The following is a 42,168-nucleotide window of genomic DNA, read 5'->3' as shown; positions in this document are numbered from 1 at the left end:
CATGAAGCCCCCCTCGAGATGAGATTTCCCATAGCGTCAAGCTAGTAAGATCCCTGAAAGATGATCAGGTTGATAGGTCAGAGGTGGAAGCGTGGCGACATGTGGAGCTGACTGATACTAATCGATCGAGGACTTAACCAAATTATTGGTATTACTCGGCAACACTTCTTCATGCATTATCTAGTTTTGAGGGAACGAAAATTTTAAATTTCCTCTTGAAAAATCATAAAAAGACGGTATAATAATACTTGTCTTTGAAAAATAGTCTGGTGGCGATAGCGAGAAGGTCACACCCGTTCCCATACCGAACACGGAAGTTAAGCTTCTCAGCGCCGATGGTAGTTGGGGGCTGTCCCCCTGTGAGAGTAGGACGCTGCCGGGCTGTTTCATTATATCACTATTCCGCAGTAGCTCAGTGGTAGAGCATTCGGCTGTTAACCGAACGGTCGTAGGTTCGAATCCTACCTGCGGAGCCATATGGAGAGCTGTCCGAGTGGCCGAAGGAGCACGATTGGAAATCGTGTATACGCTAACCGCGTATCAAGGGTTCAAATCCCTTGCTCTCCGCCATTATAAATTTCATATTGGCCCCTTGGTCAAGCGGTTAAGACACCGCCCTTTCACGGCGGTAACACGGGTTCGAATCCCGTAGGGGTCACCATTTTGGAGGATTAGCTCAGCTGGGAGAGCATCTGCCTTACAAGCAGAGGGTCGGCGGTTCGATCCCGTCATCCTCCACCATATAATATTATCGCGGGGTGGAGCAGTCCGGTAGCTCGTCGGGCTCATAACCCGAAGGTCGCAGGTTCAAATCCTGCCCCCGCAATCTGGTCCGGTAGTTCAGTTGGTTAGAATGCCTGCCTGTCACGCAGGAGGTCGCGGGTTCGAGTCCCGTCCGGACCGCCATTTTTAAAATGTGGCTCAGTAGCTCAGTCGGTAGAGCAAAGGACTGAAAATCCTTGTGTCGGCGGTTCGATTCCGTCCTGAGCCACCATTTATAAGCCGGTTTAGCTCAATTGGTAGAGCAACTGACTTGTAATCAGTAGGTTGGGGGTTCAAGTCCTCTAGCCGGCACCATTTTTCTTATAAAGTAATAACGGAGGGGTAGCGAAGTGGCTAAACGCGGCGGACTGTAAATCCGCTCCTTCGGGTTCGGCAGTTCGAATCTGCCCCCCTCCACCATTTAAATAGGGGTATAGTTTAATGGTAAAACGAAGGTCTCCAAAACCTTTGATGTGGGTTCGATTCCTACTACCCCTGCCAATATTATGATGGCGGCTGTGGCGAAGTGGTTAACGCATCGGATTGTGGCTCCGACACTCGTGGGTTCGATTCCCATCAGTCGCCCCATAATTTTAAAAGTGATAAAACAAGCAGTAAACTCATATATATGTAACATGAAATTGTCAATGGGCTATAGCCAAGCGGTAAGGCACCGGACTTTGACTCCGTCACTCGCAGGTTCGAATCCTGCTAGCCCAGCCATTTTGCGGAAGTAGTTCAGTGGTAGAACATCACCTTGCCAAGGTGAGGGTCGCGGGTTCGAATCCCGTCTTCCGCTCCAGAGAACTTTAAACTTTATGGCGGCATAGCCAAGTGGTAAGGCAGAGGTCTGCAAAACCTTTACCACCGGTTCGAATCCGGTTGCCGCCTCCAAAAGTTAAATCTTGAAACGCTGATATATGCCGGGGTGGCGGAACTGGCAGACGCACAGGACTTAAAATCCTGCGGTAGGTGACTACCGTACCGGTTCGATTCCGGTCCTCGGCACCACAAGATTTACTACATTTTAATATGCCGGTGTGGCGGAATTGGCAGACGCGCACGACTCAAAATCGTGTTCCTTCTGGAGTGTCGGTTCGACCCCGACCACCGGTATCATGAAAAAACGGTTTTCCTTATGGAAAACCGTTTTTTTTGTGCTCTTAGTATTTTGAACATGATGTGGTAAATGAATAAACCAAACATGAAAAGCTTGCTGAGAAGTTTGGAAATAAATTAGATGGAATGAACTTGTTTCTTGAATAAAGGAGCCATTTGCTTTTGTTTTAGGCTTATATTATTATCTTCAATTATCTTAATAAAAGGTTCCGAACGATTCAGAGGCTGGTTTCGAAGGAGTTCTGAATAGTTCGGAAGGCTAGTGAAAGATATAAGAGATAAATTAAGCGAGATCTGCTGAATAGTACCAGGCAGCTCAAGGAATAACGTAAATTAATTTCGGAATAATGCCGGTGAAACAAGATAAGTAGATCTACTGGAAATTAATTTCCCTGAATAGAGCAGTTGAATAGGAAAAGTGGATTCTAAAGGGAACTAATCGTGTGGAATAGAGCCGTTGATCAAGGAAAATTAATTCCAAATTGAACTATCCCCCTGAACAGTATCGATGCTTAAGGAGGTGTACATCTAACTGGGAATCAGCCAATTAAGAATTGGCATTCTAACAGATACTAGTTATGAATCACTTCAATTTTTATCTGCATGGATCGAAGTATGAAGATTTTCCATTGGTAATGTGCTTATAGTTGCTTGCTAAAGTTCTCCTAATTCTCTTTTTTAATTGAATGACTTTACACCATTCGTGTATGCTATTTGTTGATATCTTCATTTCTGGAAACAGGACTCTAAATTCTTCAGTACTTCTTACGATTGCTGAATCAATATCTTCCTTGCAGCCGCATTCTCTACAAACTAATCCTGATTTATGTAATGGTTTCATAAATTGTTGTCAAGCTGCACAGGTTATCCCCTTTTCCAGCTCCTCAAACGTATACTCAGGTTTCTTTGCAAATGGGGTTTCCTTCAAATTCAAAGATATTAATTTTTCAGTTAGCTTTAAATGTTTTTCTTTTGAGTTTATGGCTTTCAATTTCAATTTGAGTAAAAAGCGGTTAAGCTGAGCAGGAAATACAGCAGGAGGTTCAAGGGAGCTTGATATAATTAAAATTCGGGGTTAATGAAGATAAGGTAGGATTTTATAGGAGCATTAAATCCAAGGTCTAGTAGAAGTCGCCTTAGCAATGATTCGCTTCGCTGCAGCTGAAGGAGTGGGTTTTTGATTTCAGATTTTGAAGTAGTGCACCATTTGTCATGGTTAATATAAAAGTCCCCTTCATAGTTTTTAATCTCAAAAACATAAATACAGTCTCCAGTTATAAGCAGTGAGTCAATTTGGAAAATGGTATTGCTATATTCCAGCAATAAATCATTAAGTATGATCGATTCATCAGGCATGCTTTGCAGCAGCATGTCAAACTGCTTTTCCCCAGTAAATCCTTTTCTAAGTAGAGATAATGTGTGTAATTCTTTGAAGTAAGCTTCATCCGAATATTTAAATATCGGAGCAGTTTCAATCCTTCTGTCTCGTAACGATGTTTTAGAATCATGTTTCACATCCTTTATTCAAGATTAATTTATTCTATGTAATATTTCCTGTTATAACAAGATAAAATATTTATGCTAACATCATAAAAATAGTTCCCAGTAAAATTGAAGCGCACATCCCACTTTATTTGCTAAGCTAAATTCAGTATTAGAAGCATTGGTGCATATAAACATAACTTCAAAGCTCTCACCCTGGTGAGAGCTTTTTCTTTACCTGGAACAGAAGTCAAAATATTGCACCATTTTGGTCAATTGAGTCACCTATATATGCAAGCGTTTTCAAATATAATATAGGAAAGCGTTTGCAAGAGCAGAGGGGGCGGTGAAAAGGATTGGAGACAAAGATCCAGATTGAAGAACCAGTTATTCAATCAGAGGTGAAAACAGTATCCAGGAAAAAGGCGAAGCTAAAGGGGATCTTAACATATGGTGCTTTTGTGGGACCGGCGTTGTTATTTTTCCTTGTGATTCAAATTATTCCTTTTTCAATGGGGATTTATTATTCGTTTACTTCCTGGAATGGTGTTAGTTCTGTAGTTGAATGGGTAGGACTTGAAAATTATATTAAGATTTTTAAGAATGATCCCAAGTTCTTTGATTCATTTGTTTTTACAACAAAGTTTATGTTTGCTTCGGTTATTATTAGTAATTTAATAGGGTTTGGACTGGCTTTATTATTAAATGCAGCATTGAAGTCAAGGAATTTATTGCGGACTGTTTTCTTTATTCCGAATGTCATTGGCGGATTATTGCTTGGGTTCATTTGGCAGTTTATTTTTGTAAAGGGGTTTGCTGCAATTGGAAACCTTACTGATCTTTCAGTTTTTAAGCTGCCTTGGCTCGGTGATGAGACCACTGCTTTTTGGGGAATTGTGATTGTGTTTGGCTGGCAGATAAGCGGTTATATGATGGTCATTTATATTGCGGCTCTTCAAGGGGTTGATCAAAATCTGTTGGAGGCGGCGAGGATAGATGGAGCATCAAATTGGACACTGCTGACCCAAATCATTATCCCGCTTATTTTACCGGCATTTACAATCTGTTTCTTCTTAACTATTTCGATGGCATTTAAAATATTTGACCTGAATATTTCGCTTACTGGCGGAGGTCCATTTAATTCAACACAATCAGTTGCGATTAACATCTACCAGGAAGCATTCCAAAATAACCGGTACGGCCTGGGTACAGCGAAATCAATTTTATTCTTCCTGGTTGTTGCGATCTTCACAACTGTCCAGGTTATGATGACGAAGAAGAGGGAGGTTGAGGCATAATGAACCCAAAATACACGAAGTATACGTTTCTTCTAGAAGTTATCGGAATTGTATTAGGTGTTATTTTCCTCATTCCTTTCTACTTCGTTCTCGTTAATTCCGTAAAGGGGTTTGCTGATATTTTGATCGATGCTGCGGCTTGGCCAAAAGAATTTCTCTTCTCAAATTACGTAAAGGTATGGGATATTATTAATTTTCCGCGGGCCTTCTGGAATTCGCTTATAATTACAGTAATCAGCAATATCGGCCTTGTTGTCATTAGCTCAATGGCTGCCTGGAAAATGGTTCGGACACCGGGAAAAATCAGCAAAATTCTGTTTGTATTCTTTGTATCCGCTATGGTCATTCCTTTTCAGACGGTCATGATCCCGCTGATGAAGCTAGGCGGTGCATTAAATATGACAAACAGTATACCGGGATTAATCATAATGTATTTTGGCTTTGGAGTACCGTTATCTTTGTTCCTGTATCACGGATTTATCAAAACAGTTCCAATTGAAATTGAAGAATCAGCAAGGATTGACGGGTGCAGTCAATTTGGTGTCTTCTGGCGAATTGTTTTTCCGCTCTTAAAGCCAATTACTGTAACAGTCATTATTTTAAATACATTGTGGATTTGGAATGATTACTTATTACCGCTGCTTGTGCTGCAGGATGCAGAGCTTCGTACGATACCATTGGCAACGAGCTCATTCTTTGCTCAATACACGAAGCAGTGGGATATGGGGCTGGCCGCTCTTGTAATGGGCATTACACCGGTTATTATTTTCTTCTTGTTTCTCCAGAAGCATATTATTAAAGGCATTGCTTCAGGTTCTATTAAATAGTTGTAGAGATTTTTGCTGCCTTACACTTTGGCGGCAAAAATTTATATAAAAAATTTAGGGGGGAATACCAATATGAAACGCTATGCTCTTATATTGCTGTCATTGATTTTGGCGGCAGGCATTATTGCAGGCTGTTCTTCTTCAAGCTCTTCAGGGGACGAAAAGCCAAAGGATGATTCAAAAAATGAGGATGAAGTTGTAACACTGAATATGTTCCAATTTAAAGTTGAAATTGCCGAACAGCTTCAGGAAATGATTACTGAGTTTGAAAAAGAACATCCAAATATCAAAGTTAAGCTTGAGACTGTTGGCGGAGGTGCTGACTATAGTGCCGCTTTAAAAGCGAAATTTGCTTCGGGCGAACATCCTGATATTTTTAACAATGGCGGATTTAAAGAGCTGGAGCTCTGGAAAGAGCATCTTGCTGACCTGTCAAATGAGCCATGGGCAGAGCACGTGCTTCCAATCGGAAAAGTGCCAATGACAGATACAGATGGCAAGCTTTACGGTATGCCGGTAAACCTTGAAGGCTATGGATTTATTTATAATAAAGATTTATTTGAAGAAGCGGGAATTAAAGAGCCTCCTAACACGATTTCCGAGCTTAAGGATGCTGCTAAGAAACTAGAAGATAAAGGGCTTACGCCTTTCTCTGCCGGCTATGGCGAATGGTGGGTAATCGGGCAGCACTTATTAAATATTCCATTTGCACAGCAGGAAGATCCGGTTGCTTATATCGAAGGTTTATATAGCGGATCTGAAAAAATCACGGGCAATGACAAATTTAAAGAGTTTAAAGAAGTAATGGATACAGAAATCAACTTCGGAAATGACAACCCATTAACTACTGATTACAATACGCAAGTTACATTATTTGCTTCAGGTAAAACGGCAATGCTGCAGCAAGGAAACTGGACAGAGAATATGATTACTGAAATTAATCCAGATATTAATATGGGCTTCCTGCCGATCCCGTTAAGCGATGATGAAGCAACGGCGGACCGTTTGCCCGTTGGAGTTCCTAACAACTGGGTACTTAATAAAAATTCAGAGCATCTTGAAGAGGCAAAACTATTCCTTGATTGGATGGTATCATCTGAAACAGGAAAACGTTATATCACAGAAGAATTCGCGTTCATTCCAGCCTTTGACAATATTGAGCCTAACGGTTTAGGACCACTAGGCCAATCAATTCTTGAATATTCGAAAGAAGATAAAACGATTCCTTGGACTTGGTTCAGATGGCCGGATGGAGCGAACAAAGAGTTTGCAGCAACCATCCAAGAATATGCTGCAGGTAAAATTGATTATGATACTGTTCTGGAAAGGTTCCAGGCTTCATGGGATAACCTGAAATAGTTTAGTTTTAATAAAAATAGAAAGCATGTCTGCTGCAGATATGCTTTCTATTGTATCTATTACTAAAAAAATATATCTGTCTGACAAAGTTCCCTTTAACGCAGTCTCAGGGCATTATTCTCTGGTTTTGGGAGAATTGTAAACATGCCGAAGCACGAGACACCCGTAGAGGCCCCCTTTAAAGAACTAAGATTAAAAGCGCCACGTCCTGGCAGCGTTAGAGTGACTCATATCCTGTGAGCCTCAACTAACACTCCATGGGGAAAAAGAAAATCCCCGCGGAGTGAAGTTTCGCTTTATACTATTGTAAAGACAACATGGCAGCGGGGGATTTAAATGATTAAGGGGAGCATTAGAAATAAATTGATTGTTCTATTGCTGATTGCGACGATTGTGCCTTTTGGGGCGTCAATTGTGATTACGTATTACCATACGACGGAATCACTGAAGAATCAGGCTGTTAAAGAAAATAGCAATCTATTATACCAAGGCAAGGTGAACCTTGAAAGCTACATAAATGAACTGAACGGATTGACACTATCCCTGTATAATAATCCGGGGTTTATTAACTTTATAAGAGACCCTCAAAAAGAAAATAATTATCAGGCTGTAGATGCAACTAGAAATGTGATTTCAACCATTCTGTATGCAGAAGAAAATATAAAAAGAGTAAACATTGCAATATTGAAGGAAGACAGGCTTATATCCGCTTCCAAGCGCTCCACGGTTATTTTTTCAAAGAAATTAAGGAACCTCAATCGAGAGTACTATGCAAAGGCAAAAGAAAGCCCAAGCAATATGTATCTCGAACCCATTCATAAGATTAAGGAACCAGAGGATAAAAAGCCTAAAAATGTGATCACGCTCCACCGTTCACTGATCAATATCCCATCTGATGATGTGCTGGCCTATATTTCTTTGGAGTTTTCTCCGGATCAAATCAACAACATTAGCCGCAACCTTTATACGAATGGGAATGAGGAATTTTATATTGTATCTCCTGAGGGAGAATTGATATACCGGTCTAATGATGAGAGTGAAGGAGGAACCAACAAGCCTAAGTGGATCGATTGGGTAACCAAAACGGACAAAGAAAACGGTACAGTTGAATGGAAAGAAGGTTCATTTAACGGTGTTATGATTTATGATCAAGTGTCGGAAAATTCAGGCGGCTGGTACCTCGTAAAAAGAGTTCCTTATACAACCTTATATGAAAGTGCATTTAGTGTAGCAAAAATAAATATTATGTTTGGAGCTATCGGGCTTCTTCTCGTCATTCTCGCTACATTATTTATCTCTTTTAAAATAACCTTTCCGATCAAAGTGCTTCTTCAATACATCGAACAGGTAGAAAAGGGTAACCTGAAGGTTCGTTTTAAATCTATTGGGAATGATGAGATTGGTTATCTCGGTGATAGGTTTAAACAAATGATCGATAAAATTAATGATTTGATAAACCGGGAGTATAAATTGCAATTGGAAAATAAAACGAACCAGCTTAAGGTTTTGCAGTCACAGGTGAATCCGCATTTTTTATATAACGCATTGCAGTCAATCGGTACTGCTGCTTTAAAGAATCAGGTTCCGCAAATTTATTCGTCAGTTACCCGGCTATCAAAAATCATGAGATATAGCATGAATATGGAAGAAGATATGGTTCCGCTTTTAAAAGAGATTGAGCATACCAAAGCATATCTTCTGCTGCAAAAAGAGCGGTTTGGAGATCAGCTTCAATTCTCCTTTAAGCTTGATGAAGAGGCTATGAAGATACTGTTACCCAAAATGATTTTGCAGCCAATTGTTGAAAATTATTTCAAGCATGGCTTTGATGCACGCGAAAAAACAGGAGAGATTAAAATTGCCTGCAGGCAGGATGAATTCTTTCTGGATATTGTTGTTGAGGATAATGGCACAGGTGTATCGGTAACCAGACTTGACGAAATCCAAAGAAATCTGATTAATGACCAGATTGGACAAAAGGGTGAAGAAACCAATATTGGTTTGAAAAATGTGTATGTACGTTTAAAGCTTTATTATGGGGATCGGGCATATCTTCAACTTAGGAATCTCGAGCAAGGCGGGCTGCTTGTTTCTATTAAACTTCCAAAAAGGATGGAAGGTGGTAAAGATGAAAGCGATAATCGTGGATGATGAAAAGCATGTGCGTGAAGGTTTAATGCTATTAGCGGATTGGAGCCGTTTTGGCATCAAGACGATCATGGAAGCGGTTGATGGAAATGAGGCGGTGAAGCTCATAACCGAGCATCGTCCCGAAATTATTTTTACCGATATGAGAATGCCGAAGAGAGATGGAATCAGTCTTTTAAAATGGATACATTCATCGGATATTTCCAGCAAAACGATTGTAGTCAGCGGATATGATGATTTTGAATACATGAGGAATGCAATCTGCTATAAAAGCTTTGATTACATCCTGAAGCCAATCGACCCGGAAATTTTAAATGAAACATTGGAAAGAGCTATTACCGAATGGAATCAGCAAACTTATCCCGGCAAACCCCAGCAGGATGATTGCGGAGAAAAGAATGTCATGCAGCAAATAGAAGAGTTTTTGCTGGAAAGCTACAACAAAGATATCAACCTTCAGGAAATTGCTGACCGGTTTTACTTGAGCAGGGAGTATATTTCAAGAAAGTTTAAACAGGAATATCAGGCTACTATCACCGATTTTATAACAAATATCCGTATGGAAAAGGCGAAAGAGCTATTACAGAATCCTAAGCTTAAAATCTATGAAATTGCTTTTCGAGTCGGCTATCAGGATGAAAAATATTTTAGCAAGGTGTTTAAAAAGACAGCAGGGATTTCTCCGAATGAATATAGAAGCTCGCTGATTTAATAACAGAAGGAGGAGTAACCATGATTAACGTGTTAGTTTGGAATGAGAACCGCCATGAAAAGAAGGATGAAAAGGTAAGAGCGGTGTACCCGGATGGAATTCACGGTGCGATCGCCGGCTTTTTAAAAAATGAAGAATATAAGGTTAGTACTGCAACATTGGATGAGCCGGAGCATGGGCTTACTGATATTGTTTTAAAGGAAACAGACGTATTGATTTGGTGGGGACATCTCGCCCATGGGGAAGTAGAAGATTCAATCGTTGAAAAGGTAAAACAAAGAGTGCTTGAAGGAATGGGGCTGATTATTCTTCATTCAGGGCATTTCTCCAAAATCTTTAAAGCGTTAATGGGAACCTCTTGTGATTTAAAGTGGAGGGAAGCAGATGAAAAGGAACGGATTTGGATTGTAGACCCGAGCCACCCGATTGCGGCAGGATTGGGAGAATATATCGAGCTTGAACGCGAGGAAATGTATGGAGAGCATTTCGATATTCCTGCACCAGATGAGCTTGTAATGGTTAGCTGGTTTGAAGGCGGGGAGGTTTTCCGTAGCGGCTGTACATATAAAAGGGGAAAGGGAAAGGTGTTTTATTTCCGTCCAGGGCATGAAACGTATCCAACTTATTATCAGAAGGACATTCAGCAAGTCATTAAAAACGCTGTTCAGTGGGCTAAGCCTGCCGATCTTCCAACACCGGTTTATGGAAACGCAAAACCATTGGAGAAAATCAGTATGAAGCGTGAAGGAGTTGAGAAATAAGATGGAGAAAATCAGAATAGGGATTATTGGCTGCGGGAGTATAGCGAAGCATCGCCATATGCCTGAATATCATGCAAACAGCGGGACGATTATTGCAGCGGTTTGTGACATTGAAGAAGACCGGGTACAGGAGTATGCTGAATTGTACCATGCAAAAGCGTACACCGACTATAAAGAATTGCTTGCTGATGCTAATGTGGATGCAGTCAGTGTCTGCACACCGAATTATCTGCATGCTCCCATTTCAATTGCTGCACTGAATGCAGGGAAGCATGTCCTATGCGAAAAACCAATGGCAACTTCAAAGGAAGAGGCGCTGGAAATGATTGAAGCAGCCCATAAAAATAGTAAAAAACTAATGATTGCACACAACCAGAGATTCGTCACGTCACATAAAAAAGCCAAAAAATTAATTGAAAAAGGCGAAGCCGGAAAAATCTACAGCTTCCGGACAGCTTTTGGCCATGGCGGACCTGAGGGGTGGAGTGCCGATGGCAAAGAAAGCTGGTTTTTCAAAAAGGACCAGGCTTTCATTGGAGCAATGGGCGACCTTGGTGTCCATAAAACGGATTTGCTTCGCTATGTACTTGGAGAAGAGTTCACAGAGGTCGGAGCCTTTGTAGAAACGAGTGCAAAGAAAAATGCAGATGTAGATGATACTGCCGTTTGTATATTGAAAACAGAAAGCGGTGTGATCGGGACATTGGCAGCAAGCTGGTCTTATGTTTCAAAAGAGGATAACTCTACGATTATCTATGGAGAAAAAGCCATTTTGCGGTTGGAGGATGATCCAGTAAATTCGCTGATTGTGCAATATGCCAACGGTGACACTGTAAAGTTTGAACTTGGCGGCATCCAGACCAATGATGAAGGCGGGCAAAAGAGTTCAGGGGTAATCAACCATTTTGTGGATTGCATTGTCAATGATCAAGAGCCTGCTATTCCAGGTTCAGAGGGAATGAAGTCGCTTGAAGTTATTCTCGCTGCTCTGGAATCCAGCGAGACAAAACAAATCGTTAAAATTAATTGAGGTGCGCCAATGAGGAAATTGCGGATAGGGATCATCGGAGCGGGCGGGATTGCCCAATCCAGGCACATTCCTGCCTTTTTAAAATTCTCTGATAACGCAACCATTACGGCTGTATGCGATTTAAATGAAGAAACAGCAAAAAGAGCTGCAGATCAATTCGGTATACAAAAGTCTATAACAAATTATAAGGACTTGTTCAGTGAAACGGATGCAGTGGTCATTTGTACTCCGAATAAGTTTCATTCTGAGATTACAGTTGCTGCACTGGAAGCCGGGCAGCATGTGTTGTGTGAAAAGCCGATGGCAATGTCATCACAGGAATGCGAAGAAATGGCTAAAGCAAGGGACAGGTCCGGAAAGGTCCTGGCTATTGCTTATCATTACCGATTTATGAAAGAAGCACAAGCTGCTAAAAAGCTCATTCTTGCAAATGAAATTGGGCAGCCATTTGTTGCAAGGGCAAGGGCCATGAGAAGGCGGAAGGTGCCGGGCTGGGGTGTTTTTACGGATAAGGAACTGCAGGGCGGCGGAAGCTTGATTGATTATGGATGCCATCTATTGGATCTCTCGCTTTGGCTGATGGGGAATCCAAAAGAAACAGAAGTAATCGGGTCAGCTTATAATACGTTAAGCAAAATGCCTGATCAGGTTAATCTATGGGGCAGGTTTAACCATAAAACCTTTAATGTTGATGACCACGTAACAGCATGCATAAAATTTGCAAATGGTGCATCTCTGCTTTTTGAAACCTCCTGGTCAGCTAATATTGAAGGTGATGAAGAAAGTGTCAGCCTTTCAGGTGAGTATGGAGGGATCGATTTGTTTCCATTCAGGATGAACCAATCCAAGCATGGGATGCTGCTCAACACCCAACCGGAATGGCTGCCTGGGGAGGATGACTATGCGCTTGCCCAAACGCGGAATTTTATTAATACCTGTTTGGGCAGGGAGGAATTTATAGTTAAAGCGGAAGAAGCTTTACAGACAACAAGAATAATTGATGCGATTTATAAAAACAGTGAAACAGGAGAAAGAGAACAATTCTAAAGAAGCAGGAGGGGACACTTGTGAAGCTCGGAGTGTTTACGGTTCTTTTTGCGGAAAAAAACTTTGAGGATATGCTTGACCATGTGAAGGCTGCTGGGCTAAAGGCAGTCGAAATCGGAACGGGTGCTTATCCCGGAAATGCCCATTGCAATCTGCAGGAGCTATTGGAAAATGAAGACCTTCGCCAAGATTATGTGGAAAAGGTTACTTCCAGAGGACTGGAAATCAGCGCATTCAGCTGCCATGGCAATCCGATTTCACCTGATAAAGCTTTTGCTGAGGAATCAGACAGAGTGTTATTTGATACCATCAAACTGGCAAGCTTGATGAATGTTCCGGTTGTAAACTGTTTTTCCGGAACAGCGGGTGATGGGGAAGATGCCAAGCATCCTAATTGGCCTGTTTCTCCATGGCCAAATGAATATGGTGATGTTTTAAAGTGGCAATGGGAAAAAAAGCTTATTCCTTACTGGAAAAAAGCCGGGAAGTTTGCAACGGAACATAATGTCAAAATCGGGCTGGAGCTCCACGGCGGTTTTCTTGTGCATACACCTTATACGCTTTTAAAATTAAGGGAAGAAACCTGTGAGGCAATCGGGGCCAATTTGGACCCAAGCCATTTATGGTGGCAGGGAATCGACCCTATTGCAGCCATTAAAATACTGGGGAAAGAAAATGCTATTCACCACTTCCATGCAAAAGACACCTATATTGACCAGGAAAATGTAAATATGTACGGCTTAACGGATATGCAGCCATATGGCCATGTCCAGACAAGAGCGTGGACGTTCCGGTCAGTAGGGTGCGGACACAGCCTGCAGGAATGGTCGGACATGATGAGCGCCTTACGGACGTTCGGATACGATTATGTCGTCAGCATCGAGCACGAAGATCCGCTAATGTCGATTGATGAAGGATTTACACGGGCAGTTAAGAATTTAAACTCTATCTTAATTGAAGAGCAGCCTGCTTCCATGTGGTGGGTATAACTCTGATTTTCAAGAGGTGCCGAAGTGGAAATGATCATTCTCTCCGGCACTTTCTTTCGACAAATTTCTCAAAAAGGGTTGACCATTTCTGCTGAATTTAGTACTATTAAATAGTTGATTCGTTATCGGGGCTATTTAGCTTTTGATAAGATTCGACAAAGTGGTTAAATTTAAGATAAATAAAAATGCGGGTGTAGTTTAGTGGTAAAACCTCAGCCTTCCAAGCTGATGATGAGGGTTCGATTCCCTTCACCCGCTCCATACATAGCCAACGCAGTGTTTCGTTCAAAAAGAACGAGGTATTGCGTTTTTTCATTTTTGGCTATTATCCGGTACCAGGTACCACCCGAATTTTGTCGAAATAAAAGGGTGCATTTAGCACCCGATTACCTTAAAGTTCCCTTCGCCCCCATGGACTTGTGTGTACATGTTCATTAATGATTCAACCATTTTCTCAGCTTGCTCGGTTTTAAGTGAAGGGCGCAAATAGATGATTTGAACGGCATTTTTTGTTTGTTCTGTCACAGCTGTTCTTTCAGAGTCGACGAATGGGCTCCCAAAGGGTCCCGCTTCATCTTCGCTAATAATTAAATTGGCCAGTGAATTGGGTCTTCCGTTTAAACCGTTATATTCATCTCCTTCTTTGCCAAGCCTGATAGATAAATCACCAGAAAGCTTGTCTGCATCATAAACGCCAATCGGAATTTGATATTCCAATGAGAAGAAATTGTTAATATCAATTAAGCTATTGACTGGCTGCAGGTAATTCTGCTTTTTAATTCTTCGGTACAGTGCTTCAGCAGAATGACGGTAGCGGTTGGGATCCTTTCCTGCTGTCTTGAAGATCTGTCTCCATTCTTTAATGCCTTCCAGGTCTGTGACGTTTTTATCCTCTAAATCAAAATAGATAGATTCCTGGAACAGCTGGAGACGGCCTTTTACCATTTGCGGTGACTGTCCGACTTCTATATTTGTATATGTAATAATACCGATTTTAAACTGCGGAAATAGTTCGCACAACTCGGGGGAAATCGTAATTTCCAAGCTTTCCACCTCCAAATTCACTTTAAAATAGTTTATCATAATAAGCGATGTTTCTATAAATAATGACCTTATAAATATATAAATTTTCATCGAAGGGAGGTTTTCGATATGGACTTTGCACAGTTCAAGCAAGAAGTAATTGAGTACAGCAAAACAATCGGGATTGATAAAATCGGATTTACAACGGCGAGCACTTTTGACGAGATGAAGAATAGGCTGATCAGGCAGCAGGAGCTTCAGTATCAGTCAGGCTTTGAAGAGCCTGATATTGAAAAGAGGGTAAATCCGGGGCTTTTAGTGGACAAACCGAGGTCGATAATCTCGATTGCCCTAGCATATCCTTCAAAAATGAAGATAAGAGCTATCAGCAAAAAGGGTGAGAGACGAGGGGTCTTTTGCCGTGCTTCGTGGGGTAAAGACTATCACCATGTATTGAGAGACCGCCTTCAAAAGCTTGAAGAATTTATTCAAGCGAGGGTGCCTGAAGCGATCTGCAAATCAATGGTGGATACAGGCGAGCTTGTGGATAGGGCAGTTGCACAGCGGGCTGGCATTGGCTGGAGCGGAAAAAACTGTTCCATCATTACACCGGAATTTGGTTCGTATGTGTACCTGGGAGAAATGATTACGAACCTTCCGTTTGAATCTGATGAGCCAATGGAGGACAGATGCGGCAGCTGCAATAAATGTGTTGAGGTGTGTCCGACGGGAGCTTTAATCCAGGGCGGGCAGCTCGATGCACAGAAGTGTATTGCTTTCTTAACGCAGACAAAAGGTTTCTTGGCAGAACCTTATAGAGAAAAGCTTGGGAACAGGCTTTATGGCTGTGATACCTGCCAAACAGTCTGCCCTGAAAATAAAGGCAAGGACTTTCATTTTCATGAAGAGATGGAGCCGGATCCGGAAGTTGCCAAACCGCTTCTTAGGCCGCTGCTTTTCATTAGAAACCGTGAATTTAAGGAAAAGTTCGGCCCTGTTTCAGGCTCCTGGAGAGGAAAGAAGCCAATTCAGCGAAATGCTATTATTGGATTGGCCCATTATAAAGATGAAACAGCGATCGGTGATCTGATTAAAGTCATGACAACTGATCCGCGGCCAGTAATCAGGGGAACGGCAGCCTGGGCACTGGGGAAAATTGGAGGTGAAGAATCTCTTTCAGCTCTGGAACTAGCTTTACAGCAGGAAAAAGATGAAGAGGTTCTTGCAGAAATCGAAAATGGCTTAAGTTATATAGAACAGTAATGAGGGGGAATTTTCCTCCTCATTTTTTTATGCAATCTAAGCAGAGAAAAGTTTCTTGTGCATAGAAAAGCAACCCGACTAGAGAGATAAAGCATTCTATTGTTTATGAAATAAGCACCTAAATTGAAAATCTGCCTGCCATCCCTTAAAATTGCTGCCTTTTGAGCAAAATTTAAGCAAGGTCCATTCACCGTCCTCATATGTATTGAGTATGAGAGGAGTGAGATACGTGAGGAACCAGCTTCAGGAGCTTTTAATTAAAAGAGTGCAGCAGTGCGTTTCCCATCCGAGGAATTCGATTCATACTTGCCCCAAAATTGAAAAGAAGAAGGAATCTTTGTCCAGCCGCTCAGGGGAAATTGTTAAAGCTCAGGCCACTGGGAAAGTTACCAGAGTTGGTGCTGAGAAAGATGATGTCAAGCCGGTTGAATACAATGTCCACTTCAAATACTTAATTAAGCAAAAGGGCATGCTCTATATGGAAGAGGAAATTGAAGAGCGCATAGCTGAATTTTATAAAGGAGTTTTAGTCGAGGATCAGGAGAAAAATCCTTTTAAAGATATCCAGGTGGAACAAGACCGGTTAATCCGCGAGAATGAAGGGGAAGAAAAGAGATTAGAATATAAATATGACCGGATGAAAGCCGTACAATATGCAGAAAAATGGTGGAACAGCTATAATCCGGCCTATAAAAAATTCGAGGTGGATTGTACCAATTATATTTCCCAGTGCCTACATGTAGGGGGCGGCCCTATGAGGGGGTATCCAAACCGCGGAAAAGGGTGGTGGATGAGGAGCGAAAACTGGAGCTTCAGCTGGTCGGTCGCTAATTCGATGAGATTATATCTGCCGAGTTCGAATGCAGGTTTAAGGGCAAAAGAGGTCTCCAGTCCGGATCAGCTCTTACTGGGAGATGTCATTTGCTATGATTTTCAGGGAGATGGGCGGTTTGACCATACGACCATTGTTACCGGAAAAGATGCTGCAGGAATGCCTTTAGTCAATGCCCATACTTATAACAGCAGGATGCGATATTGGGCTTATGAAGACTCAACGGCATACACACCCAACATAAAGTATAAATTTTTCACAATCACCGATGACAGGTAATTTGTAAGAGGAAGTCAAAGTGATATAATAGCATGAGAGTATAATTTAGAGGTGAAAAACGTGGCATTGCATGTAGTATTATACCAGCCAGAAATTCCGGCTAACACAGGAAATATTGCCCGTACTTGTGCGGCAACCGATACAACATTGCATTTGATCCGTCCGCTTGGCTTTTCCACTGATGATAAAATGCTGAAGCGTGCCGGATTGGATTATTGGCAATATGTAAATATTATTTATCATGATTCACTTGATGCCTTCTTTAAAAATAGTGAAGGCGGTGAATACTTCTATTTAACGAAGTACGGCAGCAAGCCGCATTCCACATTTGATTACAGCAATGTGGACAAAGATTACTATTTTATTTTTGGCAAGGAAACGACTGGCCTTCCAAAGGATGTTATTGAAAACAATAAAGATCGTGCTTTAAGAATCCCGATGAACGACAACGTCCGTTCGCTGAATTTATCAAACACAGCAGCCATTCTTGTCTATGAAGCACTGCGCCAGCAGGATTATTTACATTTAAAATAGAGCTTGCTCGTGGCCTGATTTCCGTCAGGCCTTTTCCTTTGGAGAAATCTTTCATTTCTGGGTAAAATGAAAGGGTATATATGGAAAGGGATGAGATGTAATGAATGAAGTAACCAATCTGCTTATGGACCATCGTTCAGTCCGGCATTTTGAGGACAAGCCTTTAACCAGGGAACAAATTGAAACCATCGTGCTGTCTGCTCAGGCAGCTTCTACTTCAAGCTTTGTACAGGCCTATTCGATAATTGGGGTCACGGATAAAGAGAAAAAAGCAAAACTGGCAGAGTTCGCCGGCAATCAAAGCTATGTTGCTGAAAATGGGCATTTCTTTGTTTTTTGTGCAGATTTGCATCGCCATGAGGTGATTGGCCAAATGGAGAACAAAGAAGTGATTCCTACAATAGAAAGCACTGAAAAGTTTATGGTGGCAATTATAGATGCAGCATTGGCAGCACAGAATGCTGTTATTGCCGCTGAATCCATGGGAATGGGAATTTGCTATATTGGCGGTATTAGAAATAATCTAGAAGGTGTTGCAGAGCTTTTGAAAACGCCGGATCGTGTTATTCCGTTGTTTGGATTGGCAGTAGGTTATCCTTCCAAAAAGAATGATAAAAAGCCAAGGCTGCCCCTTCAGCATATTTATCATGAAAATGAATACAAGCAGGATGAAGAAGGCTTTCGCGAGGAGCTTGAAATGTATAACAGAATTATTTCCGAATACTATAATGAGCGGACGGGTGGCAGACGGATGGACACATGGACCGGCCAAATCGGCGGCATGATGGAAAAACAGACAAGAATGTATATGAAGGATTTTGTTCAAGGGAAGAAAATGGATTTAAAATAAAATTTAAACCAAAGAAAAAAGCTGCTGATATATCAGCAGCTTATTTGTTGTTTACGCCTGGCTTGTCATCATATCCAGCAGCAAAAATAGCAGCAAGGAAAGCAACCATTACACCGATAATAATAATTGTACCCATGTATATGTAATCCTCCTTTAACAATATGTCAATAGGCAAGCATAAAGCGAAACTTCCATCAGAGGGAATGTCATTCCTTCTGATGGTTAGTTGAGCCAATCGGGCCTTTACGGTCAGTTTAACTCCTTTTCAATACCTTCATTTATCTTGAATTATAGCAAGGAGTTTTACTGACCGTTAATCTGCAATAAGTATATAAGCTTATTATAGCCCATTACAGGGTTGCTGTGAATGAAAAGTGTGGAGTTTTTTTTACAGCTTGCCTGTGCTGCAAAATTTTTTCTTAACCAAGGATTTAGAACTCCTATATACCATCCCCATAAAAAGGACAAATCAAACTCTCAATAGATACGCATGTTCAATTGCCCAAGCGCATAGAGTATATTAATCGTCTCTGATAATGCGACAGGGGGAGGTCCTTATGGATATTCTGAAAAAAATTGAGATGTATCGACATGAAGAGGAAAAGCTTAAATGGGAAGGGACTTTTGGAGAGTATTTAGAAATTGTTAAAGAGAAGCCATGGGTTGCCCAGTCAGCACATTCACGGGTATATAACATGATTAAAGATGCCGGTGTAGAAGAAGTGAAGGGGCAAAAACGATATCAGTTTTTCAGCAATCAGCTTTTTGGCCTTGAAGAAGCGCTTGAAAGGCTTGTAGAGGAATATTTCCATCCGGCAGCCAAACGCCTGGATGTACGAAAAAGGATCCTTTTACTAATGGGGCCGGTCAGCGGCGGTAAATCAACATTAGTGACAATGCTAAAAAGAGGTTTGGAGCAATATTCTCATTCTGATAGGGGAGCGGTCTATGCTATTAAGGGCTGCCCAATGCATGAAGATCCGCTTCATTTAATTCCGCATCATCTCCGTAAGGACTTTTATGATGAATATGGAATCAGAATTGAAGGAAACTTATCGCCATTGAATAGTATGCGTCTCGAACAAGAGTATGGCGGACGCATAGAGGATGTTATGATTGAGAGAATTATTTTCTCAGAGGACCGCAGGGTAGGAATTGGAACTTTTAGCCCTTCAGATCCAAAATCTCAGGATATTGCCGATTTAACTGGCAGCATCGACTTTTCAACCATTGCTGAATATGGATCAGAATCCGATCCCCGCGCCTATCGCTTCGATGGGGAACTGAACAAGGCAAACCGCGGTATGATGGAATTCCAGGAAATGCTGAAGTGCGATGAGAAATTCTTATGGCATTTATTATCTCTCACACAGGAAGGGAATTTTAAAGCAGGGCGTTTTGCCTTAATTTCAGCGGATGAGCTTATTGTAGCTCACACGAACGAAACGGAGTACCGTTCGTTCATTTCAAACAAGAAAAACGAAGCACTGCATTCCCGGATAATTGTCATGCCGGTTCCTTATAATCTAAAAGTTTCAGAGGAAGAAAAGATTTACGATAAAATGATTCGCGAAAGCGATGTTGCTAATGTGCATATCGCACCGCATACCTTGAGAGTTGCAGCGATGTTTACGATTTTAACCCGTCTGAAGGATCCGAAAAAAGGCGATATTGATTTAGTAAAGAAAATGCGTTTATATGATGGAGAAAGCGTAGAAGGCTATAACAGAGCGGACGTAGATGAATTGAAAAAAGAGCATTCAGATGAAGGCATGAGCGGTATTGATCCGCGTTATGTAATTAACCGGATCTCTTCTACGATCATCCGCAAAAACATTACCAGCATTAATGCACTTGATGTATTGCGTTCCCTGAAGGAAGGATTGGATCAGCATCCATCCATCACTCCAGAACTTAAGGAAAGATACCTGAACTTTATTTCGCTTGCCCGCAAAGAATATGATGATATCGCCAAAAAAGAAGTCCAGAAAGCGTTTGTCTACTCTTATGAAGAATCCGCGAAAACACTTATGGAAAACTATCTTGATAATGTCGAGGCATACTGCAATAAGGCGAAGCTGCGCGATCCATTAACAGGCGAGGAAATCAGCCCGGATGAAAAGCTGATGCGTTCCATCGAGGAGCAAATTGGCATTTCGGAAAATGCAAAAAAAGCGTTCAGAGAGGAAATCCTTATCCGCATTTCCGCATATGCGAGAAAAGGAAAGCGGTTTGACTATAATTCACATGATCGCCTTCGTGAAGCCATTCAGAAGAAGTTATTTGCTGATCTGAAGGATGTAGTAAAGATTACGACATCCTCCAAAACACCGGATGAGCAGCAGCTGAAGAAGGTCAATGAGGTGGTAGCAAGATTAATTGACGAGCATGGTTATAACTCAACTTCAGCAAATGAATTACTACGCTATGTTGGAAGCTTGCTGAATCGATAAATTTTGAAAAGCCTGGCAAAATGCTGCCAGGCTTTTTAATGCAGTTAGCATTTGAGGAAATTGCAAATATATCGGAAAATATGCAAATAAAGTAATATATTGGAAAACCGATAAACAAAGGGTGGATTTTAAAAATTAGTATAATAGACTGCTCACATTGAGTGTCTAAAGAGTGACAGAACGGCGAAAATAAAGGCCTAAATTTATATAAAAGTAAAAAGAGCATCAAAAAAATCCCAAACAAAAAAGAGGCGGAGCGCCTCTCAATCATTTTTCTTCAGCTTTCTTTATAAGATCGTCTCGTTTATCCTGGCATTCGGGACAAACTGGCTTATTTTCAATATAAGCAGTCCGATCATATATGGATAATTCACCACACCGGTCACAGCAAAGGAATTCGCTCATTAAATCCCCCCTTTGGTTAAATCATATTTTGGGTTTGCTTTTTTTATGACCGAAAGCAAGGGAAAAGTTTAAACAAGCCAGATCGGGGAATATAACCACTAGAGGTGATATTCATGAAAAAGAAAGAATTGGACAAGAATTATACACCGACAAACAGCTCAATGGCAGAGAACGTTGAAGAGATGAAGAATCTGGGCAATCAGATGGAAAACCTGCGTACCAATAAAGAATTAAAGGAAGAATATAGTAAATACCCTGATCCTATTCAGAATAACAAGGAAGATAAAGACCTCCGCTAAATAGCGGAGGTTTATTTTTGTATAAATAACTGGCACTGTCCTAGGGCGCCAACCCCCTTTTAAAAAAGGGCTTGTCCAAAAGAGGCTGCTAACGTCTTATTGTCAAAATTATTTGTAAATTATTTTGTCTTCTTGCATAAGATAAAGTAATAAACATTTCTTTTGCTGGAGCCTAATGGGTTTTGGAAGCTGCCGTTATGGCAGGGAAATGAGTCTTTGGAAAGCAGGCAGACTGCTGATTTAGGGATGATGTATCTTTTTTTGACACTCGCGATATTGTATGTTGGAAGGCTGGAATGTGTGAAAAAATTTAATTTTTAAAGGAGGGGTTAAAATGACGAATGTCAATAACCATCAGTTTGTGATATCCCAAGAAGATTGGTCCCTCCATCGCAAAGGCCATGATGACCAGCAGCGTCATCAGGATAAAGTTCAAGAAGCAATCCGCAACAATTTGCCTGATTTAATAACGGAAGAGAACATTGTGATGTCGAATGGGCGGGAAGTAGTAAAAATACCAATTCGTTCATTGGACGAATATAAAATCCGTTATAACTATGATAAAAATAAACATGTCGGCCAAGGCGATGGAGATAGCCAAATTGGAGATGTAGTGGCACGCGATGGTTCCGGCAGCCAAAAAGGACCCGGAAAAGGGCAGGGAGCAGGCGACCAGGCAGGCGAGGATTATTTCGAAGCAGAAGTTTCGTTAATGGAAATTGAGGAAGCACTTTTTAAACAGCTGGAATTGCCTAATTTGAAGAAAAAAGAACAGGATGAAAACCTGGTGGAAAACATTGAATTTAATGATATCCGGAAAACAGGGCTTATGGGCAATATAGATAAGAAACGGACGATGATGTCTGCATTCAAACGTAATGCGATGAGCGGCAAGGCAGCCTTCCACCCAATTTATAAGGAAGATTTGAAGTTCAAAACATGGAATGAAATTGTAAAGCCGGATTCAAAAGCAGTTGTGCTTGCCATGATGGATACGAGCGGCAGCATGGGGATCTGGGAAAAGTATATGGCCAGAAGCTTCTTCTTCTGGATGACCCGATTCCTGAGGACTAAATACGAAACGGTGGAAATTGAATTTATTGCCCACCATACAGAAGCGAAGGTGGTCTCAGAGGAGGATTTCTTCTCCAAGGGTGAAAGCGGAGGAACGATTTGCTCTTCTGCATACCGTAAAGCGCTTGAACTAATTGATACGAAATACAACCCGCGCAAATATAATATTTACCCGTTCCATTTCTCTGACGGTGATAACCTGACCTCTGACAATGCCCGTTGCGTAAAGCTTGTAGAAGACCTAATGAAAGTATCCAATATGTTTGGATACGGTGAAGTCAACCAGTATAACCGACACTCGACTCTAATGTCCGCGTATAAAAACATCAAAAACGACGATTTCCGATATTATATTCTCAAGCAAAAAGCAGACGTATTCCACGCGATGAAGAGCTTTTTTAAACAAGAAGATGAAAAGAAAATGTATGCTTAAAAAGAGGGGGAAACCTCTCTTTTTATTTTCGCAGAAAAAAGACCCCAAAATTGGGGTCATAAAATGCGTCCATATGGAATTAAAAAGGTTCCTAGTCCGCCAGGGAAAATACTTCCCATGCTATGCCAGCAGGAGAATTTTCCCAATCCGTTAGATGGATATGAATATACCTATCTAAGAAAATATATTCTTATAGATCCCAATCATTTTTATTTTAGGTGAAAAAAACTATTACAGCTTGTCCCTGCTTAAAGGCTCATCCGCGTCCGGTTCCGCCCGTGTTTTAATATCCACTTCTTCATGTTTTACATTTTCGGTGATCGTCTTAGTATCCTGGACTTTTCTCTTTCCTATTACAATCTCTTCTGTTACTACCGGTTTTTTTTCTACTTGCAGAACTTCTTCTTTCAGCGGCACACGAAGTGTTTCTTCTTCGTCAATAGGCGTTTGGGCTCCTGCAGTTGGGTTTACCGGTTTACGCCGCTCAATAAAAGCTTCTTCATGTGAGACAGGAATGTCAACATTTTGCTGTTCCTCGACAACTTTTTTAGTTACCTCTACATCACCTGATTTTTCGGCTAGTTTTTTGATATCCAGCTGTTCTTCTTTTACCTCGAGTACCTCTTCTCGTGCTGAGGCACTTTCCCGGTAGGCTTCAGCTTGCTCCTCTGCCTGCACCTGATTTTCCTTCTGGGAAGCGGGGTATGTTCCATAGTGGTCGACGATTAATACATACTTACCATCGAAAACCATGCTGGCATACTCATCCACGTCATGCTCATCAAATCTTGTTCCGTCTTTTTTATCAGGATCTATGCCCGAGCTAGCTGCGGGGTCTTCGCCCATAAATAGAGCTTTAACTGAGTCAAGGAAGCGCTGGTTGCCCAGTTCTTGGGATCCGACTATTTTTAGGTGTACACCATAATTGTCGGCAAAGCTTTTAAGATTTGCTCCATCTTTAGAGACAATAACCAGGTTTTCCTTTTGGTATCCATTGGACTCTGCTCCTTCAATCGCTTCTTTGAGCTCCTGCTGTGTATCATAACCTCCGATTAATATATTTTTCTTCATTTCTTCTCACTCCTAAAATCTTGTTTTGTTCTTACTTTCCCTTAAGAACTGCTTCGGAAACTTTATTAAGAGATTAGGAAGCATACATGACACTATGAAAATTTGAAATGGCTTTAAGAGAGGGCTATGTATAGCATTGTTTTCTGCATAAAGTGTTTTTCAAGTATGTAAAATATACGCGATTTCCGAATATTTAATAGGTACAAGCCGTATGAATTAATAAATCCATGTAAATAAAGTATGATAAGGATACACTCTATTATCTGGAACTAGCTGCTGGAGGTGGATATGTGGAGATTGAGAAGCTGGCTAAAAAGCTGAAAGACCGGACCCCTGTTATTTTAGGGAGTGAGCGATTTTCGAAATTTGCCATTTTGCTTCCGCTGGTTGAAATAAACGAGGAAATTCATGTTCTGTTTGAAGTGCGTTCTCTTAAAATGAGGAGGCAGCCTGGTGAGGTATGTTTTCCAGGAGGAAGGATTGATCCTGGCGATAGGGATGAAGAGCATACTGCTATCCGCGAGACCTCGGAGGAACTGGGTATTAGCGAGGATAGTATCACAGATATTTCCCCGTTAGATTACATGATTTCTTTTGGGCAAATTATTTATCCTTATGCAGGCATTATTAAAACTCCCAGCCAAATTGTGCCGAATCCTGCGGAGGTAGAAGAAGTCTTTACTGTACCGCTTTCTTTTCTTAAGGAAGTAAAGCCGGAAACTTACCATGTAAATTTTAAAGTGGAGCCTGAAGAGAATTTTCCTTTTGACTTAATAGTTGGAGGAGAAAATTATAATTGGCAAACAAGAAAGATGAAAGAGGTATTTTACTATTTTGAGGACAAAGTCATTTGGGGGCTGACAGCAAGGATTCTGAAGCATTTCCTGGAAATCATTTACGAACCCCCCCGTGAAAATAATTAATAGGGAAAGCATTTTATGAAAACTATTTTTAAAAAAGTGGTTGACGCGGTTCATTTAAATGTTTATGATTTATCTAATTAATTTAAATACTGAAAAACTTCTTATCAAGAGAGGCGGAGGGACTGACCCTATGAAGCCTCGGCAACCAGCATATAAATGCCCGGTGCCAAATTCAGAGGAAATTTATTTTCCGAAGATGAGAAGGCGGAATGAACGGTACGTTAATTCAAACCCCTTCTTGTCTATTATAGGCAGAAGGGGTTTTTTGTGTTATTAAAGGCTTGGAAAGAAACATTATTAAAGCAGGAGGAATGCAAATATGTCAGCGATATCAGTTGGGCTTTTGGGGTTTGGAACAGTAGGAAAAGGTGTTTATGAAACAATAAACAAACATCAGGGACGGCTTCAGGCCATACTTGGAAAAGAAGTAAAGGTATCTGCTATTCTCGTTAAGAATGTAGATAAGCATGGTTTGCCTGATAAGGATGTGCTTCTGACTGATGATTTTCAAAAAATTATTGAGCTTCCAAAGCTTGACGTTGTGATTGATGCGATCGTTGGAAAGGAGCCAGGCTATACATATTTGCGCCAGGCTGTTACGAGAGGCTGCCATGTGATAACAGCAAACAAAGAGATGTTTGCCCATCATGGAAGTGAATTAAAAACCCTGGCAAAAGAGCATAACGTCTCATTGGGTTTTGAAGCAACGGTTGGAGGCGGGATTCCAATTATCCAGACTCTCAAGCAGCTGCTTAATGCCAATAAAATTGAGAGGATTGAAGGCATCCTTAATGGCACATCTAATTTTATTCTAACTAGTATGCGCGAAGAGAAGCTTTCATTTGAAACCGCGTTGAAAATCGCCCAGGAGAAAGGGTACGCAGAAGCAGACCCTGAAAACGATATCGAGGGATATGATGCTTTTTTTAAAGCGGTCGTCCTGAGTGAACTTGTTTTCGGAAAGGCGCCGGAGTGGGAGAAATCAACAAGGAAAGGCATTACCGATATTTCTATTGAGCAAATTTATATTGCTTCTTCCCTGGGCTTAAGATTTAAGCATGTGGCTTCTCTTGAGAAGGAAAAAAATGCAGTCCGATGTACAGTGAAACCCGTATTGGTTGGGGAGTCGCATCCTTTGTACAGGGTTGAAGGAGTACAAAACGCGGTTTCGATAGATGCAGATATCGTAGGGAATATAAGCCTCCAAGGGCCTGGAGCGGGAATGTTTCCAACAGCGAGCGCAATTGTAGAGGACTTGATCCATCTTGGTACAAATGATTTCCCTGCAGTTTTTGAAGAAGATGAAGCTAAAGGGACTGAGGGGGGATTGCCTGTATGGGCATTGCTTGGAGAAGCAGACCACGCAAAATTGCCTGAAGACTTTGAAATCCTTGGAAGAGTTTCAGCGGATGCAGTAATTGTAAAGGCTTCAGAGGAAGCTGTGGCTTCATTGGACGATACCACTCTAATTGTTTATCAAATACTTGGAGACCATGGCTTTGCGGAAGTTCTGGCTAAACAAGTGCAGCCAGTTTAAGAAGTGGAATCCTTAAAAACCAAACAGGAGGAGCAGCTTATGGGCTGCCCCTCCTGCATTATGCTTATAGAGATGGTGGATGTTATGCCTGCTGGTTTTTCAATAAAGACTGATTTATTCCGGAGTATAGATCCTTCACATGAACCGTCACGATCTTAGCGCCAATCTGGACATGGACCATATTATCAAAAACAGCTGTTACCAGGCCGTTTAATGACACATTCGCACCAATATTTAAATCTTTATCAGGAACTTTCACGTTCTTCTTATCTGCCATCGTAACACCATCCCATTCCATTATATTAAAAATTATTCATACAAAGAATATTGCCTTTTTATAGTAAAATAAACGCTCAAATGAAAAAAGTCCAGTAAAAAAGCCTGGTTTTTTATCGACAAATTCCTTGAGGTACCAGGTACCTGTCGAATTTTGATGGCACATCAAACTGATTCCATTGGAAGAGGATGAATGGGATGGACGGGATCCAGGCTGCAACAGGCCGTTTGTGGTGGATTAAAAGAATGGGATTTAAAAAAGACAGACCACTTTAAGCTCCACCCATTAGATGGAGTTAATCTATTTTAATTTAATATCAATTATCTCGTTAAAAATATAAAAGAGAATCCAGCCTGAAATGTACAGGATTCTCTTTAATAGGACTTCTGGGGAATCTGCATAAAAAAATTAGAATGATGGCAGGGTATATTTACGGCCATCATGGAAAAAGTGATATGAGTCTTAGTCAGGTTGACTTGCTCATCGATTCCCTAGGTATATCTCCACATCGGGTAGTGTCAGATAGCATTAAAAATACAGAAAGTCCCCCAAGATAAAGAAAGGCATGGTGGGATAATGACATTTCCAATTTCCCCCACCCATTTCCGCAAAGCAAAAATCCATACAATAGCATAAAGCGTATTCAATCAATTCATCCCATTGCCAGTCCACAAATCTATTATCCAATTAAAATGAAATTAAAAAAATCCAGCATAGGGATTTAGTTTGTTTTTTCAGTGATTTTCCTGAAATCCAAAATTGGTCCTAACTTACAGGAATGATTCTAGGAGGAAAGGGGTATGGATAGTTCATAAAATATAGCTTACAAAAAGGATGATATACTGCATATGAATATGCCTCTTGCAATAGGGCTAATTTTTCTTGCCCTATTTATAACCGCTTTAATCGGAATTAAAATATTAAGGATACCCGATATTGTAATTTATATTATCTTAGGAGCCGGAATCGGCTTTTTCGGATATTTCCCGGATACAAAGGTAATTGAAGTTGCAGGGGAGATAGGTCTAATCCTTCTATTCTTCCTGCTTGGAATGAAATTTTCCATTCGTGAATTAAGAAAAAACGGAAATAAAGTTTGGAAGCCAGGGCTCTTGGATGTCCTGCTTGGTGTGGGAGTGACCACGGCAATTGCCTATATTGCTGGTCAAAACTTATTTGAATCGTTATTAATCGGCGGAGTTGTTTATGCTACAAGTTCCTCTATTACGGTCAAGCTTCTGGAAAGCAAAAATCGCCTAGAAGACAAAGATTCCGAATATATGCTTTCCCTATTAATTTTTGAAGACCTTGTCGCCCCCATCCTCGTGACGGTGTTAATTGGCTTAAGCGGGGAAAGCTTCTCATTTATGGATTTTCTATTAATTTTTCTAAAAGTTGCCCTCTTAGCGGGCATAGCTATATGGATGAGCAGAATTGTACTTCATAAAGCACAGCATTGGATGAAAAAGGTTGCCAATGAAGATTCCTTTTTAATTTTGGTTTTGGGAGTAGCGATTACCTATGGCGGATTTGCGGTTTTCCTTGGACTTTCAGAGGTTATTGGCGCTTTTCTGGCTGGAATCATGCTTGCCGGAACTGTCGTAAAGGATAAAGTTGAAGAAGTTGTTTTTCCAGTCAGAAACCTCTTTCTCCCCTTCTTCTTCCTTAACTTTGGCCTTTCACTGGAATTTAAAGAAGATGTGCCGTCTCTAGGGCTCCTGGGTGTTATCGTTTTATGGTCAATCATCCATAAGCTGGCTGTTGGGTATTTCGGCGGAAAATGGTATGGATTATCTAAAACGGATTCTCTCAAGTCGGGTTTTTCATTGGCCTCAAGGGGAGAATTCTCTGTTATTATTGCAGGATTGGCAACAGGAGGACTTAAGGTATTTGCGGGTGCATATATCTTAATTGCCGCTTTAATTGGAATGCTGCTGTTCCAATTAGCACCTCGCCTGCAATCATGGCTGACTAAAAAACAGCAGGAGAGACAAGCATAGACCTGGGAAGCCGCATTTTCCCTAATGGAAAAGGAGCGGCTCCTCCGGTTTATTTTTATCATCTTTTAATGAAATATGAAGTTCTCTTTGCTTATTTACAGCTGCATAAAATACATCCTCAAGGTTTTTAATCTGCATTTTTAACAATTCCTGCTTAAGCCACTCTTCACTAATGTTTTCCCGCCGCATGACATTTCTATAAACAATTCCATCGACGATAATGGGGAGTTCCCAGCTGCTGTCCCTAATAGGGGATGTAAAATGCTCAACCCGAGCCGTTTCTTTTTGTGGTATTAATTTTACAGAAAGCTCTCCACTTGCTTCAATCATAGCCATTTCAACATCTTTTAAATTAAACACATTTTTCTCATGCAGCATTTGCAGCACATTATCAATCGAATATTTAATGGTTCTCATATTTTTGACCAGAAACTGTCCTTTGTAAATGACGATGGTTGGCTCAAATGTGACCAGTTTTCCAAACTTCCTATTTTTAATTTTTAAATAGGATATGAGCATTTGCAGCGAGGCGATACCAATCACTGCGAACATGGTGAAGAGGTGATTAACCTTTGGTTCGGCTATGTCGGCACCCACTACGGAGCCCAGGGTCAGGATGACTAAAAAATCAAAGACCGGCAGCTCTCCTATGGATCTTTTTCCCATAATTAATGTGACAGCTAATAATAACGGCAAAATCGTATAGATTCTTCCATACACCTTAAGCAAATCAATAAAAGCATCCATCACAGCACCCCATAAAACTTTCTTTATCAAACATTGTTTGTTTAGGGCTGCTTTTTTACACAGAAAATTTTAAAAAAATGATGTTTTTTGGAAAAGTTTTTCAGCGATTGGACAATTAATCCTTCTTTCTATGCCGTGATACAAAAGGATTGTAGGTAATCCAAAATCTCCACGGATAATCCTTTGCTTCACAGGAGTTATCGATCCCAATCCGTTTTCCGCGGGAGATTTCCTGTGGAGTGATTCCTTTAGCGAGCAGAAGAGGGGGTTCGGTAAAACGGCGGCCATAGTCACCCATTGTAATTCCTAAAGCTTTCGTCAATTTTCCCGGTCCACTTGTGAGATTCCTGGGGACTTCTATATTTCTCCTTTTCTTCATTAGTTCAATTCCATCAACCGGCTCGACTGCCCGAATTAGAATGGCTTCAGGCTTTTCCATGGGGCCGCTGACGACATTCACCAAACAGTGTGTATGCATAGCATATGTATAGGCAACTCCAGCCTCGCTGAACATTATTTCAGTTCTTTTTGTTCTTCTGTTTCCAAAGCTATGTGCCGCCCGGTCTTCCGGTCCCATATACGCCTCTGTTTCAACAATATAGCCTGAAGCAATGCCTTCTTCTGTTTCTTTTATCAATAGGCAGCCTAATAGAGCCTCAGCCAATTTGAGTGTGGGCTGCTGAAAGAAATCTTCCGGAAGGGGATTATATGGGGTGGTATTTTTAAGTTGCTTATTTGACATAAAAATCTCTCCAAACTAGTTTTTTCTCTTGAATAATAAGACTGGGAAAAAAACTTTGTATGCAAAGGGATATCTTTGCAGCGAATCTATTTTTTGATAGATTGCAGCTTAATGCTTTAAAGCTGAATCTTTTTCTTATGCTATTACCCTATGCCATTTTTTCATAACCATACCATTGCCAGGTGAAGATTTTTGTTTAGTAAAAGTGGCTGAAGTATAATAGCAAAAGCAAATACATAACAGGATGTGTAACTACATGAATAAAAAAATTGGATTTATTGGCTGCGGTAAAATGGCGCAGGCAATCATTGGCGGAATTTTAAAATCCAAAACAGTAGCACCAGGGCACATTATCGCAACTGCCAAATCAAAGGAAACGCTCGCGGATGTTAACAATAGACTAGGCATAGAGATTAGCCTCTCCAATAAACAGGCGGCAGTGGAGAGGGATATCTTATTTCTGGCTGTAAAGCCTGATCTTCATAGTGCTGTTATTGATGAAATCAAAGACCATATCAAGCCGGAGGCGATCATTATAACAATTGCAGCAGGCATCAGCTTGGACTATTTGGAAAAAGCCTTTGGACAAAAGATAAAGGCAATCCGCTCCATGCCAAATACTCCATCGTTGGTTGGAGAAGGAATGAGCGCCATTGCGGCGAATACATTAGTATCTGAAGAGGATCTCGAGGAGGTTATTCAAATATTCTCAAGTATAGGAAGAGCAGAAGTGATGGAAGAAAAAATGATGGATGCAATCCCAGCCATCAGCAGCTCTTCGCCAGCCTATGTTTATATGTTTATTGAGGCTTTGGCAGATGGCGGTGTCAAGGCGGGACTGCCTAGGGAACAATCCTATCAGCTGGCAGCACAGGCTGTTTTAGGGGCAGCTAAAATGGTTTTGGAAACGGGGAAACATCCGGCAGAATTAAAGGACCAGGTCTGTACTCCAGGTGGGGCAACGATTGAAGCAGTAGCAGAGCTGGAGAAGAAGGGATTCCGTGCTGCTGTCTTGTCTGCAATGGAAGAATGTTATGATAAAGCAAAGGCTCTATCGGACATTAATAAATAGAAAGAGGATTATAATGATAGAGATACGTCCCGAAAACCCAAGTGGTTTTGAGAAAATCTCGAGATAAACAATTTTTCATTTGGCCAGGAAAACGAAGGGAAGCTTGTAAGTCTGATTCGAAATTCCCCTCATTTTATCCCGACACTATCCTTAGTTGCGGTGAAAAATGGGGAAGTGGCAGGGCATATATTATTTAGTGAAGTGATGATAGAGACTTCAAAGGGAGCCATAGTAAATACAATTGGCCTTGCTCTGATGGCAGTGACGCCAGAACTTCAAAACCAGGGTATTGGTTCAGCTTTAGTTAAGGCCGGTTTAGAAAGGTGCAAAGAATTGGGATATGAACATATCGTTTTATTAGGCCATCCTGAATTTTATCCCAGATTCGGTTTTGAACCGTCTGTAAAATTTGGCATAAATCCGCCCTTTCCTGTCCCTGAAAATGTCTTTATGGTTCTCGAGTTAACAGAAGGGGCGCTAGATGGGATAGAGGGGACGGTCAAGTATTCCCAGGCATTTAATGAAGTTTCGTAAAACCTGAAAAAAAGTGGACTAAAAAACCCGGTATGACTTATGCCGGGTTTTCCTGTGCCTTTTCCTTCTTTGGTGGAAAAATAGGGCTCACCCAGCGTCTTCAGTTAGTCGGGGGCCATGCTCGAGAAATAGCAGCCAATGATACCAATATAAAAATTAAGATTTTTTGATATTTAACAAACAATGAATTCAGCCTGTCTACCACAATAAGCTGGAAAAATAATAACAACATAAATAAAAGAAGGAGGTTAAGCAGTAAATCCTTCATTTTAATAACCTTTCTTTTCGTTAGAGATCGTACAATTACTAAAGCTTTGTACCTATTTTAAAGAATTTATAGCTATACAATATTAATAGATAAATTTCGACAACGCCTCAACGAATTAATGGTTGATGGAATACTTTAATTTCTAATTTTATATTGAAAAGTAAAAATCCAAGAACCATCTTTAGCCCAAAAGAATATATTTAAAAGCAAAACAGGAAAAAAGGAAAATACTTTTTAATTCCGACTTGACTCATAGGAATACATGTATTATAGTTAGTCATTATTAAAATATAAATTTTTTGGGAGGATCATATCCAATGACTACAGGTCTTTTGGTTTTAAATATTGCTATTATGCTTGTTCTTATATCCGGCTTGTATTATATGCAAAAAAAGCATATTTCTTTTTCAAAGCGGGTGTTTACTGCATTGGGATTAGGAATTTTGTTTGGTTTTGTCCTTCAGTTTATCTATGGTGCAGGATCAGAAATCATTGTAAAATCTGCAGACTGGTTTAATTTAGTCGGCGGAGGTTATGTTAAATTTCTGCAGATGATTGTTATGCCGCTTGTTTTCATTTCAATTCTGGCGGCTTTTACGAAGCTCAAGTTAACTAATAATATCGGGAAAATCAGCGTCCTTATCCTCGGACTGCTTGTAGGTACAACAGCAGTAGCTGCTGCTGTCGGAATTGCCACGGCTGTCGGCTTTGATTTAGAGGCAGTTCAAATCAGTGGAGGAGATGCAGAAACAGCCCGCGGAGAACAGCTTGAAGAAACATATCAGGGCATTGAAGGAAGAACCTTCCCGCAGCAAATGCTTGATTTACTCCCTGCCAACCCATTCCTTGATTTTACGGGGGCACGGCCAACATCCACTATTTCAGTAGTCATATTCGCAGCATTTCTGGGAATTGCTTATGTAGGTGCCAGAAGGAAAGCACCTGAGCAAGCAGAGCTTTTCGCAAAAATCGTGGATGCCTTCTATGCTATCATCATGCGCGTAGTTACATTGATTTTGCGTTTAACTCCTTATGGTGTTCTGGCGATTATGACCAAAACGGTCGCAATGAGTGACTTTGATTCTATTTTAAATTTGGGTAAATTTGTTGCCGCCTCCTATGTTGCGCTTGGAATTATGTTCCTGATTCACTTGATGCTTCTAACAATGAGCGGCTTGAATCCTATAACTTATATGAAAAAGGCGTTTCCGGTACTGACCTTCGCCTTTACTTCAAGAACAAGCGCAGGCGCATTACCTTTAAATATTAAAACCCAAAAATCTTTGGGCGTTCCTGAAGGGATTGCCAATTTTGCAGGCTCATTCGGACTTTCCATCGGACAAAACGGATGTGCCGGTATTTATCCGGCAATGCTGGCAGTTATGATTGCACCTACGGTAGGAATTAATCCGCTGTCCCCAGGATTTGTTCTAACTGTCATTCTTATTGTAGCCATCAGCTCCTTTGGTGTGGCAGGTGTCGGCGGCGGTGCAACCTTCGCTGCGATTCTTGTATTATCTGCATTAGATCTTCCAATTGCACTAGCCGGCTTGCTTATCTCGATTGAACCGCTAATCGACATGGGCCGTACAGCCGTAAACGTAAGCGGATCGATGACATCCGGAATCCTGACCAGCCGAATCACCGGTGAAATCGACGGAAATATCTATAGCGATATGGATAATAAAATAGAAGCTGAAGCATAAAGAAAAAAATGGCAGGTACCTGGTACCTGCCATTTTTTTCTTTAACGCGGTTCGGCTTTTTTAATGACCGTTAAAGATGTCATGGCCCCTACAAAAATAATGGTGATAAAAGAATAAAGGAATTTTTCAACTCCGACTATTTTTAATCCGCTTAAGATGACTAATCCGTCTATTGCGAAAATTAAAGCTCCAATGTTGATAGGAATAAGCTTTGTCATCAGCTGGGCCAGTAAGTCGGTTCCTCCGGTGCTGGTTTCATAGCGGAGCATAAGCCCGATTCCAAATCCGACCAAGCAGCCGCCTATAATAGCGCTTGGAAGGACAGCGAGTTCAAAATGGCCTCGCATATAGGCAAGAAGATCAATGATAAGCGATGAGACGAGGAGGCCATGAAGACTATAATAAAAATATTTCTTCTCGTAAAACCAGGCAAGTACATATAAGGGAATGCTTAAAACGATCATGCTCAAACCTGTGGGCAGCTCGTAATAGTAATGGAGGATCAGCCCAATACCAATAATGCCGCCATCAAGCAAATGGTGAGGCACCAGAAATCCATTAATGCCGATGCCCAATAAAAAACTTCCTAATAAAATTGCAATCAGCTTTTCGAATATAAGCCATCACCCTAACTTGTCCTATCTTTATTATTAGACTATGAGGGGATGCAGGTAAAATAGAAGTGATGCATTCCAAAATACTAAAAAAGCTTGCCCAAGGTGGACAAGCTTTTTTAATACGTTGCAGTGTTTTCTGCCCGTGAATTAATGAGGCAAGAACGCAAGCTGATAAAAGAATAGCACTGAAAATAAATAAACGAGCGGATGAACTTCACGCCATTTTCCTTTTACTACTTTCATTAACGGATAGGCGATAAATCCAAGTGCAATTCCTGTAGCGATGCTTGATGTCAGCGGCATGCTTAAAATGATTAGGAATGCAGGGAATGCTTCGTCCAGCTCATTCCATCGAATGTGGGAGATGCTTCCCATCATCAGGCTTCCGACGATAATCAGGGCAGGTGCCGTGATGGCTGCAAGTCCTGATACAGCACCGACCAAAGGGCCGAAGAAAGCAGATAGAAGGAATAAGCCTGCAACAGTTAAAGTAGTTAATCCAGTTCTTCCGCCGGCAGAGACCCCAGTGGAAGACTCAATATAAGCTGAAGTCGGGCTTGTACCAAACATGGCGCCCACAGAAGTAGCAATAGAATCAGATAATAACGCTTCACGAGCTCGAGGCATCGTTTTGCCTTTCATTAATCCTGCCTGCTGGGCAACTCCAATCATCGTTCCAGTTGTATCAAAAATAGTAACAAGCAGAAATGAGAAAACAACTGCATACAAACTATGCTGGATCACATCCCCAATAGCTTCAAACGGATTTAAAATAATGATTCCATCCGGAAGAGTTGGGAGTGATACAAAGCCCTGTTCAAAAGAAAGATGCCCGGTAAAATAGGCAACCACGCCAGTAATGATCATTCCGAAAAACAGGGCCCCATTAATACCAAGCGTCATCAATATCAAGGTAGCTGCCAGTCCGACGAGCGCAAGGATTGCTTGAGGAGAATGCAGGTCGCCAAGCGCTACAAGATTAGTTGGGTGGCTTGTAATTAGCCCAGTTAAACGCAACCCGATAAATGCTATAAATAATCCAATCCCGGCTGTAATTCCGTGCTTTAGATTATCTGGAATCGCGATTATTAATTTCTCCCGGAAAGGAGTAAGAGACAAGATAATGAAGATAATACCTGCAATAAAGACGGCGGAGAATGCTGTCATATAATCAATATTTCCATGGGTGCCCACTACTGAGTAGGCAAAGTAAGCGTTAAGGCCCATTCCTGGTGCGATGGCAATCGGATAATTGGCGAATAAAGCCATCCAAAGAGTACCCACAACTGTTGCAATAATGGTCGCTGAAAAAACCTGTTCAAATGGAACGCCGGCATCAGATAAAATGACAGGATTTACAACGACTATATAAACCATTGTTAAAAAAGTTGTAACCCCCGCGAGAACCTCAGTCTTCACATTTGTTTGATTTTCTTTTAATTTGAACATATAAAGTCCTCCATAAAGTGAAACTTCTTTTTGGCATGTATGTGCAAGTGAAAAACACGAACATTTGAAAACACAACTAATATAATATTCGTTTTTGTGCTATATTTCAAGTGCTTATTTATATTATTGATTTATTAGGATTGTATCATCCTTAAATAGTAAAAAAGCCTATAAGCATATACCGACAATGCATCCCCTTTACCTGTGTACAAATATCTTGCAGGAACCGGTTTTCGCAGGTGCTTCGTAATATTTTTGCCGGATTCGGTTGATTAATAAGGAAGAATGCTTTTACACTAGTGACAAAATGACAAGGAAATAGGGTTTTGCTTATATTTGCTAATTTGAAATCTTTGAGCCAAGACCAGAAACCAACAGGCAAGTTTAATAGAGCCTTAATAAAAAGAGCTGAGAAGCAGATATTGTTCCTGAGGTATTTTGTAAATAAAGGAAACTTTAAAAGAAAAGAAGCGTCTAATTTAAGGTAACGAAAACTGTAGACGGGGTGATTGGATGATTAAAGCAGTTATATTTGATTTTGACGGAACGATCGTAGATACAGAGTCTTTATGGTTTAAGGTGTTTAAAGATGTTCTGTCTAAAGACTACGGATTTGAGCTCAAGCTGGAGGAGTTCGCGAAATGCATTGGCACCACGGATGATATCCTTTTTGATTATATTGACTGCACGCATGGAATTTCCATCAACCGAAATGCGGTAAAGGAGAAAACAGAACAAGTTTTTCATAGTCAAAAAGATATATTGACTTTAAGAGAAGGGGTTCAGGAGCTTATAGAGAAGTTTGCTGAAAAAGGCCTTAAGCTAGGAGTAGCGTCTAGTTCAGGAAGAGAGTGGGTTCTTCATTACTTAAAGGAGTTTGGGATCGAAAGACATTTTCAGATCATCAAAACTAAAGAAGATGTTGAAAAAGTAAAACCGGATCCTGCCCTGTACATAAAGGCACTCGAGGAAATGGGTGTAAAGCCTGAAGAAGCTATTGCTATTGAAGATTCGGCCAATGGATCGATCGCCGCAATAATGGCGGGAATGCACTGTGCAGCTGTGCCCAATGATGTTACAGACTTCCTTACTTTTCATGAGAAAGTCTTGCGATATAAAGCCTTCTCCGAGATCCTTTTTGAGGAGCTGGTGAAATAAAAAAGAAGGCAGGGTTTCTCCTGCCTTTAACCTGATGAGAAAGGATCGCTGTCTTTGACATCAGCCTCCTGCGGAGCTCAAAGCCCTGATATGGCAACTCCGCTCCCGTCGTGCCTTGCACCATGTGACAAGCGCAGTCAAAAGCAGTCGAGGTGCTTGATTTTGAACTCATCCGAGCAGTTCAACTGCCCTATATCCTTTTTACAGAAATGGCATTCCGCATTTTGTGGAGTGCTTTTTTGCTTTCTTCTTTTCTTGCCATCATGACGTTTACATAAAGGGCGTCAATAATGCTTAGCTGGGCAATCCGGGAAGAAAGAGCTTCCGAGCGGTAATCTGTTTCCTCAGCGACTGTATAAAGTGAGATATCCACCTTGTGGCTGAGAGGTGATTTGGCAAAGTTCGTGATGGCGATAGTCTTCACTTTATTTTCCTTTGCGACATTTAGCACCTGGATGACATCCTTTGTTGTGCCAGAGTGTGAAATAAAGACAGCAACGTCATCCTCGTTTAGCTGCGATGCGGACATTAATTGCATATGAGAATCGCTGTTCGCCAACACGGTAATTCCGGTCCTGATAAATTTGTGGTAAGCATCCATAGCGATGATGCTTGATCCGCCGCTCCCGAAAAATTCAACTTTATTGGCATTTAAAATCATATCCACAGCATCCTCAAAGGCTCCCCCACCCAGTATCTGCAGGGTGTCCTCCAGAGTTTTGATGTTGGAGCGGAATACCTTTTCAGAGACAGTGAGCACTTCATCGTCTTCATTAATGGTCTCATGGATGTCCTTAATGGGAGTTACGATTTCAGATGCCAATGCTATTTTAAGAGCTTGATAGCCTTTAAAGCCAATTCGCTTGCAAAAACGAAACACTGTTGAGTCAGCAATGCCAAGATCATCTGCAAGCTGGTTAATCGAACTGTGGACTATTTTCTCAGGGTGTTCGAGAATATAATCCGCAATTTTCTTTTCTTTATCACTAAATTTTGCATAATGGGTTTTGATTCGGGCAAAACAATAAAGGTTGTCATGAACCATATGGGCAGCTCCCTAGAATAAATTTTATTATGAAATCCGATATTAGTGAAAAAATCATTAAGGCGAAGGTAGGAGTCTTTTAGGTAAAACGCTTTCTAAATTCTAATTCTATTATAAAAGAAAAATATTTTTTTGAAAACGATTGCAAATAGAAAAATATTTTGTATAATGAAATCACAAATGAAAAAAATTTTCTTCATCCAGGAGGCTTTTATGCAAGTAGGAATGATTGGTCTTGGAAAGATGGGCTACAACTTATCCCTGAATCTGAAAGATCATGGGCATGAAGTAGTAGCTTTTGATAAAGACAGCAGTTTAAGCGAAAAAATATCCGCTGAAGGAATTCAGGGAGTTTCATCAGTTAAAGAATTGGTCAGCAGTCTTTCAAAGCCGCGTGTGTTGTGGCTGATGGTACCTGCAGGCGATATTACAGAGGCAGTTATTGAGGAAACATCTGCTCTGCTTGAAGAAGGGGATATCCTAATTGACGGAGGAAACTCCAATTATAAGGAATCATTGCGCCGGGCGGAAATGCTGCAGGCAAAAGGAATTTATTTCTTTGACTGCGGAACAAGCGGCGGCATGGAAGGCGCCCGCAACGGCGCATGCACCATGATTGGCGGAGATGCAGACGTATTCAAAACGATTGAGCCGATCTTTAAGGATATAACAGTTGAAAACGGCTATTTGTATGCCGGCAGAGCAGGAAGCGGCCATTTTCTAAAAATGGTACATAACGGAATCGAGTATGGCATGATGCAGGCCATTGCTGAAGGTTTTGAAATCCTTGAAAAAAGTCCGTTTGATTATGATTATGAAAAAGTCGCCAAAGTTTGGAATAACGGTTCTGTCATTCGTTCATGGCTGATGGAATTAACCGAGAATGCTTTTTCAAAGGATGCAAAGCTTAATGGCCTTAAAGGTGTGATGCATTCATCAGGCGAAGGCAAATGGACAGTTGAAACAGCGCTGGATCTTCAAACTGCTGCTCCTGTGATCGCAATGTCCCTAATGATGCGTTACCGTTCATTGGAAGAGGATACGTTCTCAGGTAAGGTAGTCGCTGCTTTAAGAAATGAATTTGGCGGGCATGCAGTAGAAAAGAAATAAATTTCAAGGGAACTGGAAGACCTGTCTAAAAAGAGGCTGGTTTTCCAGGGCCCTGCTAAATAAAGATAAAGACTTCAATCTCTATTTTTTATACAAAATGAAAACGCTTCAACGATAAAAGGGGGAAATGAAATGTCAGGCTCAATGTTGATTTTAGTGGCTATGGCTGGTATCTTTACACTATTATTCCTAGTTATGAAAACAAAGCTTCATGCTTTTGTAGCTTTGCTGCTTGTCAGTTTGCTAGTTGGTATTGCCGCAGGAATGCCACTGGGTGATGTTATACAGTCAGTCCAGAACGGGATGGGTGGAACTCTGGGGTTCGTAGCGGTTGTTGTTGGTCTTGGTGCGATGTTTGGGCGTATGCTTGAGGTGTCAGGCGGTGCTGAACGGCTTGCACAGACAATGATTAAAAAATTCGGTGAAGATAAAGCGCAATGGGCGCTTGGTATTACGGGTTTTATCGTAGCGATTCCAGTATTCTTTGATGTTGGTTTCATTATACTGGTACCAATCGTTTATGGGTTGGCAAAGAAAACAGGGAAATCATTGCTTTACTATGGTATTCCGCTATTGGCTGGTTTGGCTGTTACACACAGCTTCATCCCGCCGACCCCAGGACCGATTGCAGTTGCAGATTTAATTGGTGCGGATCTTGGCTGGGTCATCTTATTTGGTGTTATTGCCGGTATTCCTTCTATGATTATTGCAGGTCCGTTATTTGGAAGATATATCGCGAAAAAAATTCATGTAGCTGTTCCTGAATACATGCAAATTGAAGAAAAAGAGTATGATAAAGAGCTTCCAAGCTTTGGACTTATTGCGAGCATTATTTTTATTCCGCTTGTTCTTATTCTGGTAAACACTGTATCTGGCGTTCTATTGGAGGAAGGGAATGCGCTTAGATCATTCTTTACATTTATGGGACATCCGTTTGTTGCTTTGACCATTGCTACATTATTGGCGTTCTATAGCCTTGGAACTAAACGCGGCTACTCCCGCCAGGAAGTACAAGATATTGCAACAAAGTCTTTAGAGCCAGCTGGAATCATTATTCTTGTGACAGGTGCCGGCGGTGTGTTCAAGCAGGTACTTATTGATTCAGGTGTTGGACAGGTTTTGGGAGATATGATGGCTGCTTCTGCACTGCCTCCAATTTTACTGGCATTTTTAATTGCAACATTCGTTCGTGTTGCTCAAGGTTCAGCGACGGTAGCGATGGTTACAGCAGCAGGCCTGATTGCGCCGCTCATTGAAACGATGGGACTCGAAGGACCAGTACTGGGCCTAATTGTTATCTCAATTGCTGCCGGTGCAACGATCTTCTCTCACGTAAATGACTCAGGTTTCTGGCTTGTTAACCGCTACTTTGGCCTTGATGTAAAAGATACGCTGAAATCATGGACGGTAATGGAATCATTAATTGCTTTAGTTGGATTTGCGACAGTATTTATACTTGGCTTCTTTATTGCCTAAAATATAATGTTGAGAAGGAAGGGGCGACTTTATAGAGCTGCTTCCTTCTTCTATTGTAAATGAGAATTGTTACTAAAACTTACAGTTGTTTAACTTTTCTATATGAAAGGAGATTATTTAACATGGCTGCGACTAAATATGTCATAGGGACGGATATTGGTACAACAAGCACAAAGTCGGTTTTATTTGATCATAAAGGGCAGGTCCTTGGAAAATTTACAATCGGGTATCCTTTACATACACCCAATCCTTCAACGGCCGAACAGGAACCGGATGAGATCTTTCAGGCTGTCCTTGGAACCATTAAAGGGTGTATGAAGGAGGCTAACGTCAGCCCGGAGGAAGTTACTTGCGTGTCCTTCAGTTCAGCAATGCATAGCGTTATTGCAGTTGATTTAGAAGGCCAGCCTTTGACTAACAGCATCACTTGGGCTGATAACCGCAGTGCAAAATGGGCAGACAAGATTAAACAGGAAATGAATGGCCACGAAATTTACTTAAGGACCGGGACTCCGATCCATCCAATGTCGCCTCTTTCAAAGCTTGTTTGGCTGAAAAATGAACAGCAGGATCTTTTTCAGCGTGCTTATAAATTTATTTCCATTAAAGAGTATGTTTTTTACAAGTTGTTTGGAGAATATATTGTTGATTATTCAATTGCATCGGCAACAGGAATGTTCAATTTGGAAAAGCTCGATTGGGATGAAGGAGCTTTAAAAGTTGCGGGGATATCAGATGAAAAACTTTCAAAGCCTGTTCCCACTACCTTTTCTGTAAAAGGAATGAAGGAAGAATACAGCAGGCTCTTGGGATTGGATAAGGATACTCCATTTATTGCAGGTGCCAGTGACGGCGTTCTTTCCAACCTGGGTGTTAATGCGATAGACCCTGGAGTTGTTGCAGTCACTATTGGAACAAGCGGTGCGATCCGTGCTGTGACTGATAAGCCGGTAACCGATCCGAAAGGCAGGATTTTCTGTTATGCTCTTACAGAAAAGCACTGGGTGATTGGCGGGCCGGTAAATAATGGAGGCATGCTTTTCCGCTGGGTGCGCGATGAATTTGCTGCTTCGGAAGTTGAAACAGCCAAGAGGCTCGGAATCGATCCCTATGATGTCCTTACTAAAATTGCATCAGGCGTTGCACCGGGCTCAGACGGCCTAATTTTCCATCCATATATGACCGGTGAGCGTGCACCTTTATGGAATGCCAATGCAAGAGGATCTTTCTTCGGTCTAAGCCTTCATCATAAGAAAGAGCATATGATCCGCTCTGTGCTTGAAGGGGTTATTTATAACTTGTATACCGTTTTGCTTGCTTTGGAGGAGCTTACAGGCGAACCTAAGAGAATCCAGGCAACCGGGGGATTTGCGAGGTCAGAGCTATGGCGCCAGATGATGGCGGATATTTTCAACCAGGAAGTTGTGGTTCCGGAAAGCTATGAAAGTTCCTGCCTT

36 protein-coding genes, 17 tRNA genes, 2 rRNA genes and 1 riboswitch (1 of these 56 cut by a window edge) are annotated in these 42,168 nt (G+C 41.2%); of the genes, 45 read left to right on the top strand and 10 right to left on the bottom strand.

All coding sequences use genetic code 11. The features are described from left to right. From DFO73_RS15220 to DFO73_RS15135, 18 genes are all read left to right on the top strand, one after another. Positions 1–141 (top strand): 23S ribosomal RNA (locus tag DFO73_RS15220); the annotation flags it as partial. 124 nt (positions 142–265) lie between these two features. After that, positions 266–382, top strand: a 5S ribosomal RNA gene (gene rrf, locus DFO73_RS15215). Positions 383–401: 19 nt separating this feature from the next. After that, a tRNA-Asn gene (locus tag DFO73_RS15210) sits at positions 402–476 on the top strand. 3 nt (positions 477–479) lie between these two features. After that, positions 480–570 (top strand) — tRNA-Ser (locus tag DFO73_RS15205). Positions 571–586: 16 nt separating this feature from the next. Beyond that, positions 587–661 (top strand) — tRNA-Glu (locus tag DFO73_RS15200). A 4-nt stretch (positions 662–665) separates the two neighbouring features. Beyond that, positions 666–741, top strand: a tRNA-Val gene (locus tag DFO73_RS15195). Positions 742–752: 11 nt separating this feature from the next. Beyond that, positions 753–826 (top strand) — tRNA-Met (locus DFO73_RS15190). A 3-nt stretch (positions 827–829) separates the two neighbouring features. Then, positions 830–906 (top strand) — tRNA-Asp (locus tag DFO73_RS15185). Between the two features lie 12 nt (positions 907–918). After that, positions 919–994: transfer RNA gene (locus tag DFO73_RS15180), tRNA-Phe, on the top strand. A gap of 7 nt (positions 995–1,001) precedes the next feature. Then, positions 1,002–1,077, top strand: a tRNA-Thr gene (locus DFO73_RS15175). 21 nt (positions 1,078–1,098) lie between these two features. Further along, positions 1,099–1,182: transfer RNA gene (locus DFO73_RS15170), tRNA-Tyr, on the top strand. A 7-nt stretch (positions 1,183–1,189) separates the two neighbouring features. Continuing rightward, positions 1,190–1,263, top strand: a tRNA-Trp gene (locus DFO73_RS15165). Between the two features lie 11 nt (positions 1,264–1,274). Continuing rightward, positions 1,275–1,350 (top strand) — tRNA-His (locus DFO73_RS15160). Between the two features lie 60 nt (positions 1,351–1,410). Continuing rightward, a tRNA-Gln gene (locus tag DFO73_RS15155) sits at positions 1,411–1,485 on the top strand. A 4-nt stretch (positions 1,486–1,489) separates the two neighbouring features. Continuing rightward, positions 1,490–1,564: transfer RNA gene (locus DFO73_RS15150), tRNA-Gly, on the top strand. Between the two features lie 18 nt (positions 1,565–1,582). Further along, a tRNA-Cys gene (locus tag DFO73_RS15145) sits at positions 1,583–1,656 on the top strand. A gap of 28 nt (positions 1,657–1,684) precedes the next feature. Further along, positions 1,685–1,773: transfer RNA gene (locus DFO73_RS15140), tRNA-Leu, on the top strand. Between the two features lie 23 nt (positions 1,774–1,796). Further along, positions 1,797–1,878: transfer RNA gene (locus DFO73_RS15135), tRNA-Leu, on the top strand. Positions 1,879–2,943: 1,065 nt separating this feature from the next. Here DFO73_RS15135 and DFO73_RS29375 read toward each other — a convergent pair. Next, positions 2,944–3,396, bottom strand: coding sequence for a nuclease-related domain-containing protein (locus DFO73_RS29375; RefSeq protein ID WP_258309501.1), 453 nt, complete (start codon positions 3,394–3,396; stop codon positions 2,944–2,946). A 323-nt stretch (positions 3,397–3,719) separates the two neighbouring features. Between DFO73_RS29375 and DFO73_RS15125 the strand changes: the two genes are divergently transcribed. The 10 genes from DFO73_RS15125 (at position 3,720) to DFO73_RS15080 (ending at position 13,795) form a co-directional block, all read left to right on the top strand. Further along, positions 3,720–4,661, top strand: coding sequence for a carbohydrate ABC transporter permease (locus tag DFO73_RS15125; RefSeq protein ID WP_110065580.1), 942 nt, complete (start codon positions 3,720–3,722; stop codon positions 4,659–4,661). Continuing rightward, the gene (locus DFO73_RS15120; protein ID WP_110065579.1) at positions 4,661–5,488 is read left to right on the top strand and encodes a carbohydrate ABC transporter permease; all 828 of its coding nucleotides are present in this window, start codon (positions 4,661–4,663) and stop codon (positions 5,486–5,488) included. Before DFO73_RS15125 ends, DFO73_RS15120 begins: the two co-directional genes overlap by 1 nt. Before the next feature lie 72 nt (positions 5,489–5,560). Then, complete coding sequence (locus tag DFO73_RS15115; RefSeq protein ID WP_110065578.1) at positions 5,561–6,847, top strand: ABC transporter substrate-binding protein; 1,287 nt, start codon at positions 5,561–5,563, stop codon at positions 6,845–6,847. Positions 6,848–7,183: 336 nt separating this feature from the next. Next, the gene (locus DFO73_RS15110; protein WP_110065577.1) at positions 7,184–8,998 is read left to right on the top strand and encodes a sensor histidine kinase; all 1,815 of its coding nucleotides are present in this window, start codon (positions 7,184–7,186) and stop codon (positions 8,996–8,998) included. After that, complete coding sequence (locus DFO73_RS15105) at positions 8,976–9,707, top strand: response regulator transcription factor (protein ID WP_110065576.1); 732 nt, start codon at positions 8,976–8,978, stop codon at positions 9,705–9,707. The genes DFO73_RS15110 and DFO73_RS15105 overlap by 23 nt, the downstream gene beginning before the upstream one ends. Positions 9,708–9,727: 20 nt before the next feature. Beyond that, on the top strand, positions 9,728–10,468 hold the full coding sequence (locus DFO73_RS15100) for a ThuA domain-containing protein (RefSeq protein ID WP_110065575.1): 741 nt from the start codon (positions 9,728–9,730) through the stop codon (positions 10,466–10,468). A 1-nt stretch (position 10,469) separates the two neighbouring features. Further along, positions 10,470–11,498: a Gfo/Idh/MocA family protein gene (locus tag DFO73_RS15095; RefSeq protein WP_110065574.1), complete on the top strand. Its 1,029-nt coding sequence runs from the start codon at positions 10,470–10,472 to the stop codon at positions 11,496–11,498. Between the two features lie 9 nt (positions 11,499–11,507). Continuing rightward, a complete protein-coding gene (locus tag DFO73_RS15090) occupies positions 11,508–12,545 on the top strand; it encodes a Gfo/Idh/MocA family protein (RefSeq protein WP_110065573.1) in 1,038 nt (345 codons plus the stop codon). Between the two features lie 20 nt (positions 12,546–12,565). Then, positions 12,566–13,534, top strand: coding sequence for a sugar phosphate isomerase/epimerase family protein (locus tag DFO73_RS15085; RefSeq protein WP_110065572.1), 969 nt, complete (start codon positions 12,566–12,568; stop codon positions 13,532–13,534). A gap of 187 nt (positions 13,535–13,721) precedes the next feature. After that, positions 13,722–13,795 (top strand) — tRNA-Gly (locus DFO73_RS15080). A gap of 114 nt (positions 13,796–13,909) precedes the next feature. Here DFO73_RS15080 and DFO73_RS15075 read toward each other — a convergent pair. After that, positions 13,910–14,578, bottom strand: a complete 669-nt coding sequence (locus DFO73_RS15075) for a B3/B4 domain-containing protein (RefSeq protein ID WP_110065571.1) — start codon at positions 14,576–14,578, stop codon at positions 13,910–13,912. A 108-nt stretch (positions 14,579–14,686) separates the two neighbouring features. On the opposite strand from DFO73_RS15075, the gene queG reads away from it, so the two are divergent. The 5 genes from queG (at position 14,687) to DFO73_RS15050 (ending at position 20,768) form a co-directional block, all read left to right on the top strand. Beyond that, complete coding sequence (gene queG / locus DFO73_RS15070; protein WP_110065570.1) at positions 14,687–15,820, top strand: tRNA epoxyqueuosine(34) reductase QueG; 1,134 nt, start codon at positions 14,687–14,689, stop codon at positions 15,818–15,820. A gap of 229 nt (positions 15,821–16,049) precedes the next feature. Next, positions 16,050–16,931: an amidase domain-containing protein gene (locus tag DFO73_RS15065; RefSeq protein WP_110065569.1), complete on the top strand. Its 882-nt coding sequence runs from the start codon at positions 16,050–16,052 to the stop codon at positions 16,929–16,931. Positions 16,932–16,991: 60 nt separating this feature from the next. Further along, positions 16,992–17,465: a tRNA (uridine(34)/cytosine(34)/5-carboxymethylaminomethyluridine(34)-2'-O)-methyltransferase TrmL gene (trmL, locus tag DFO73_RS15060; protein ID WP_110065568.1), complete on the top strand. Its 474-nt coding sequence runs from the start codon at positions 16,992–16,994 to the stop codon at positions 17,463–17,465. A gap of 100 nt (positions 17,466–17,565) precedes the next feature. Then, the gene (nfsA, locus tag DFO73_RS15055; protein WP_110065567.1) at positions 17,566–18,315 is read left to right on the top strand and encodes an oxygen-insensitive NADPH nitroreductase; all 750 of its coding nucleotides are present in this window, start codon (positions 17,566–17,568) and stop codon (positions 18,313–18,315) included. Positions 18,316–18,872: 557 nt separating this feature from the next. After that, on the top strand, positions 18,873–20,768 hold the full coding sequence (locus DFO73_RS15050) for a PrkA family serine protein kinase (RefSeq protein ID WP_110065566.1): 1,896 nt from the start codon (positions 18,873–18,875) through the stop codon (positions 20,766–20,768). A 267-nt stretch (positions 20,769–21,035) separates the two neighbouring features. Here DFO73_RS15050 and DFO73_RS28740 read toward each other — a convergent pair whose 3' ends face one another. After that, positions 21,036–21,173: a hypothetical protein gene (locus DFO73_RS28740; protein ID WP_181396030.1), complete on the bottom strand. Its 138-nt coding sequence runs from the start codon at positions 21,171–21,173 to the stop codon at positions 21,036–21,038. Positions 21,174–21,286: 113 nt separating this feature from the next. Between DFO73_RS28740 and DFO73_RS15045 the strand changes: the two genes are divergently transcribed. Further along, positions 21,287–21,472 carry a hypothetical protein gene (locus DFO73_RS15045; protein WP_110065565.1) on the top strand — a complete coding sequence of 62 codons (186 nt, stop codon included), beginning with the start codon at positions 21,287–21,289 and terminating at the stop codon, positions 21,470–21,472. Between the two features lie 334 nt (positions 21,473–21,806). Then, the gene (gene yhbH / locus DFO73_RS15040; protein WP_110065564.1) at positions 21,807–22,979 is read left to right on the top strand and encodes a sporulation protein YhbH; all 1,173 of its coding nucleotides are present in this window, start codon (positions 21,807–21,809) and stop codon (positions 22,977–22,979) included. 231 nt (positions 22,980–23,210) lie between these two features. On the opposite strand, the gene DFO73_RS15035 is transcribed toward yhbH, so the two are convergent. Beyond that, entirely contained in the window at positions 23,211–24,050 is an 840-nt protein-coding gene (locus tag DFO73_RS15035; protein ID WP_110065563.1) for a YsnF/AvaK domain-containing protein, read from the bottom strand. A gap of 290 nt (positions 24,051–24,340) precedes the next feature. Between DFO73_RS15035 and DFO73_RS15030 the strand changes: the two genes are divergently transcribed. Together DFO73_RS15030 and DFO73_RS15025 are read left to right on the top strand one after the other, a co-directional pair. Then, positions 24,341–24,973, top strand: a complete 633-nt coding sequence (locus DFO73_RS15030) for an NUDIX hydrolase (RefSeq protein WP_110065562.1) — start codon at positions 24,341–24,343, stop codon at positions 24,971–24,973. Between the two features lie 98 nt (positions 24,974–25,071). Continuing rightward, positions 25,072–25,176, top strand: a riboswitch (SAM riboswitch). Positions 25,177–25,292: 116 nt separating this feature from the next. Further along, positions 25,293–26,510: a homoserine dehydrogenase gene (locus DFO73_RS15025; protein ID WP_110065561.1), complete on the top strand. Its 1,218-nt coding sequence runs from the start codon at positions 25,293–25,295 to the stop codon at positions 26,508–26,510. A gap of 82 nt (positions 26,511–26,592) precedes the next feature. Here the strand turns inward: DFO73_RS15025 and DFO73_RS15020 are convergent, their stop codons facing one another. Next, on the bottom strand, positions 26,593–26,787 hold the full coding sequence (locus DFO73_RS15020; RefSeq protein WP_110065560.1) for a hypothetical protein: 195 nt from the start codon (positions 26,785–26,787) through the stop codon (positions 26,593–26,595). Between the two features lie 848 nt (positions 26,788–27,635). On the opposite strand from DFO73_RS15020, the gene DFO73_RS15015 reads away from it, so the two are divergent. Beyond that, complete coding sequence (locus DFO73_RS15015; RefSeq protein WP_110065559.1) at positions 27,636–28,787, top strand: cation:proton antiporter; 1,152 nt, start codon at positions 27,636–27,638, stop codon at positions 28,785–28,787. Positions 28,788–28,808: 21 nt separating this feature from the next. Here DFO73_RS15015 and DFO73_RS15010 read toward each other — a convergent pair whose 3' ends face one another. Beyond that, entirely contained in the window at positions 28,809–29,534 is a 726-nt protein-coding gene (locus DFO73_RS15010) for a DUF421 domain-containing protein (protein ID WP_110065558.1), read from the bottom strand. Between the two features lie 115 nt (positions 29,535–29,649). Next, a complete protein-coding gene (locus DFO73_RS15005; RefSeq protein ID WP_110065557.1) occupies positions 29,650–30,276 on the bottom strand; it encodes a DNA-3-methyladenine glycosylase in 627 nt (208 codons plus the stop codon). A 256-nt stretch (positions 30,277–30,532) separates the two neighbouring features. On the opposite strand from DFO73_RS15005, the gene proC reads away from it, so the two are divergent. The 3 genes from proC to DFO73_RS14990 all read left to right on the top strand — a co-directional run bounded on the left by proC (position 30,533) and on the right by DFO73_RS14990 (position 33,856). Further along, positions 30,533–31,348, top strand: coding sequence for a pyrroline-5-carboxylate reductase (gene proC, locus DFO73_RS15000; RefSeq protein WP_110065556.1), 816 nt, complete (start codon positions 30,533–30,535; stop codon positions 31,346–31,348). A 63-nt stretch (positions 31,349–31,411) separates the two neighbouring features. Then, complete coding sequence (locus DFO73_RS14995) at positions 31,412–31,882, top strand: GNAT family N-acetyltransferase (RefSeq protein ID WP_219993435.1); 471 nt, start codon at positions 31,412–31,414, stop codon at positions 31,880–31,882. 585 nt (positions 31,883–32,467) lie between these two features. Beyond that, positions 32,468–33,856: an L-cystine transporter gene (locus tag DFO73_RS14990; RefSeq protein WP_110065555.1), complete on the top strand. Its 1,389-nt coding sequence runs from the start codon at positions 32,468–32,470 to the stop codon at positions 33,854–33,856. Positions 33,857–33,897: 41 nt separating this feature from the next. Here DFO73_RS14990 and DFO73_RS14985 read toward each other — a convergent pair whose 3' ends face one another. Together DFO73_RS14985 and DFO73_RS14980 are read right to left on the bottom strand one after the other, a co-directional pair. Continuing rightward, positions 33,898–34,473: a YitT family protein gene (locus DFO73_RS14985; protein ID WP_110065554.1), complete on the bottom strand. Its 576-nt coding sequence runs from the start codon at positions 34,471–34,473 to the stop codon at positions 33,898–33,900. A 147-nt stretch (positions 34,474–34,620) separates the two neighbouring features. Then, positions 34,621–35,922, bottom strand: coding sequence for an NCS2 family permease (locus tag DFO73_RS14980; RefSeq protein WP_110065553.1), 1,302 nt, complete (start codon positions 35,920–35,922; stop codon positions 34,621–34,623). A 513-nt stretch (positions 35,923–36,435) separates the two neighbouring features. On the opposite strand from DFO73_RS14980, the gene DFO73_RS14975 reads away from it, so the two are divergent. Further along, on the top strand, positions 36,436–37,080 hold the full coding sequence (locus DFO73_RS14975; RefSeq protein WP_110065552.1) for an HAD family hydrolase: 645 nt from the start codon (positions 36,436–36,438) through the stop codon (positions 37,078–37,080). Between the two features lie 190 nt (positions 37,081–37,270). Here DFO73_RS14975 and DFO73_RS14970 read toward each other — a convergent pair whose 3' ends face one another. Beyond that, a complete protein-coding gene (locus DFO73_RS14970; RefSeq protein ID WP_110065551.1) occupies positions 37,271–38,125 on the bottom strand; it encodes a MurR/RpiR family transcriptional regulator in 855 nt (284 codons plus the stop codon). A 213-nt stretch (positions 38,126–38,338) separates the two neighbouring features. Here DFO73_RS14970 and gnd point away from each other — a divergent pair, with 213 nt between their 5' ends. The 3 genes from gnd to gntK all read left to right on the top strand — a co-directional run. Continuing rightward, entirely contained in the window at positions 38,339–39,235 is an 897-nt protein-coding gene (gene gnd / locus DFO73_RS14965) for a phosphogluconate dehydrogenase (NAD(+)-dependent, decarboxylating) (protein WP_110065550.1), read from the top strand. A gap of 132 nt (positions 39,236–39,367) precedes the next feature. Then, entirely contained in the window at positions 39,368–40,711 is a 1,344-nt protein-coding gene (locus tag DFO73_RS14960) for a GntP family permease (RefSeq protein WP_110065549.1), read from the top strand. Between the two features lie 122 nt (positions 40,712–40,833). Continuing rightward, positions 40,834–42,168, top strand: partial view of a gluconokinase gene (gntK, locus tag DFO73_RS14955; RefSeq protein ID WP_110065548.1) — the 5' portion only. The gene runs 210 nt beyond the window's last position; 1,335 of the gene's 1,545 nt are visible here — the first part of the coding sequence; the start codon lies at positions 40,834–40,836; its stop codon lies off the right edge, out of view.

This window comes from Cytobacillus oceanisediminis (genome assembly GCF_003182355.1).
Lineage (GTDB): Bacteria > Bacillota > Bacilli > Bacillales > Cytobacillaceae > Cytobacillus > Cytobacillus oceanisediminis_A.
Note: the sequence above shows the minus strand (reverse complement) of the source record. Positions and strands in the feature narration are given on the sequence as shown.

What these genes read in the sequence shown, in the direction of transcription:
- DFO73_RS14975 (WP_110065552.1), top strand. Translation starts at nt 36,436, where the DNA reads ATGATTAAAGCAGTTATATTTGATTTTGACGGAACGATCGTAGATACA.
- DFO73_RS15005 (WP_110065557.1), bottom strand. Translation starts at nt 30,276, where the DNA reads ATGTCAAATAAGCAACTTAAAAATACCACCCCATATAATCCCCTTCCG.
- DFO73_RS15010 (WP_110065558.1), bottom strand. Translation starts at nt 29,534, where the DNA reads ATGGATGCTTTTATTGATTTGCTTAAGGTGTATGGAAGAATCTATACG.
- DFO73_RS15045 (WP_110065565.1), top strand. Translation starts at nt 21,287, where the DNA reads ATGAAAAAGAAAGAATTGGACAAGAATTATACACCGACAAACAGCTCA.
- queG (WP_110065570.1), top strand. Translation starts at nt 14,687, where the DNA reads ATGGACTTTGCACAGTTCAAGCAAGAAGTAATTGAGTACAGCAAAACA.
- DFO73_RS14990 (WP_110065555.1), top strand. Translation starts at nt 32,468, where the DNA reads ATGACTACAGGTCTTTTGGTTTTAAATATTGCTATTATGCTTGTTCTT.
- DFO73_RS14980 (WP_110065553.1), bottom strand. Translation starts at nt 35,922, where the DNA reads ATGTTCAAATTAAAAGAAAATCAAACAAATGTGAAGACTGAGGTTCTC.
- DFO73_RS15035 (WP_110065563.1), bottom strand. Translation starts at nt 24,050, where the DNA reads ATGAAGAAAAATATATTAATCGGAGGTTATGATACACAGCAGGAGCTC.
- DFO73_RS15115 (WP_110065578.1), top strand. Translation starts at nt 5,561, where the DNA reads ATGAAACGCTATGCTCTTATATTGCTGTCATTGATTTTGGCGGCAGGC.
- gnd (WP_110065550.1), top strand. Translation starts at nt 38,339, where the DNA reads ATGCAAGTAGGAATGATTGGTCTTGGAAAGATGGGCTACAACTTATCC.
- DFO73_RS15100 (WP_110065575.1), top strand. Translation starts at nt 9,728, where the DNA reads ATGATTAACGTGTTAGTTTGGAATGAGAACCGCCATGAAAAGAAGGAT.
- DFO73_RS15110 (WP_110065577.1), top strand. Translation starts at nt 7,184, where the DNA reads ATGATTAAGGGGAGCATTAGAAATAAATTGATTGTTCTATTGCTGATT.
- DFO73_RS28740 (WP_181396030.1), bottom strand. Translation starts at nt 21,173, where the DNA reads ATGAGCGAATTCCTTTGCTGTGACCGGTGTGGTGAATTATCCATATAT.
- DFO73_RS15020 (WP_110065560.1), bottom strand. Translation starts at nt 26,787, where the DNA reads ATGGCAGATAAGAAGAACGTGAAAGTTCCTGATAAAGATTTAAATATT.
- proC (WP_110065556.1), top strand. Translation starts at nt 30,533, where the DNA reads ATGAATAAAAAAATTGGATTTATTGGCTGCGGTAAAATGGCGCAGGCA.
- DFO73_RS14970 (WP_110065551.1), bottom strand. Translation starts at nt 38,125, where the DNA reads ATGGTTCATGACAACCTTTATTGTTTTGCCCGAATCAAAACCCATTAT.
- DFO73_RS15015 (WP_110065559.1), top strand. Translation starts at nt 27,636, where the DNA reads ATGAATATGCCTCTTGCAATAGGGCTAATTTTTCTTGCCCTATTTATA.
- nfsA (WP_110065567.1), top strand. Translation starts at nt 17,566, where the DNA reads ATGAATGAAGTAACCAATCTGCTTATGGACCATCGTTCAGTCCGGCAT.
- DFO73_RS15105 (WP_110065576.1), top strand. Translation starts at nt 8,976, where the DNA reads ATGAAAGCGATAATCGTGGATGATGAAAAGCATGTGCGTGAAGGTTTA.
- DFO73_RS15090 (WP_110065573.1), top strand. Translation starts at nt 11,508, where the DNA reads ATGAGGAAATTGCGGATAGGGATCATCGGAGCGGGCGGGATTGCCCAA.
- DFO73_RS15025 (WP_110065561.1), top strand. Translation starts at nt 25,293, where the DNA reads ATGTCAGCGATATCAGTTGGGCTTTTGGGGTTTGGAACAGTAGGAAAA.
- DFO73_RS15095 (WP_110065574.1), top strand. Translation starts at nt 10,470, where the DNA reads ATGGAGAAAATCAGAATAGGGATTATTGGCTGCGGGAGTATAGCGAAG.
- DFO73_RS15050 (WP_110065566.1), top strand. Translation starts at nt 18,873, where the DNA reads ATGGATATTCTGAAAAAAATTGAGATGTATCGACATGAAGAGGAAAAG.
- DFO73_RS15120 (WP_110065579.1), top strand. Translation starts at nt 4,661, where the DNA reads ATGAACCCAAAATACACGAAGTATACGTTTCTTCTAGAAGTTATCGGA.
- yhbH (WP_110065564.1), top strand. Translation starts at nt 21,807, where the DNA reads ATGACGAATGTCAATAACCATCAGTTTGTGATATCCCAAGAAGATTGG.
- DFO73_RS14960 (WP_110065549.1), top strand. Translation starts at nt 39,368, where the DNA reads ATGTCAGGCTCAATGTTGATTTTAGTGGCTATGGCTGGTATCTTTACA.